Annotated in this window: 48 protein-coding genes; 29 read left to right on the top strand and 19 right to left on the bottom strand. The window is 69.1% G+C overall.

Annotated features, from left to right (window positions below; all coding sequences use genetic code 11):
- The coding region (locus MEICH_RS26300; RefSeq protein ID WP_420804471.1) for an AfsR/SARP family transcriptional regulator at positions 1–920 on the top strand (920 nt) is incomplete at its 5' end.
- Between the two features lie 46 nt (positions 921–966).
- Here the strand turns inward: MEICH_RS26300 and MEICH_RS0120505 are convergent.
- From MEICH_RS0120505 to MEICH_RS0120495, 3 genes are all read right to left on the bottom strand, one after another.
- Positions 967–1,527: a LabA-like NYN domain-containing protein gene (locus MEICH_RS0120505; protein ID WP_027894157.1), complete on the bottom strand. Its 561-nt coding sequence runs from the start codon at positions 1,525–1,527 to the stop codon at positions 967–969.
- A 72-nt stretch (positions 1,528–1,599) separates the two neighbouring features.
- Positions 1,600–4,278, bottom strand: a complete 2,679-nt coding sequence (locus MEICH_RS0120500) for a phosphoenolpyruvate carboxylase (protein WP_027894156.1) — start codon at positions 4,276–4,278, stop codon at positions 1,600–1,602.
- A 264-nt stretch (positions 4,279–4,542) separates the two neighbouring features.
- Positions 4,543–5,979: an amidohydrolase gene (locus MEICH_RS0120495; protein ID WP_027894155.1), complete on the bottom strand. Its 1,437-nt coding sequence runs from the start codon at positions 5,977–5,979 to the stop codon at positions 4,543–4,545.
- A 299-nt stretch (positions 5,980–6,278) separates the two neighbouring features.
- Here MEICH_RS0120495 and MEICH_RS0120490 point away from each other — a divergent pair, with 299 nt between their 5' ends.
- The 5 genes from MEICH_RS0120490 (at position 6,279) to MEICH_RS0120470 (ending at position 11,402) form a co-directional block, all read left to right on the top strand.
- The gene (locus tag MEICH_RS0120490; RefSeq protein ID WP_027894154.1) at positions 6,279–6,776 is read left to right on the top strand and encodes an NUDIX domain-containing protein; all 498 of its coding nucleotides are present in this window, start codon (positions 6,279–6,281) and stop codon (positions 6,774–6,776) included.
- Positions 6,760–7,656 carry a riboflavin biosynthesis protein RibF gene (gene ribF, locus MEICH_RS0120485; RefSeq protein ID WP_157202936.1) on the top strand — a complete coding sequence of 299 codons (897 nt, stop codon included), beginning with the start codon at positions 6,760–6,762 and terminating at the stop codon, positions 7,654–7,656. The genes MEICH_RS0120490 and ribF overlap by 17 nt, the downstream gene beginning before the upstream one ends.
- 174 nt (positions 7,657–7,830) lie before the next feature.
- Positions 7,831–8,787 (top strand): TAXI family TRAP transporter solute-binding subunit, encoded by a 957-nt coding sequence (locus MEICH_RS0120480; RefSeq protein ID WP_027894152.1) that lies wholly within the window; start codon positions 7,831–7,833, stop codon positions 8,785–8,787.
- Between the two features lie 104 nt (positions 8,788–8,891).
- The gene (locus tag MEICH_RS0120475; RefSeq protein WP_027894151.1) at positions 8,892–10,961 is read left to right on the top strand and encodes a TRAP transporter permease; all 2,070 of its coding nucleotides are present in this window, start codon (positions 8,892–8,894) and stop codon (positions 10,959–10,961) included.
- A gap of 3 nt (positions 10,962–10,964) precedes the next feature.
- Complete coding sequence (locus MEICH_RS0120470) at positions 10,965–11,402, top strand: hypothetical protein (RefSeq protein ID WP_027894150.1); 438 nt, start codon at positions 10,965–10,967, stop codon at positions 11,400–11,402.
- Here MEICH_RS0120470 and MEICH_RS26295 read toward each other — a convergent pair.
- Positions 11,367–12,239, bottom strand: coding sequence for a patatin-like phospholipase family protein (locus MEICH_RS26295; protein ID WP_036219783.1), 873 nt, complete (start codon positions 12,237–12,239; stop codon positions 11,367–11,369). The genes MEICH_RS0120470 and MEICH_RS26295 overlap by 36 nt on opposite strands.
- 320 nt (positions 12,240–12,559) lie before the next feature.
- On the opposite strand from MEICH_RS26295, the gene trpC reads away from it, so the two are divergent.
- Positions 12,560–13,345, top strand: a complete 786-nt coding sequence (gene trpC, locus MEICH_RS0120460) for an indole-3-glycerol phosphate synthase TrpC (protein WP_027894149.1) — start codon at positions 12,560–12,562, stop codon at positions 13,343–13,345.
- A gap of 180 nt (positions 13,346–13,525) precedes the next feature.
- Here trpC and MEICH_RS0120455 read toward each other — a convergent pair whose 3' ends face one another.
- From MEICH_RS0120455 to MEICH_RS0120445, 3 genes are all read right to left on the bottom strand, one after another.
- The gene (locus MEICH_RS0120455; protein WP_027894148.1) at positions 13,526–14,392 is read right to left on the bottom strand and encodes a LiaI-LiaF-like domain-containing protein; all 867 of its coding nucleotides are present in this window, start codon (positions 14,390–14,392) and stop codon (positions 13,526–13,528) included.
- Between the two features lie 12 nt (positions 14,393–14,404).
- The gene (locus MEICH_RS0120450; RefSeq protein WP_027894147.1) at positions 14,405–14,833 is read right to left on the bottom strand and encodes a PspC domain-containing protein; all 429 of its coding nucleotides are present in this window, start codon (positions 14,831–14,833) and stop codon (positions 14,405–14,407) included.
- Between the two features lie 81 nt (positions 14,834–14,914).
- Positions 14,915–15,538, bottom strand: a complete 624-nt coding sequence (locus tag MEICH_RS0120445) for a hypothetical protein (protein WP_027894146.1) — start codon at positions 15,536–15,538, stop codon at positions 14,915–14,917.
- A 229-nt stretch (positions 15,539–15,767) separates the two neighbouring features.
- Here MEICH_RS0120445 and sucC point away from each other — a divergent pair, with 229 nt between their 5' ends.
- Positions 15,768–16,904 carry an ADP-forming succinate--CoA ligase subunit beta gene (gene sucC / locus MEICH_RS0120440; protein WP_027894145.1) on the top strand — a complete coding sequence of 379 codons (1,137 nt, stop codon included), beginning with the start codon at positions 15,768–15,770 and terminating at the stop codon, positions 16,902–16,904.
- 116 nt (positions 16,905–17,020) lie between these two features.
- Entirely contained in the window at positions 17,021–17,893 is an 873-nt protein-coding gene (gene sucD / locus MEICH_RS0120435) for a succinate--CoA ligase subunit alpha (RefSeq protein WP_027894144.1), read from the top strand.
- 187 nt (positions 17,894–18,080) lie between these two features.
- On the opposite strand, the gene MEICH_RS0120430 is transcribed toward sucD, so the two are convergent.
- Entirely contained in the window at positions 18,081–18,788 is a 708-nt protein-coding gene (locus MEICH_RS0120430; protein ID WP_169730714.1) for a hypothetical protein, read from the bottom strand.
- 120 nt (positions 18,789–18,908) lie between these two features.
- Here MEICH_RS0120430 and MEICH_RS28990 point away from each other — a divergent pair, with 120 nt between their 5' ends.
- The gene (locus MEICH_RS28990; RefSeq protein WP_157202935.1) at positions 18,909–19,064 is read left to right on the top strand and encodes a hypothetical protein; all 156 of its coding nucleotides are present in this window, start codon (positions 18,909–18,911) and stop codon (positions 19,062–19,064) included.
- A 198-nt stretch (positions 19,065–19,262) separates the two neighbouring features.
- Here MEICH_RS28990 and MEICH_RS0120420 read toward each other — a convergent pair whose 3' ends face one another.
- From MEICH_RS0120420 to serA, 6 genes are all read right to left on the bottom strand, one after another.
- On the bottom strand, positions 19,263–20,111 hold the full coding sequence (locus tag MEICH_RS0120420) for a hydroxymethylglutaryl-CoA lyase (protein WP_027894142.1): 849 nt from the start codon (positions 20,109–20,111) through the stop codon (positions 19,263–19,265).
- A 9-nt stretch (positions 20,112–20,120) separates the two neighbouring features.
- Positions 20,121–20,486 (bottom strand): DUF5615 family PIN-like protein, encoded by a 366-nt coding sequence (locus tag MEICH_RS0120415; RefSeq protein WP_174422459.1) that lies wholly within the window; start codon positions 20,484–20,486, stop codon positions 20,121–20,123.
- Complete coding sequence (locus tag MEICH_RS0120410; protein WP_027894140.1) at positions 20,458–20,736, bottom strand: DUF433 domain-containing protein; 279 nt, start codon at positions 20,734–20,736, stop codon at positions 20,458–20,460. Before MEICH_RS0120410 ends, MEICH_RS0120415 begins: the two co-directional genes overlap by 29 nt.
- A gap of 404 nt (positions 20,737–21,140) precedes the next feature.
- Positions 21,141–22,823: an acyl-CoA carboxylase subunit beta gene (locus MEICH_RS0120405; protein ID WP_027894139.1), complete on the bottom strand. Its 1,683-nt coding sequence runs from the start codon at positions 22,821–22,823 to the stop codon at positions 21,141–21,143.
- Positions 22,824–23,060: 237 nt separating this feature from the next.
- Positions 23,061–24,125: a pyridoxal-phosphate-dependent aminotransferase family protein gene (locus tag MEICH_RS0120400; protein ID WP_027894138.1), complete on the bottom strand. Its 1,065-nt coding sequence runs from the start codon at positions 24,123–24,125 to the stop codon at positions 23,061–23,063.
- Between the two features lie 139 nt (positions 24,126–24,264).
- Complete coding sequence (gene serA / locus MEICH_RS0120395; protein WP_027894137.1) at positions 24,265–25,830, bottom strand: phosphoglycerate dehydrogenase; 1,566 nt, start codon at positions 25,828–25,830, stop codon at positions 24,265–24,267.
- 151 nt (positions 25,831–25,981) lie between these two features.
- On the opposite strand from serA, the gene MEICH_RS0120390 reads away from it, so the two are divergent.
- Together MEICH_RS0120390 and MEICH_RS0120385 are read left to right on the top strand one after the other, a co-directional pair.
- Positions 25,982–26,824, top strand: coding sequence for a DegV family protein (locus tag MEICH_RS0120390; protein WP_027894136.1), 843 nt, complete (start codon positions 25,982–25,984; stop codon positions 26,822–26,824).
- A 238-nt stretch (positions 26,825–27,062) separates the two neighbouring features.
- On the top strand, positions 27,063–27,890 hold the full coding sequence (locus tag MEICH_RS0120385) for a DegV family protein (RefSeq protein WP_027894135.1): 828 nt from the start codon (positions 27,063–27,065) through the stop codon (positions 27,888–27,890).
- Here MEICH_RS0120385 and MEICH_RS0120380 read toward each other — a convergent pair.
- Complete coding sequence (locus tag MEICH_RS0120380) at positions 27,887–28,819, bottom strand: PLP-dependent cysteine synthase family protein (RefSeq protein ID WP_027894134.1); 933 nt, start codon at positions 28,817–28,819, stop codon at positions 27,887–27,889. The two genes, MEICH_RS0120385 and MEICH_RS0120380, sit on opposite strands and share 4 nt — an antisense overlap.
- A 33-nt stretch (positions 28,820–28,852) precedes the next feature.
- On the opposite strand from MEICH_RS0120380, the gene dtd reads away from it, so the two are divergent.
- The 6 genes from dtd (at position 28,853) to MEICH_RS0120350 (ending at position 34,508) form a co-directional block, all read left to right on the top strand.
- Positions 28,853–29,317, top strand: a complete 465-nt coding sequence (gene dtd / locus MEICH_RS0120375; RefSeq protein ID WP_027894133.1) for a D-aminoacyl-tRNA deacylase — start codon at positions 28,853–28,855, stop codon at positions 29,315–29,317.
- Positions 29,318–29,456: 139 nt separating this feature from the next.
- Positions 29,457–29,858: a response regulator gene (locus MEICH_RS26290; protein ID WP_051304385.1), complete on the top strand. Its 402-nt coding sequence runs from the start codon at positions 29,457–29,459 to the stop codon at positions 29,856–29,858.
- Between the two features lie 239 nt (positions 29,859–30,097).
- Positions 30,098–31,237, top strand: coding sequence for an ROK family transcriptional regulator (locus MEICH_RS0120365; RefSeq protein ID WP_084542448.1), 1,140 nt, complete (start codon positions 30,098–30,100; stop codon positions 31,235–31,237).
- A 35-nt stretch (positions 31,238–31,272) separates the two neighbouring features.
- Positions 31,273–32,508 carry an ABC transporter substrate-binding protein gene (locus MEICH_RS0120360; protein ID WP_027894131.1) on the top strand — a complete coding sequence of 412 codons (1,236 nt, stop codon included), beginning with the start codon at positions 31,273–31,275 and terminating at the stop codon, positions 32,506–32,508.
- A 66-nt stretch (positions 32,509–32,574) separates the two neighbouring features.
- Positions 32,575–33,699, top strand: coding sequence for a carbohydrate ABC transporter permease (locus tag MEICH_RS0120355; RefSeq protein ID WP_027894130.1), 1,125 nt, complete (start codon positions 32,575–32,577; stop codon positions 33,697–33,699).
- A complete protein-coding gene (locus MEICH_RS0120350) occupies positions 33,696–34,508 on the top strand; it encodes a carbohydrate ABC transporter permease (RefSeq protein ID WP_027894129.1) in 813 nt (270 codons plus the stop codon). The genes MEICH_RS0120355 and MEICH_RS0120350 overlap by 4 nt, the downstream gene beginning before the upstream one ends.
- Positions 34,509–34,650: 142 nt before the next feature.
- On the opposite strand, the gene MEICH_RS0120345 is transcribed toward MEICH_RS0120350, so the two are convergent.
- Positions 34,651–35,190, bottom strand: coding sequence for a GNAT family N-acetyltransferase (locus MEICH_RS0120345; protein WP_027894128.1), 540 nt, complete (start codon positions 35,188–35,190; stop codon positions 34,651–34,653).
- 78 nt (positions 35,191–35,268) lie between these two features.
- Between MEICH_RS0120345 and MEICH_RS0120340 the strand changes: the two genes are divergently transcribed.
- From MEICH_RS0120340 to galK, 11 genes are all read left to right on the top strand, one after another.
- Positions 35,269–36,042, top strand: a complete 774-nt coding sequence (locus MEICH_RS0120340; RefSeq protein WP_027894127.1) for a DeoR/GlpR family DNA-binding transcription regulator — start codon at positions 35,269–35,271, stop codon at positions 36,040–36,042.
- 372 nt (positions 36,043–36,414) lie between these two features.
- A complete protein-coding gene (locus MEICH_RS0120335) occupies positions 36,415–37,686 on the top strand; it encodes an ABC transporter substrate-binding protein (RefSeq protein WP_084542447.1) in 1,272 nt (423 codons plus the stop codon).
- A 76-nt stretch (positions 37,687–37,762) separates the two neighbouring features.
- Entirely contained in the window at positions 37,763–38,614 is an 852-nt protein-coding gene (locus MEICH_RS0120330; RefSeq protein ID WP_027894125.1) for a carbohydrate ABC transporter permease, read from the top strand.
- Positions 38,615–39,451, top strand: a complete 837-nt coding sequence (locus tag MEICH_RS0120325) for a carbohydrate ABC transporter permease (protein WP_027894124.1) — start codon at positions 38,615–38,617, stop codon at positions 39,449–39,451. It begins immediately after the preceding gene.
- A gap of 135 nt (positions 39,452–39,586) precedes the next feature.
- Complete coding sequence (locus MEICH_RS0120320) at positions 39,587–41,527, top strand: beta-galactosidase (RefSeq protein ID WP_027894123.1); 1,941 nt, start codon at positions 39,587–39,589, stop codon at positions 41,525–41,527.
- On the top strand, positions 41,524–42,333 hold the full coding sequence (locus MEICH_RS0120315) for a carbohydrate deacetylase (protein ID WP_245587722.1): 810 nt from the start codon (positions 41,524–41,526) through the stop codon (positions 42,331–42,333). Before MEICH_RS0120320 ends, MEICH_RS0120315 begins: the two co-directional genes overlap by 4 nt.
- Positions 42,315–43,622, top strand: a complete 1,308-nt coding sequence (locus MEICH_RS0120310) for an MFS transporter (protein ID WP_245587721.1) — start codon at positions 42,315–42,317, stop codon at positions 43,620–43,622. Before MEICH_RS0120315 ends, MEICH_RS0120310 begins: the two co-directional genes overlap by 19 nt.
- Positions 43,597–45,072, top strand: a complete 1,476-nt coding sequence (locus MEICH_RS0120305; RefSeq protein ID WP_027894120.1) for a glycoside hydrolase family 36 protein — start codon at positions 43,597–43,599, stop codon at positions 45,070–45,072. Before MEICH_RS0120310 ends, MEICH_RS0120305 begins: the two co-directional genes overlap by 26 nt.
- Positions 45,065–46,105 (top strand): galactose-1-phosphate uridylyltransferase, encoded by a 1,041-nt coding sequence (galT, locus tag MEICH_RS0120300; protein ID WP_027894119.1) that lies wholly within the window; start codon positions 45,065–45,067, stop codon positions 46,103–46,105. Before MEICH_RS0120305 ends, galT begins: the two co-directional genes overlap by 8 nt.
- The gene (locus MEICH_RS0120295; RefSeq protein WP_027894118.1) at positions 46,102–47,097 is read left to right on the top strand and encodes a M24 family metallopeptidase; all 996 of its coding nucleotides are present in this window, start codon (positions 46,102–46,104) and stop codon (positions 47,095–47,097) included. Before galT ends, MEICH_RS0120295 begins: the two co-directional genes overlap by 4 nt.
- Positions 47,098–47,166: 69 nt before the next feature.
- Positions 47,167–48,210 carry a galactokinase gene (gene galK / locus MEICH_RS0120290; protein WP_027894117.1) on the top strand — a complete coding sequence of 348 codons (1,044 nt, stop codon included), beginning with the start codon at positions 47,167–47,169 and terminating at the stop codon, positions 48,208–48,210.
- A gap of 131 nt (positions 48,211–48,341) precedes the next feature.
- On the opposite strand, the gene MEICH_RS0120285 is transcribed toward galK, so the two are convergent.
- The 3 genes from MEICH_RS0120285 to MEICH_RS26285 form a co-directional block, all read right to left on the bottom strand.
- Positions 48,342–49,319 carry a deoxyhypusine synthase family protein gene (locus MEICH_RS0120285; RefSeq protein WP_027894116.1) on the bottom strand — a complete coding sequence of 326 codons (978 nt, stop codon included), beginning with the start codon at positions 49,317–49,319 and terminating at the stop codon, positions 48,342–48,344.
- A gap of 226 nt (positions 49,320–49,545) precedes the next feature.
- Positions 49,546–50,769 (bottom strand): MFS transporter, encoded by a 1,224-nt coding sequence (locus MEICH_RS0120280; RefSeq protein ID WP_027894115.1) that lies wholly within the window; start codon positions 50,767–50,769, stop codon positions 49,546–49,548.
- 486 nt (positions 50,770–51,255) lie between these two features.
- Positions 51,256–51,808, bottom strand: a 553-nt coding sequence (locus MEICH_RS26285; protein ID WP_036219777.1) for an MOFRL family protein, incomplete at its 5' end; no start/stop codon positions are given.

Genomic DNA, 51,808 nt, shown 5'->3' with positions numbered 1-51,808 from the left:
AGGCCGCCCTGCCGGTGGGCCTGCGGGCCGAGCTCGAGCTCGCCCTGCTGGGGGAGCGAAGCCTGGACTCGCTCGTCGCGCAGGCGCGCGGCGAGGAAGCCCGGCTCGAGCTCGCCCTCGCCCTGCTGCACCGCGGCCGGCCCGAGGACCTCCACGAGGCCCTCGACCTCATCCTCACCCAGCAGTACCGGGCGCTGCTCGACGACCCCGACCTCGCCGCCCGGCTGGCGCCCCTGGCCGCGAAGGACCCCGCCCTGCGGGCCTTGTTCCCGCTGGAGCTCAGCACCTTCGGCCCCTGCACCCTGCGCTTCCTGGGCCGCACCTACACCGAGGCCGCCTTCCCCACCCGCAAGAGCCTGGCCCTGCTGATCCGGCTGGCCCTGGCCGACGGCCCCCAGCGGCGGGAGGCCCTGGCCGAGCTGTTCTGGGCCGACGCCGGCAACCCGGTGGGCAGCCTGCAGACCGCCATCTACCACCTCAACCGCACGCTGGGCCAGAAGGTGGTGGAGGGCGGCCGGGGCAGCCTCGAGCTCGCCTTCCCCGTGCGGCTCGACCTCACCGCCTTCGAGCGGGCCGCCCAGGAGGCGCTGCGCCTGCCCTCCAGCCTCCAGCCCCCGGCCCTGCGGAAGGCCCTCGAGCTCGCCCAGGGCGAACCGCTCGCCAGCTTCCCGGAGTGGTTCGCCGAGGAGCGCGCGGCCGCCGAGGCCCTGCGCGCGCGGCTGCTGCGGCGATTGGTCGAGCTCACGGCCCCCGAGAACCCCCAGGCCGCTATCGAACACCTCCAGGCCCTCGTGCGCCTGGAGCCCTACGACCTCGAGGCCCGCCGCCAGCTCATCCGCCTCTACCGCTCGGCGGGCGAGGGCGAACTGGCCCGGCGGGAGGAGGAGCGGCTACAGCAGCTCGAGCGGGAGCTGGGGTGACGGGCCTACGGCGAAGGCTTCGCGTCCCCGCCGTGCCTGGCGGCCTTCACTTCTCGGTCGTGCTGGGCACCGGGCGCTCGCGGTTGGGCATGAAGGGGTCGGGGATGTCGGGCAGGTGCACGAAGCGGTCCACGGCGTCGATGAGGCGCTGGGCGGTGGTCTCCTTGAAGGCGATCACCTCCACGCGGATGCCGCGCTCCATCAGGACTTCCACGATGTCGACGAAGTCGCCGTCGCCCGAGCCCAGCACCACCACGTCGAGGGTGTGCATCAGGCGCACCATGTCGGCGGCGATGCCCATGTCCCAGTTGCCCTCGTAGATGGGCTTGCCCTCGTCGGTGGTCTCCTTGACGTGCAGGTTCATGCGGCGCACGCGGTAGCCGATGGTGCTGAGCTTGTAGATGAAGGGCCACGCCGAGGTGTCGCCCTCGCGCTCGACCACGTAGGCCGTGGCCCGCACCAGGTGCCGCTGGGCGGTGGCGTACCTCAGGAGGCTCTCGAAGTTGACGTTCTTGTCGTAGTAGTCGCGCGCCGAGTGGTACAGGTTTTGGGTGTCCACAAACAGCCCCACGCGCTGGGCAGGGCTCCAACCCGGAAAATTGTTCATGCGTTGTCTCCTCTAAAAAAGTCGGGGGTGCTCCCCCAGCCATTATGCCAGAGGCAGACAGGCTTGGGGAGGTTACCCCGCGTTGCGCAGCCCGGCGGCGATCCCTAGCAGCGAGAAGAGCAGGGCCCGCTCGAGCCCCGTGCGCTCGGGCGCCTCGGGCGGGGTCTGGCGGTAGCGGGCCAGCAGCTCGACCTGCACGTAGCTGATGGGGTCTACGTAGGGGTTGCGCAGTTCGGTCTGGCGGGCCAGGATGGGGCGGTTGTGCAGCAGGGGGCCCTCGAAGGTCTCCTCCAGCAGCCCCCGCGCCTCCTCGAAGGCGGCGGCGATGCCGGGGAAGAAGCTCTGGGCGAGGGGGGGCGGCACCAGGCGCAGGTACTCCTGGGCGATGCCGAGGTCGGCCACCGACATGGCCTGGGCGGCGGCCTCGAGGGTGCTCTTGAAGAAGGGCCACTCGCGGTACATCTCGCGGCGCAGCTCGGGCTCGATGGCCCGCAGCCCCGCCTGCAGGCCGTACCAACCCGGGAGCAGCAGCCGGACCTGCGTCCAGGACATCACCCAGGGGATGGCCCGCAGGTCCTTGATCTCGCGCACCCGGCCCGAGCGGTAGACCGGGCGGCTGGCGATGTTGAGCGCGGCGATCTCGCGGATGGGCGTGAGGTGCTCGTAGAACTCGAAGAAGCCGGGGCGGGCCAATAGCTCGCGGTAGGCCCGGGTGGAGACCTCGGCGGCGTGCCCCATGGCCTCGCGCCACTCGGGCCTCACCGGCACCTCCCCGCCGTAGGCGTCGCGGGCGGCGGCCAGGCCCAGGTGGTAGAGCAGTTGCTCGAGGTTGCGGTAGGCCAGGTCGGGGTGGCTGTAGCGGTCGGCCAGGGCCTCGCCCTGCTCGGTCAGGCGCATGCGGGTGCCCACCGTGCCCGGGGGCAGGCTGGCCAGCGCCCGGCCCGCGCTGCCCCCGCCCCGCGCGGTGCTGGTGCCGCGCCCGTGGAAGAAGCTCACCCGCACCCCGTGCCGCGCCGCCGCCTCGGTGATGGCCTCCTGCGCCCGGTAGAGCGCCCAGTTGGCCGCCAGGAAGCCCGCGTCCTTGTTGGAGTCGGAGTAGCCGATCATGATCTCGAGCACCCCCCGCCCCCGGGCGTGGGCCCGGAACACCGAGTTGTGCAGCAGCTCGTCCACCACGTGCGGCGCGGCCTGGAGGTCGCCCAGGGTCTCGAAGAGGGGCACCACGTCGAAGGGCAGGGCCTTGCCCACCCGGTAGAGCCCCACCTCGCGGGCCAGGGTGAAGACCTCGAGCAGGTCGCTGGGGTGGTGGGTCATGCTCACCACGTAGGCCCCCCGCGCCTTCCAGACGGCCAGGGAGCCCAGCGCCACCTGCAGCGCCCGGCTTTGGGGCTTGTAGCCCACCGGGGCCAGCGGGCGGGGGGTGGCGAGCTCGCGGGTGAGCAGCGCGGCGCGGGCGGGGGGCTCGAGGGCGGCGTAGTCCTCCTCCACCCCGGCGGTGCGCAGCAGCTCGGCCACCGCCTCGGTGTGCTGGCGCGACTCCTCGCGCAGGTCCAGCGCCACCAGCTCGAGGCCCAGCGCCTCGGCCCGCAGGCGCAGGGGGCGCACGGTGCGGCGGGCCGCGGTCTTGAGCCCGACCTGCTTCATCCCCTGCTCGGCCTGGCGCAGGTCCAAGAGCCACTCCCCCGGCAGCTTGTAGCCCTCGCCCGGCTGTTCGCCCAGCATGGCCCGCAGCTTGTAGCGCAGGCTCATCAGGTAGCGGCGGTAGGTCTCGCCGCCGAAGCGGTCGGGGAGGCCCAGTTGCCGCGCGGCGTGTTCGGCCCCCTCGCGCACCTCGCGGGGCACCGGCAGGCGCTCGTCGGAGAGGGAGAGGTCGCGGATGAGGGCATCCACCTCGTCCACGTAGCGGCGCAGAAGCAACTCGCGGGCGTAGCCCTGGGCCCAGGCGGTGGTGTCGGGGGTGACGTTGGGGTTGCCGTCGCGGTCGCCGCCGATCCAGGAGCGGAAGACGATGGGCACGCCCAGCTCGGGGCGCTGGCCGTACTCGGCCTCGACGGCGGCCTCTAGCCCCTCCACCAGCCGCGGCAGCACCTGCCAGAGCGTGGTAGGGAGGTAGTAGAGCCCGCCTTTCACCTCGTCGTGCACGGTGGGACGGCTGCGGCGCAGCTCGAGGGTGCCCCACAGCAGCGCGGCGCGGGCCTGGATGTCCTCCTCGACGGCCTCGCCCCGCTCGAGGGCCTCGAGCAGCCGCTCGGCCTCGGCCAGGTGGTGCCGCACGGTGCGGCGGCGGGTCTCGGTGGGGTGGGCGGTGAAGGTCAGGTGCAGCCGCAGCCGCCGCAACAGGTCGCTGACCTGCTCGAAGCTCAAGCCCTGCGCCTTGAGCTGCTTCACCAGCGCCCGGAAGGACTCCGAGCGGGGCTTGTCGGGGGTGGAAGCCTGCTCCCTCGAGCGGTTGACCCGCACCCGGTGCCGCTCCTCGGCCAGGTTGACCAGGTGGAAGTAGGTCGAGAAGGCCCGCACCAGGCCCTCGAGGTTGCCGAGGCTGAGCCGGGCGACGAGGTCGCGCACCTTCTGCCGGGCCTCGGCGTCTCCGGGCTGCTGGCGCAGGTGCTTGCTGAGCGCGCGAACGTCCTCCTCGAGGTCGAGCAATTGCTGCCCCGAAAGGTCCACGATGGCCTTGCCCAGCGCCCGGCCCAGCAAGTCCACCTCGCGCTTGAGCTGGTCGTACAGCGGATCAACGACGGGTTGAATCATAGGGAACGGTTGCCCAAGGGCAACTTGGGCATAAGTTTACACGGTTTGGTGTACCAAAATGCGGGGGGAGCTGGGATTGAGGGCGGTGGATATCAGCTTTCAGGGGAAAGATCGAGGGCGGGCACGGGGGCCCGCCCCTACGTCATGCGGTTAGCGTTCGGCGTTGGGCGTTTTGCGTACGGCGTACGGCGCAGGACGTACGACCCGCGCCCGGCGTCCGGCGTTCGGCCATCGGCGTTAGACGTCCGGCGTTCGGCGCCCCAGCTACCCCAACTCTACCTCCCCCCTGAACACCCGCCCCACCGGCTTCCCGCCCTCCCAGAGCGTCAGGTCGGCAGGGGCGTCGGGGCGGATCAGGCCGTGATGGGGCCAGCCAGCGGCCAGGGCAGCGCCTCGGGTGAAGGCCCAGAGGGTTTCTTCCTCGGTGAGGGACTGGGCGGGGTTGACGGGGTTGCGCAGGGCGGCCTGGACCCCGGCGAGCAGGTCGGGCGGGGCTACCGGGGCGTCGGAGCCGAAGGCCATGGGGAGGCCGGTGTTCCACAGGTCGCGCAGGCGGAAGGCCTCGTGCTCCTTGCCGGGGAGGTGGTGGCGCACGAGGCCGGCGTCCTCGAGCGCGTGGATCGGCTGGATGGAGAGGGCCATGGGCAGGCCCCCAAAGCGGGGCATTTCTTCGTCACGCACGTGCTGGGCGTGCTCCATGCGGAGCGGGCGGGAGGCAGAGGCCAGGGGGGCGAGCTGGGCGTAGACCTCGAGCAGCCCCCGCACCGCCTGGGTCCCGATGGCGTGGGTCACTACCCCGAAGCCCGCCCTGAGCGCCGCCTCGCCCTGTTCGCGGATGTACTCGAGCGGGTCGAGCACGATGCCGTGGGTGCCGTCGGGGTAGGGCTCGACCATCCAGGCGGTGCGGCTGCCGAGCGCGCCGTCGGCGAAGAACTTGACCGCCGCGACCTCGAGCGAGTCCCCGCGCCAGCCGGGCCACACCCCCTGCCAGTTGTCCTTGTCCATCGCCCACCACAGCCGCACCGGCAGCCGCCCGGAGCGGGCCAGTTCCTCGGGGTACTCCAGCGGGCACCAGCCCATGTGGTGGGTGGCGGTGTAGCCGCGGCGGGCCAGGTCGCGCAGGCCGCGCTCGAGGTCGGCCACGCTGCCCTTGGGCAGGATGCGGTGGATGTAGCCCTGGGCGGTCTCGAGCAGATAGCCCGTGGGCTCGCCGTCCCCGTCGCGCACGAGAGCCCCGCCGCTGGGGTCGGGGGTCTCCCGCGTCACCCCGGCCAGCTCGAGCGCGCGGGTGTTGGCCCACCCCGAGTGCAGGTCGCGGCTGCGCAGGAAGACCGGGTGATCGGGCACCAGCTCGTCCAGCACCGACCGGTGCGGGTAGTGGTCGAAGAGGTAGCCCGCCCCGCGGACCCAGGTCCCCGGCGGCAGGCCCTTGGCTCGTTCCGCCACCCGGCGGGCCGCCTCACGGGGGTCGTGCACGCCCGAGAGGTCGAGCCGCTCGAGCTGCTCCCCCCACCCCAGCGGGTGCGTGTGCGCGTCGTGCAACCCCGGCGTGACGCGCTCCAGCCGCACCCGCTTGGCCTTGGGATACCTCGCCGCGAGATCCTGCTCGAGCCCCACGTCGGCGATGCGGTCACCCTCGAGGTACACCGCCTCCGCCCGCCCCGCCTCGGTCATGGTCCAGACGTCTGCGATGAGTAGCATGGGGATCAGTTTATCGGGTGACGGGAAGCGGTAAGCCGTCAGCGGTCAGCCGTCAGCCGTCAGCGAAAGGCTCGTGGCCCGTGGTTCACCCCTCCCCTTCCCTCCCCGCACGCGGGGAGGGTTTATCCCCCCTAACTCCCCTTGCTAAGGGGGGAACAAAGCGTCTCGCGTCTTGCGTTTTGCGTTTTGCGTTTCGCGTTTCGCGTTCGGCGTTGGGCGTTGGGCGTTCGGCCATCAGCTATCCCCCCCTCCGCCCAAGGACCTACGACCCACCCCTCCCAGCGCCATATACTTTCCCCATGCCCCAGCGGCGCTACCTCTACCAAGGACGCATCCTCAATCTGGCCATCGAGGACGAGAAATTCGAGATCATCGAGCACAAGGACGCCGTGTGCGTCGTGGCCGAGCAGGACGGGAAGATCCTCTTCGTGCGGCAGTACCGGCCCGCTGTCGGCAGCGACACCCTCGAGATCCCCGCCGGGCTCATCGAGGACGGGGAGGATCCCATCGAGGCCGCCCGGCGCGAGCTGGCCGAGGAGACCCAGCTCACCGGCGACTTCAGCTACCTCAACAGCTTCTACGTGAGCCCGGGCTTCTGCGACGAGAAGCTCCACGTCTTCCGCGCCCGCGACCTGCGCCCGGCCTCGGGCACCCCCGACGACGACGAGGACATCACCGTCGAGTGGCACGACCCCCGCGAGGTGCTGGAGGGGGCTCGAGCGGGCCGCGTGCAGATCTCGGCCTCGGCCATGGCCGGCATCCTCTTCCACCTGAGCGCCTATGCTGCTGATCAATGACCCCCAAGACGCCCCGCCCGGCCCCAAGGTCGTGGCCGTGGGCAGCTTCGACGGCCTGCACCTGGGCCACCAGCACCTGCTCAAACAGGCCCTGCAGGACGCGCACGCCCACCACATGCCCCTGCTGGTCTACACCTTCGACCCGCCCAGCAAGGTCTTCATGAAGGGCGAGGGCTTCCTCACCGACCTCTCCGAAAAGACCGAGCTGCTGCGGGCCCTGGGGGTGGAGATTGCCCTGATCGTGCCCTTCAACGAGGAGTTCGCCCGGCGCGACAAGGGCGAGTTTCTCGGCGACCTGCGCGGCCTCGAGGCCCACCTGATCTACGTGGGCGAGGACTTCCGCTTCGGGCGCGGGCGGGCCGGGGGGCTCGAGGACCTCCAGACCGTAGCCCCCACGCGGGTGCTGCCGCTGCTCGAGCTTCCCGGAGACGGCGGCGCGGTCAAGTCCACCCGCATCCGCGAGCTGCTCAAGACGGGCGACGTGGAGGGGGCCAGCCGCCTGCTGGGGCGGCCCTATTCGGCGCGGGGCATCGTGGTGGAGGGGGATAAGCTCGGGCGCACGCTGGGCTTCCCCACCGCCAACCTGCAGGTCTCGGCGATGAAGGTGCTGCCGCTGGGGGTGTACGCGGTGCGGGTGCAGACCCACGAGGGCGAGTACGGCGCGGTGGCCAACGTGGGCTACCGGCCCACCGTAGACGGCCGGGCGCTGCGCTTCGAGGTGCACCTCTTCGACTTCGCCGGCGACCTCTACGGCCAGGAGCTCACCGTGGCCTTCCTGCACAAGATCCGCGACGAGATGAGGTTCGGCTCGCTCGAGGAGCTCAAGGCCCAGATCGCCCGCGACGCCCAGGCCGCTCGAGCCGCCCTCAGCCCGGCCTGACCCCCTCCGCACCACCTGGCGCTCGAGGCCTCCTCAGGCCTGAAAAGGCCGACAACGACCGGCCACGCGCCGGCATCCTTAAAAAGATTTACGTTACGGACGTTATCGCCGTGGCTTATCCGGTGGCCGTAGTGGGGGGGCTTAAGTATAATGTTCGCGCGAAGGAGGCAAACCATGCGTAGACCTGCTGTGTTGGGCATAATCGGTGCGGCTGTTTTGACCGCTTCCGCCCTGGCCGCCGATTTCATCACCTTCGGCTCGGGCTCCACCACCGGGGTGTACTTCCCCGTAGCCACCGGCATCTCCAAGCTCATCAACGATGCCAACATCGACGTTCGCGCCAACGCCCGCTCCACCGGCGGCAGCGTGTTCAACATCACCGCCATCGCCTCGGGCGAACTCCAGATGGCGCTGGTGCAAAACGACATCGCCTACTTCGCCTACAACGGCACCGGCATCGCCGCCTTCGATGGCAAGCCGGTCAAGTCGATCCGCAGCGTGGCGGTGCTCTACCCCGAGGTCATCCACGTCGTGACCCGCCGCGACTCCAAGATCACCTCCATCGGCGACCTCAAGGGCAAGCGCGTCATCGTGGGCGACGTGGGCTCGGGCACCGAGCAGAACACCCGCCACGTCCTCGAGGCCTACGGCATGAGCTTCTCCGACCTCGGCCAGACCATCCGCGCCAGCGCCTCGGCCGGCATCACCCAGCTCCAGGAGGGCAAGGCCGACGCGATGTTCTACACCGTGGGCCTGGGCGCTTCCGCCATCCAGAACCTCGCCCTGACCACCCAGGTCAACCTCGTGCCCATCGACCCCGACAAGATCAAGGCCATGCAGAAGAAGTACCCCTTCTACGACCAGGTCGTCGTGCCCGGCAACACCTACAAGGGCGAGTCGGTGAGCACCATCACCGCGGCCGTGAAGTCGATGTGGGTCGCGGCCGAGTCCCTGAGCGCCGACGCCGTTTACAAGGTGCTCAAGGCCACCATCGGCAACGAGAAGGCCTTCAAGGAGATCCACCCCAACCTCGCCCGCTACTTCACCACCAAGGGCGCGGTGCGGGGCCTGCCGGTGCCGCTGCACCCCGGCGCCGAGCGCTTCTACAAGGAGATCGGCGTCCTGAAGTAGCCATCTCACCCCCACGGGGACGGCATGGCCGTCCCCGTTTTTTTTCGGGTGCGAAACGGGGCGAAATGGCGTATATTCTTCGGGTTATCCCTTGAAGGAGCTTTATGAGCGAGGTTGATAAAGCCCAACAACTTCTGGAAGAGGTCGAGTTCGGCGGACGCAAGCCCCAGGGCTGGGTGCGCTGGCTGGTTCTGGGGCTGGCGGTGGGCTGGAGCCTGTTTCAGATGTACGCCACCTACGTGGGTACGCTGAACGAGCTGGTCTGGCGGGCCACCCACCTGGCCTTCGCCTTCGCTCTGGTGTTTCTGGTCTACCCCTTCGGCAAGCGCAGCTCGAGACGCCGCGTCCCCTGGTTCGACTGGATCCTGGGCGTCGTCGCGGTGGGCTCGGCGCTCTACGCGGTGTTCGAGTACCGGGGCATCCTCGAGGAGCGCGGCGGCTTCGGCAACCCCACCGACGTCCTGGTGGCCTCCTCCACCGTGGTCATGCTGCTGCTGGCGGCCTGGCGGGCCATCGGGCCGGCCATGCCCATCATCGCGGGGCTGTTCATGCTCTTCGCCCTCACCGGGCCTGCCGGGCTGATCAAGCTCGAGCTGCCCGGCATCCTGGGCGAGCTGCACGCGGGTGCCACCTGGCGCTCCCTGATGAACCAGCTCTTCATGAACACCAACGACTCCATCTGGGGCACCCCCATCGCGGTCTCGGCGGAGACGGTGTTCGTGTTCGTGCTCTTCGGGGCGCTGCTCGACCGGGCGGGGGCCGGGCAGTTCTTCACCGACCTGGCCTACAGCCTGCTGGGCGGGGTGCGCGGCGGCCCGGCCAAGGCCTCCATCATCGCCTCGGCGCTCAACGGCATCGTCTCGGGCTCGTCGGTGTCGAACGTGGTGACCGGCGGCAACTTCACCATCTCGACCATGATCCGCGCGGGCTACACCCGCGAGAAGGCCGGGGCCATCGAGGTGGCGTCTTCCTCCAACGGCCAGCTCATGCCCCCGGTGATGGGCGCGGCGGCCTTCATCATGGCCGACCTGCTGGGCGTGCCCTATCCCCAGATCATCATCTTCGCCATCCTGCCCGCCATCCTGGCCTACGGCTCGCTGCTGGTGGTGGCCGACCTCGAGGCCGCCAAGCTGGGCCTGCGCGGGATGCCCCGCAGCGAACTCCCCGACTTCGGCAAGACCCTGCGCGGCGGGCTGCACTACCTGCTGGTGCTGGCCTTCCTGCTGTACTGCCTGCTCTTCGACGACCCCTTCCGCGCCGGGATCAACGGCCCCCTCACCCCCAACACCTCCGCGCTCTACACGGTCTTCGTGCTGATGGGCGTGATTGTGTTGCAGGAGCTCTACCGGGGCTGGCGCGGCAACAACCTGCTGCTGGGCCTGCGCTCGGGTGGGCAGATGATCGTGGAGGGGCTCGAGAACGGCGCGCGCAACATGGTGGGCATCGCCATCGCCACCGCCGTGGCCGGGATCATCGTGGGCGTGGTGCTCATCACCAACGTGGGCACCGGCCTGGCCGACATCATGCGCACGCTGTCCTTCGGCAACTTCATCGCGGCGCTGGTGCTGGCGCAGCTCATCAGCCTCTTCCTGGGCATGGGCGTGCCCACCACCGCCAACTACATCATCATGGCGACGCTGATCGCGCCCACGCTGTTCAAGCTGGGCACCGAGGCCGGGCTCGACTACGGCAGCCTCAGCTTCGGCACCAGCGAGGTCGCCATCCTGCTGATCTGCATCAACTTCTTCGCCTTCTACTTCGGCATCATGGCCGACTCCACCCCGCCCGTGGCGCTGGCGGCCTACGCCGCCGCCGCCATCTCCAAGGGCGACCCCTTCAAGACCGGGGTGCAGGGCTTCGTCTACGAGCTGCGCACGGCGCTGCTGGCCTACATGATCGTCTTCGACCCCAAGATCCTGCTCATCGGCGTCGGCAGCTTCGGCGAGGGCCTATGGATCGCGGCCTCGGCGCTGCTGGGCATGACGGCCTTCTCGGTGGCGACCATCGGCTACCTGGCGGGGAACGTGAACTGGCTGCTGCGGCTGGTGATGCTGGCCTCGGCGCTGCTGCTGGTCTCGAGCGGCTACGTCAGCGACTTCATCGGCATCGCCCTCTTCGCCGCCGTGTACCTCCTGCAGCGCTTCGTGCTGGGCCGAAGGCCCGCCCAGACCTGAGCGATGCCCACCCCCGCCTTCCAGCACTGGCTCGAGGCGCTGCTCGAGCCGCAGGCCCCGCTGCCGGAGCGCAGGCGGGGCTACTTGTGGCTCTACGCCGCCGGCGGCGCAGCCCAGGCGTTGCTGGCCGCGCTGGCGTACGGGCTGATGGGGCCGCTGGGGCCGGTGCCGGGCTGGGTGGGCGCGGTGTACCTGGGGACCGCCCTGGCGGCGTGGGCCTGGCTGTTGCGGCGCAAACGGCTCGCTCGCGCCAGCAAGCAGAAAAGCCGCTACGCCGCGATGGCCTTGCTGGACGTGGCGGCGCTGTCCACGGGCCTGATGCTGGCCGCGCTGGGGCTGCGGGCGGAATTGCTGCCGTGGGGCCTGTTGACCGCAGGCTTCGCCGTCGGGGCGTACCTCGCGGGCTTAGCTGGCCTTCTGCGCCAGCTTGAACAGCCGTGACCACCAGTGGGGCGCGGGGGTAGCCCCCGAGACCGGGGGCCGCAGGAGGCGGCGCAGTTCGGGCAGAACCTCCCGGGCGCGCTCCTGGCCGAGCTCGAACAGCACGCCCGCCTGGGAAGCGTCGAAGGTGTCGATGGGGTGGGGAGGGTTGAGGCGCACGACGAGGTCGGCCTGGCCCAGCGCCAGCTCGACGAGGCGGCGGCGCGAGGCCTCACCGGCCTGGAGGGCGGCCTCGAGCGCCGTCCTGGGCTCGCTCCAGACGTAGGGGTTGGACACGTCGAAGGCCAGCACCGGCCCCAGCCCCAGGCTCTGTGCCGCCGTGACCGGCACCTTCTCAGCTACGTCGCCATCGACGAGCACGCGCCCGTCGAGGCGCACCGGCGGGAAGATGCTGGGGATGGCGCTGCTGGCGCGGATGGCCTGGGCCAGCGATCCCGTGCGCAGGGGGATGAGCTCGCCGGTGTTGAAGTCGGCGGCCTGGATCACCAGCGGGATGGGGCTCTCCTCGATGTTCTTGGTGCCGAAGAGCCTCGAGAGCCCTTCCTGGTAGTAGCGTCCCTCGGCCAGGGTGGGCTTGCGCAAAAACTCCATCACCCGCATCCAGTGGCGCAGCTTGCCGCTTTTTTGCAGGCGGTCGAGGTCGGGGTCGTAGAGGGTGTGCAGCACGAAGCTAGGCTCCAAGGGCAGGTCGAAGGCATAGATCGACGCGGCGAGCGCCCCCGCCGAGCTGCCCGCGATCCCCGCGATGGGAACGCCTTCATCGCGCAGAACCTTGAGCAAACCCAGATGGGCGACTCCCCGGACTCCACCTCCCCCAAGCGCAAGCACGACTCCCATACCCTCAGAGTAGGGGCAGCGGGTCAGTTCAGAATGAGAGCCTGGGATGCTTTGGCGATGGGTGGACGTCGATGGTCGGGCGCGGGGCGTACGTCCTGCGCCCGGCGTCGTACGCAATACGCCTAACGTCGAACGCCCAACGCCGAACGCGGGTCGTACGTCCTACGTCCTACGTCGTACGACGTACGCAAGACGCATGACGTAGGGGCGGGCCCCCGTGCCCGCCCTCGCTCTTTCTTTTCTTTTCACTAGCCGCGATCCACAGGCCACGGGTCACTGGCTGACGGCTGACCCCTCGCCGCTTCTGGTAGCATGATGCGATGATTCCCCGGCTCGACGACGTTCCCGGCGTGCTCGGCGAGATTTGCCGCCGGCGGCTGGCCGAAGTTTCGCAGCGGCCTTTTGGCTCCGTTCCCGATGTGGGCCAGTCCCTGCCCTCTTTCTCCCGGGCGCTCGCCCTTCCCGGGCTCTCGCTGATCGCGGAGGTCAAGCGCAAGAGCCCTTCGCAGGGCGACATCGCGCCGCTGGACGCGCCCGCCGTGGCCCGCTCGTACGAGCAGGGGGGGGCGCGGGCCATCAGCGTGCTCACCGAGCCGCACTACTTCGCCGGTTCGGACGAGGACCTGCGGGCCGTGCGGCGGGCGGTGGGGCTGCCGCTGCTGCGCAAGGACTTCACCGTGCACCCCTCACAGGTGCCGGAGGCGCGGGCGCTGGGGGCTTCGGCGGTGCTGCTGATCGTGGCGGCGCTGGGCGGGCTCACCGGGGACTACCTCGAGCTCGCCCGCCGCCACGGCCTCGAGGCGCTGGTGGAGGTCCACGACGAGCGCGAACTCGACCTCGCGCTCGAGGCCGGGGCCGAGATCGTGGGCGTCAACAACCGCGACCTGGTGAGCCTGAGGGTGAACATGGACACCGCCCCCCGCCTGGGCGAGCGGGCGCGCTCGAAGGGCTTCACGGGCTTGCTCGTCGCCGAGTCGGGCTACAGCCGCCCCGAGGAACTGCGCCCGCTGGCCGGCCGCTTCGACGCGGTGCTGGTCGGCACCAGCCTGGCCCGCAGCGGCGACTGGCAAGGGGCCATCGAGGCCTTGATGGCCGACAGCCGCTGATACCAGATTCGGTCAGTCCGCCGCCGTTTGGCGGCGGACTGACAGGGCCGAAGGGAGTGCTCTGGGATTCAAAAAGATAGCCTCTGAGGGTCTTTGGTTCGGATGATTATCTTTTTGAATCCGGTATGACCCCCGGACGGCAGTGGCGGGAAGCTACAGGGCGTAGCTTCCCGCTCTCTTTCAGCGCCGGACCTGGATGCGGCCGATCCCGCCGTTGATCTCGAGGTCCACCCGGTTGGCGGCCCCCTCGTAGTCGGGGCTCTCGTAGCGGTCTTCCCCCCGGCGCACGAGGCCGTCGGGCAGGTCGAGGGCGCCGAGGCCCCGGTCGGCCTTGACCCGCAGGGCCACGCCCGCGGGCACCACCACCTCGATCTCGCCGACCCCGCCCGAGACGTCGGCCTCGAGCTGTCCCCGCTCGGGCAACTCCACGTAGACCCGGCCCACCCCGCTGTCGAGGTCGAGCTGTTCGACGCGGAGGAGGCGCAGGTTGAGCCGGGTCTCCCCCACCCCGGCGTTCACCCGCAGGTCGAGGGGCACGTCGGGGCTGAGGTTCACCTGCCAGCTCGAGCCCCGGTTGCCCGTCAGGCCGCGGGTGTTGCCCTGCGTCCGGTAGCTCACCCGCAGGGCATCGCCGTCGCGGCCGGTGTCGCGCTCGAGGCGCTCCCCCCGCAGCAGCCCGAGCTGGCCTTCGACCAGGTTGGGGCTGCCGGCGGGCAGCGCACCGACCTCGAGGCGCGTCACGCTCGGGGAGAGCTCCACGCGGGCCTGCCGCGCGCCCTGGAGGGCCTCGCTCACCTGCTCCACGCCGCCGGGCGAGGCGGGCCGGAGGGCGTAGAACAGCACCAGCACCACGGCCAGCGCCGCGGTGCCCAGCAGGATGGGGCCGCGGTAACGGTTGTTGCGCCCCAGCAGGAAATCGAGCCCCACCGCGATGAGGATCAGCGGCCAGATCTGGCCGATGGCCCCCCACACGTCCCAGGAGAGCCAGCCCAGGTTCTGCAGCAGGAAGATCAGCCCTACCGCGATCAGAATGATGGCACCGACCATAAGCCCCTCCGGCTAGCGGTTGCGCTCCCGCAGGAGCAGGACCACACCCAGCCCGATCAGCAGCGCCGGCCACAACAAGTCGCCGTTGACGCGCAGCCAGCCCAGGTTGTCGAGCAGGAACCACGCGCCCACCAGCAGCAGGATCCAGCCCAGCGTGGCGCTGCTGCGCCCGCCCTGCACCATCTTGCGGGCCTCACCCCGTACCTCCTCGAAGCCCTGCCGCAGGGTGTCCTCCGAACCGGCGGGCGCGGCGCTGGCCTTGGGGATGACGATCCACAGGATCAGGTAGAGCACGAAGCCGCCCCCGCCGAACAGGGCCAGCAGCACGAACAGCGCCCGCACCAGGACGGGGTCGATGCTGAAGTACTCGGCCAGACCGCCGCAGACCCCGGCAATCACCTGGTCCTTCTCGCTGCGGTAGAGCTTTCGCGGTTCATTCATCGGGTTCCTCCGAGGCCGCTCCTTCAGCGCGGCCATCCCCGGGCCGGGGGAAGCCAGCACCTCCCCCGGCCGGGTCGGGCGTCACTTTTCCAGCAACTTCGTGTCGCCTGGCTTGCGGTTGCGCCACAACAGGTAGGCCCCGCCCGCGATCATCGCCAGCGGGAGCAGCACCTCGAAAACCCCCGTGAACCACCCCATCGTCAGCAGGGTCAGCAGGCCGGTCCCGAGCGCCGGGAAGATGGCCCAGCGCTGGCCGAGGGCGAAAACGGCGGCGAAGGTGATGGTCAGGCCCACGAAGAACACGGTCCCCCCGTCGACCCAGCGGCTCTCGCCGATGGCCGCCACCACCGCCAGGGTGAGCAGGGTGCCCGCCGGGATGACGGCCCACCAGTTTTCCCGCCGGTAGAGGTAGACGCCGAGGAAGCCCAGCCCGATGGCCCCCAGGAACAGCGTCCCGCCCAGGCTGCCCATCTGCTCGCCGAAGCCGATGAGGGCGCTGATCGCCAGAAGCACGAAGCCGGGGATCAGGGCCCAGGGACGGGTGCGGTCCTGCAGGAAGTAGACCACGAACCCCAGCCCCGCCCCGGCGAAGACCAGCGCGATGAGGGTTTCGCTGATGTAAATGCCCATGCTTTGCAGCAGGAACAGCAGGCCCAGCCCTACCAGCACGAGCCCGATAATTGGTCTGGAATTCTTGTCTGACATGTTGCCCTCCTCGAGGCCATAGTAGTCCCTGCGGGGTGGACTTTCCTCCATCGAAAGTCATAGCCGGGGCATGACTTTCGTCACGGCCAAGCCCCCGGCGCCCTCCCGCCCGCGAAAGCCCCGGTTTCGCGCTATTGCACGGAGCCTGACGCTTTTTGGCCCCGCACGTGAAAAACGTATAATACGCCACGGTTGAGGCCATACCCTCACAGCGTTTTAGGAGGCAACGGTGAATCTACACGAGTATCAGGCCAAAGAGATCCTGGCGAAATACGGCATCCCGGTCCCCCCCGGCAAGATCGCCTACACCGCCGACGAAGCCAAGCAGATCGCTACCGAGTTCGGGGACATGGTGGTGATCAAGGCCCAGGTGCACACCGGCGGCCGAGGCAAGGCGGGCGGCGTGAAGCTGGCTAAAACCCCCGAGGAGGCCCGCGAGAAGGCCAGCCAGATCCTGGGGCTCAACATCAAGGGCTTCATCACCAAGAAAGTCCTGGTGGCCAAAGCCGTCGACATCGCCAAGGAGTACTACGCCGGCCTCATCCTCGACCGCGTGACCCAGCGCGTGGTGCTGATGCTCTCCAAGGAAGGGGGCGTGGACATCGAAGAGGTGGCCGCCGCCCGCCCCTACGCCATCATCAAGCACCCCATTGACCCCCACAAGGGCCTGCGGCCCTTCGAGGCGCGCGCGCTGGTCAAGCGGGCCGGCCTCGAGGGCAACCTCAACAAGCTGGCCCAGATCCTCGTGCAGCTCTACCAGGCCTACGAGGGCATCGACGCCTCGACGGCCGAGATCAACCCGCTGGTGATCACCACCGGCGGCGACGTGGTGGCCGCCGACGCCAAGATCGTCCTCGACGACAACGCCCTCTACCGCCACCCCGAACTCTCCCGGCTTCGCGAGGCCGAGGCCGAGCACCCCCTCGAGGTCGAAGCCTCCAACTACGGCTTCGCCTACGTCAAGCTCGACGGCAACGTGGGCATCATCGGCAACGGCGCCGGGCTGGTGATGTACACCCTCGACCTCGTGCAGCGCGTCGGGGGCAAGGCCGCCAACTTCCTCGACATCGGCGGCGGGGCCAAGGCCGACGTGGTGTACAACGCGCTCAAGGTGGTGCTCAAGGACCCCGACGTCAAGGGCGTGTTCATCAACATCTTCGGCGGGATCACCCGCGCCGACGAGGTCGCCAAGGGCGTGATCCGGGCCATGGACGAGGGCATTCTCACCAAGCCCGTCGCCATGCGCGTCGCCGGGACCGCCGAGGAGGAGGCCAAGACGCTGCTCGAGGGCCGCCCCATCTACATGTACCCCACCTCCGTCGACGCCGCCAAGGCCGTCGTCGCGATGACCGGAGGGCAGGGCTGAAGGCAAAAGGCACGAAAGGTGAAAAGGTCAAAAGCGAAAACGGCAACCCCTACCCCTGCTTTTCACCTCTTTACCCTTTGCCCTTCTGACCCTATGTGTCTTTTCGGAGGTTTCGCGTGAGCATCCTTGTCAATAAGAACACTCGAGTTCTCGTGCAGGGCATCACCGGGCGCGAGGGCGCTTTCCACACCGAGCAGATGATCAAGGCCGGCACCCAGGTCGTCGCCGGCATGACCCCCGGCAAGGGCGGCCAGACCGCGCAGGGCATCCCGGTCTACGACACCGTCAAAGAAGCGGCCAACCACCACCACATCGACGCCTCGATCATCTTCGTGCCCGCGCCCGGCGCGGCCGACGCGGCGCTCGAGGCCGCCCACGCCGGCATCCCGCTGGTGGTGCTCATCACCGAGGGCATCCCCACCATGGACATGGTCAAGGCGGTGGCCGAGATCAAGGCCATGGGCAACGTGCGCCTCATCGGCGGCAACTGCCCCGGCCTCATCACCCCCGGCGAGTGCAAGCTGGGCATCATGCCCGCCAACGTCTTCAAGCGCGGCCGGGTGGGCCTCATCAGCCGCTCGGGCACCGTGACCTACGAGACCGCCAAGGCCCTCTCCGACGCGGGCTACGGCATCTCGACGTGCATCGGCATCGGTGGTGACCCCATCATCGGCACCACCTTCAAGGACCTGCTGCCGATGTTCAACGACGACCCCGAGACCGAAGCCGTGGTGGTGTGCGGCGAGATCGGCGGCTCCGACGAGGAGGACGCGGCCGAGTACATCAAGGCCCACATGAAGAAGCCAGTGGTGGGCTTCATCGGCGGGCGCAGCGCGCCCAAGGGCAAGAAGATGGGCCACGCCGGGGCCATCATCATGGGCAACGTGGGCACGCCCGAGTCCAAGCTGGCCGCCTTCGCGGCGGCGGGCGTCCCGGTGGCCGACACCATCGACGAGATCGTCGAGCTGGTGCGGGCCAAGCTGGGCTGATCCGAACCGCATGACCCGGGGCAGCGGCAGGCCGCTACCCCGGGGTGTTTATTGGCCCGGTACGGCAGGAACGCAGGGCTTCGCGTCCGTTCTCGAGGACCTTTTCGCGCGAGGTCTGGCTGCCGGTCGAGGGAATGATCCCCGCAGGGCTTTACGAGGGCCGGGGAAGCGTTTTACCGCAAAGCGCCTATTGCGCCCCAGGGGCCACCCGGACCGCCAGGTCGATGAGGAGCGAGCGCTCGGTGAAGGTGTTGCGCACCTCGAGCCGCGCGCTGTAAGCCCCGGGCGGGGTGCCGGGCGGGATGTCGAGCACGAACACGGGCCGTACCGTGCTGCGGAAGCGGGTCTGGGTGAAGCGGTAGGTGCCCTCGAGTTCCTCCTCGAACCAGACCTCGCGGCCGAGGGGCTCGAGGGTGCCCAGCGGCGTCTGAAGCCCGACCCTCCACCCCGGCGGCGCGCTCAGGGTGCTGGCCTCGAAGAAGGGCAGCGAGAAGATGCGCTCCCCCGTCGGGCCCGGCGAGGGCAGCGAGGCGTAATTCCCCCGCTCCAGCTTCTCCCGGAAGACCTCGGCCGGGGCTCTCCAGACCGCCTGGCCGTCGTAGACCTGGCTCACCCGCTGTGTCACCAGCCGCCAGGCCTGCTCCTCGGGCGTGGGGTTGGCCGGGTCGCGGGGACGTTTGCGGAATTCGACCAGCAACACCCGCCACTCGGCAGGGTCGTAGGCTTGGGAGAGGTACCAGGTCTTGCCGGGCTCGAGCACGGGGACAGGGCTAGCCGCCAGGTCCAGCGGGGCGTAGACGGAATTGCCGTAAGTGCTGGGGATGCACCCGCTCAAGGCCAGGAGCACCCCTGCCGATGCAGCCGGAATGAGCCACCGCCTCTTGGGAATTTTCATTGTCACCATCGCCTTTCAGCCCCGTGATACTACGGCTGGCCCTGAGTTGGCTGAGATGGTCATTTTTGGCAGAGCCCCCCTCTCCCCTGCGCTACCCTGGGCCAACAAAGGAGGCGATGAATGGTCTGGACGATCCTGGCGATCCTGGCGTTCGTGGCGGTGGCAGCGATGATGGTGCGGCGCTCGATGGGGCAGATGCAGGCCATCCACCGCGAAGCCCTCAACCCCTACCACACCGCGGTGGTCGTGGTCACGGACGACGAGCCCAAGCGCTGAGAGCGGTTTGCGGGGTGCCTGGCCGGCGCGGACGGGCCGATCTGCCATTCCAAGACCGTTCTTGCCGCCGGGGAAGCGGCAAGATACCAGCAAACCGCGATGAGGGCTTCGGGTAAAAGTCGTCGCTGGTCGATAAGCTTTCAAACAGCTAGCGCATGCACTCATACCGGATAGGCGGGCCCACAGGCCCGCCTTCTTCTAGGCAAAGCGCGTGCGCAGCAGGGCTGCCGCGTCGGCGAGCTCGAGCAGCCCCTCCAGCCGCACCCCCACCTCGACCCCCTGCTGGGCCAGGTAGGGCAGCACCTGTTCGGTGCTGAGGTTGCCCACCAGGTCGTCCCCGGCGAAGGGGCAGCCCCCGATGCCGCCCAGGGCGCCCTCGAGCCAGCGCACCCCGCTGGCGAGCACGGCGTCGACCTTCTCGAGCGTTCCCTCGGGCCTGGAGTGCAGGTGCGCCCCGATGTCCTCGGGCCCGAAGGCCCCGACCACCGCCCGCAGGGTCTGGCCGATGACCTCGGCGCTCGCCACGCCGTAGGTGTCGGCCAGGGCGATCTCGCGGATGCCCATCTCCCGCAGGCGGCCCACGAACTCCACCGGGAGCTCGGGGCTCCACGGGTCGCTGTAGGGGTTGCCGAAGCCCATCGAAAGGTGCACGACGAAGTTGAGCCGCCCTGCGGCCAGGTCGCGCATGCGGGCCACCTGATCCCAGGAGTCGGCGACGGTCTTGTTGACGTTCTTGAGCTGGAAGGTCTCGCTGATCGAGAAGGGATAGCCCACGCTGGTCACGTTGGGGGCGGCCAGGGCCCGCTCCATGCCCTTCTCGTTGGCGACGATCACCAGGTACTCGCGCCCCTGGGGCGGGGGCAGCTCGGCCAGCACCGCCTCGGCGTCGGCGTGCTGCGGCACCCACTTCGGCGAGACGAAGCTGGTGAGGTCGAGGTGGCGGAAACCCGCCTCGAGCAAGCGGCTCAGGTAGGCGACTTTTTCGGCGGTGGGGATGAACCCCGCGAAACCCTGCCACGAATCCCTAGGACACTCCACCCATTTCATTTTTCACCCTCACGGCAACGCCGGGTTATCGTACCGCGCGACGCCGTCGGGTTGCACCACGTAGAGCTCGCCGGGGCGGGGCAGCCCCCGCGCGAAGAAGTGCCGCAGCATCCGGCGGATGAGCTCGCCGTCGGTCACGTCGGGGTGCAGCACGATGCGCCCGGCCCCCACCGGCAGCTTGATGGGGTCGCTGAAGTCGAGGTCGAGCGTGATGAGCACGCGCCGCTCGCGGTGGAGGTAGGCGTTGAGCGCCTCGTCGGAGCGGCCCGAAAGCCCCACGTCGCGCACCATCAGCACGTCGTGGCCCTCGGTGATCAGCCACCACAGCACGGTGGTGGGGATGTTCTCATCCAGCAAGATCTTCAGGGTCGTCATAGACGTTGAGCTGGATCCACTCGTAATTGCTCATGCGAGCGCCGTAGAGCAGCGCGGCCTGCACGTCCTCGGCCGTGAGGGGCGGGTACTCCTCGAGCACCTCCTGCACCGACAAACCCGCCGCCAGCGCCTCCAGGACGGTGTGCACGGCGATGCGGGTTCCTTTAATACGGGGCCGACCACGCAGGATTTCGGGGTTGGAGTTGATGCGGGAGAGCAGAGCGTCGTGAGACCGGGCGCTGAGTTTCAAGAAAGCCTCCCCGACTTCCGCCTTACGCAAGCGCAGCCCAGGTCTCCGGTTCAGGCGTGGGAAGGATCGCGCTCTGAGCCGAAGACCCCGTAAAAACTAGCTCCGCTGGCGGGGGTCGTCTGAGCTCAGGATACCTGAAATTGGGGAGGGAATACGGGAAAAGGTCACTAAGGGGCGAGGGTTGGTAGCCGAACGCCGGTAGCCCATAGCCGATAGCCGGGCGCGGGTCGTACGTCCTGCGCCGTACGCCAAACGCCAAACGCAAGACGCAAAACGCCCATTCTTTACCCCCCTTAACAAGGGGGGCTGGGGGGATACCCCACCCCGCTGGCGGGGTGGGCAGGGGTGGGGTTACCACGAGCCACGAACCCCTGCTTTTCGCTGAGGGCTGACGGCTTAGGGCCTCACACCTGGAACACCCCCACGCTCATCTGCTCGCGCACGGGGTTTAGGGCGCAGGTCTCGAGGCTGCGGATCAGCCGCTCCCGCGTTTCGTGGGGGAAGATCACTTCGTCCACCCAAAGCCGGGCGGCGGCGTAGCGCGGGTCGAGGGTTTCCTCGTAGCGGCCCTTGATGCGCTCGTAGAGTTCTTTGAGGTCCTGGTCGGTGGGGGTTTTGCCCTCTCGCTCGAGCTTGGAGACCTCGATCTCGAGCAGGGTCTTGGCGGCCTGGGCCCCGCCCATCACCGCGTACTTGGCGCTGGGCCAGGCGTAGAGGAAGCGCGGGGCGTAGGCCTTGCCGGCCATGGCGTAGTTGCCCGCGCCGAAGGAGCCGCCGGTGATGAGGGTGATCTTGGGCACCACCGAGTTGCTCACCGCGTTGACCAGCTTGGCCCCGCGCCGGATGATGCCGTTCTGCTCCGACTCCTTGCCCACCATGAAGCCCGTGACGTCCATCAGGAACAGCAGCGGGATGAAGCGCTGGTTGACCTCGAGGATGAAGCGGGCGGCCTTGTCGGCGGCCTCGGCGTAGATCACCCCGCCGACTTCGATCTTGCCCCCCGCCCCGCCGGGAGGGGCGGGTTTCTTGATGACGGTGCGCTGGTTGGCGACGATGCCCACCGGGAAGCCGCCCAGCCGGGCGTAGCCGCACACGATGGTCTCGCCGTAGCCGCTCTTGAACTCGTGGAACTCCGAGCCGTCCACCAGCCGGGCGATCACCTCGCGCACGTCGTAGGGGCGGGAGCCGTCGGGCGAGACCAGGCCGTAGAGGTCCTCGGGCTCGTAGGCGGGCTCGAGCGGGGCGATGCGCTCGCGGGCCCAGGGTGCGAGTTCGGGGGCGGAGTACAGCGCGGCCAGTGCGCGGATGCGCTCTAAGGCGGCCTCGTCGCTGGGCTCGTAGAAGTCCACGGTGCCCGAGACCTCGGCGTGCATCCGGGCGCCGCCCAGCTCCTCCGAGCTCACCTCCTGCCCGATGGCGGCCTTCACCAGCGCGGGCCCCGCCAGGTAGAGGCCCGAGCCCTCGGTCATGATGAGCGCGTCGGTCATGAGGGGCAGGTAGGCCCCGCCCGCCACGCAGTTGCCCATGATGGCCGAGATCTGCGGGATGCCCAGCCCCGACATGCGGGCGTTGAGGTAGAAGATGCGCCCGAAGTCGTCCTGGTCGGGGAACACCTCGTCCTGCAAGGGCAGGAACACCCCGGCAGAGTCCACGAGGTAGACGGTGGGGACGTGGTTCTCGAGCGCGATGGTCTGGGCCCGGATCACCTTCTTGGCGGTGATGGGGAAAAAGGCCCCCGCCTTCACGGTGGCGTCGTTGGCGATGATCATCCAGTCGCGCCCGGCGATCTTGCCCAGCCCCGTCACCACCCCGCCGCCGGGGGCCCCGCCCCACTCCTCGTACATGTGCCATCCGGCGTAGCCCAGGATCTCCTGGAACTCGCTCTCGGGGTCGATCAGGCGCGCGATGCGCTCGCGGGCGGTGAGCCGCCCCCGGGAGTGCTGCCGCTCGACGGCCTTCTTGCCGCCGCCCTGCCGCACGATCTCGAGGCTGCCCCTGAAGTCGGCGATGCGCTCGACCCAGGCATCCTTGTTCTGCTTGAAGGTCGGGTTGTCCCGGTCCTCGGGCTTGAGTGCGCTGCTCAGCATGAGCAAAGTCTAACGGATTTTTGCAAGCAGGCGGTAATTCCGTCAGGCTTCGCAGGCCGGAAGGGGGAAGCGGTCAGCCATCAGCCGTCAGCGGTCAGCTTGTGGCTCGCGGTTCACCCCTCCCGGCCGGCGGGGAGGGTTTATCCCCCCCGGCCCCCCTTGCTAAGGGGGGGGGAAAGAGCGTTTGGCGTTTGGCGTCTTGCGTTTTGCGTTTTGCGTACGACCCGTACCCCCCACCTACAACGAAGCCACCACCTCACGGATCAGCTCGGCCACCGCGTAGGCATCGTAGAGGTCGCTGTAGCCCATCAGCGAGACCCGGAAGATCTTGCCCTTGAGCACACCCTGCCCGCCGATGATGGTGGCACCGCGCAGGGCGAAGGCTTCCTTGACCTGGGCGTACTTGACCCCCTCGGGGAGGTAGAAGGCGGTGGTGGCGGGGCTCCTGACCTCGGGGACCGGCTTGAGGCCCGCGCCTTCGCCGGCCTCGTAGAGCAGGGCGTTCTGCTTGGCCTTGAGGCAGATGTGGTCCTCGAGCTCGGGCAGCACCGCGCCCAGCACCCCGGCCACCGCCGCCACGAGGTTGATGGCGGGCGTCCAGGCCGACTCGCCTTCGCCCTGCACTTTGAGCTCCTTGGCGAGGTTGAGGTAGTAGCCGCGGGGCTTGAGGCGCCCCAGCGCGCGTGGCGAGAGCGCCGCGTAGCCCAGCCCGGGCGGGCACATGGTCCCCTTCTGCGAGCCGGAAGCCGCCGCGTCTATGCCCCACAGCTCGAGCGCCACCGGGCTCACCAGCAGGCTCGTGACCATGTCGGCCACCACCAGCGCGTCGGGGAAGCGGGCCTTGAAGGCCTGGGCCAGGGCCTTGACGTCGTTGAGGGCGCCGGTGGAGCTCTCGGAGTGGGTGAGCAGCGCGCCGTGGAAGGGGCCCCCCAGCCCCTCGACCAGTTCCGGCGGGACGCTCTTGCCGTACTCGAGGTCGGTGCGCAGCACCTCGAGGCCCAGCGCCTCGGCGATCTCGGCCCAGCGCTCGCTGAACTTGCCGTGCACCGGAACCCACACCCGCTCGCCGGGCGCGAAGAGGTTGAGCACCAGCGCCTCCATGGCCGCCGTGCCCGAGCCGGTGAGGATGAGCACCTCACCCTGGGTGTTCCAGGCCTGTTTCAAGCCCTCGCGGGCGGCCTTGAAGAGGCGGCGGGCCTCGTCGGTGCGGTGGTGCAACTGGGGCTGGGCCAAGGCCTCCACCGCTTTGGGGTGGAGCTCGACCGGGCCGGGGGTCAGCAGGCGGGGGCGGTAGACGGACATGGCATCAAGTGTAGCGGGTAGGGCTCAGGGTTGGGCGCGTGGGCGTGGGTGTTTAAACACACCCCGCAACACCAGCGCGTGAACACAAGCTCACAGCTCGGCCAGGTCAACGCGCTCGAGACCGGAGGTGCGAGCGCGGTCATAGCTCGGCCAGGTCAACGCGCTCGAGCACGTCCAGGCCGCGCAGGGCCTCGAGCACCGCCTCGCCGGGGCGCTGGTCCACGCCCAGCACGAACAGCGCGTGCCCGCCGGGGTTGTCGCGGCCGAGTTGCATCCCGGCGATGTTCACGCCGGAGTCGCCCAGCAGGGTGCCCACCTTGCCCACCACGCCGGGCTGGTCGCGGTTGATGCAGATGAGCATGAAGCCCTCGGGCACCACCTCGACGTGCTGGCTGTCGATGCCCACGATACGGGGCTTGCCCCCCAGCACCGCGCCGCGGGCCTTGCGGGTCTCGCGGTCGGTCTCGAGGGCCACCTCGATCACCTGGAGGTAGTCCTTGGGCTGCTCGACGTGGCGGGTGCTGAGGGGGATACCCCGGTCGCGCAGCAGGGGCCGCGCCGAGACCAGGTTGACCGCGCCCTCCTCGAGCACGCTCCCCAAGAGGCCCTTAGCCACCGCAGAGGCGATGGGGTCGGGGTTTTTCTCGAAGTCGCCGTAAAAGGTGACCTCCAGCGCCTGCGGGCGGCCCTGGGTGATCTGCGGCAGCAGCTTGCCCAGCGCCTCGCCCAGCGGCAGCCAGCCCTGGAACATCTGCAGGCCCTCGGGGTCGAAGCCGGTGTTGAGCGCGTAGGCCAGGTTGCCCTGCAGGGTCTCGATCACGCGCTCGAGCACCGCCTCCCCCACCCGGTCCTGCGCCTCGAAGGTGTTGGCGCCCAGGTGCGCGGTGTGGGTCACCTTGGGGTGCTGCACCAGCGGGTGCTCGACGTTGGGGGGCTCGAGCTCGAAGACGTCGAGGCCGGCCGCGAAGAGGTGTCCCTCGCCCAGCACCTCGATGAGGGCCTTCTCGTCGATGATGCCCCCCCGCGCGGCGTTGACCACCACCGCGCCCTTGGGCAGCAGGTAGAGCTCGCGCCGGCCGATCAGGCCGCGGGTCTCCTCGTTGAGCGGGGTGTGCACGGTGAGGAAGTGGCACTGGCGCAGCACGTCGGCCAGGTCGTCGAGGAGTTCGACGCCCAGGGTCTCGGCGCGGGTGCGGGGGATGTAGGGGTCGTAGGCCAGCACGCGCATGTTGAAGGCCCGGGCGAAGCGGGCCACCTGCCCGCCGATGCGCCCCAGCCCCACGATGCCGATGGTCTTGCGGTCGAGCTCGAGGCCTAAGTACTTGCGGTCCCACACGCCCTCGCGGATCTTGCGGTCGGAGTCCACCACCCCCCGCGACGCCGCCAGCAAGAGCGCCCAGGCCAGCTCGGCCGCCGAGCGGGTGTTGGCCTCGGGCACGTTGACCACCAGGATGCCCCGGCGGCTGGCGGCCTCGAGGTCCACGTTGTCCACGCCCACCCCGCCACGGCCCACCACCTTGAGGTTCTTGCCGGCCTCGAGCAGCGCCGCATCCACCTGCGTGCGGCTCCGGGTGATGAGCGCGTCGTAGCCCGCGATGACCTTGAGGATCTCCTCGCGGGGCATGTTCGGCTTGTAATCGAGCCGGATGTCCCCGTTCTTCACTTCGCCCAGCCGCATCTCATCGGTAACCAGAACCCGCCACATACCGCCAGAATCTACCACCCCTTTGGTATACCGTACAAGCGCCCGCGGGGTGCTTCGCGGTGCCGTGTGCTAGACTTGCAGCGTCATAAATGAACGGGCAATACGCCTTCCCGCAGGGGGTTATTCGGCTGCGGGCCATCAAGGAGGACAGATGAAAATCGCACTGGTGACCGACTCGACCTCAGACCTACCGCCTGCCCAAGCCCAGACGCTGGGGGTGCAGGTGGTGCCGCTGTACGTCAACTTCAAGGGCAAGGTGCATAAGGACTGGGTGGAGATCCGGCCCGCCGACATCTTCGAAGGCGTGCGCGCGGGGGCCGAGATGCCCAGCAGCAGCCAGCCCTCCCCCCAGGACTTCAAGGAGGCCTACGAGCGGGCCCTGAACAGCGCCGACCACGTGCTCTCCATCCACATCTCCTCCAAGCTCTCGGGCACGGCCCAGTCGGCCCAGCTCGCCGCGGCCGAGTTCCCCGGCCGCATCACCGTCTTCGACTCCCTGGCCGCCTCGCAAGGCATCGGGATGATGGTCGAGCGGGCCAAGGAGATGCTCGACCAGGGTGCCGACCTGCGCTCGGTGATGACCGAGCTCGAGCGCATGCGCACCGACCACAAGGTGCTCTTCTCCCTCGCCACCCTGGAGTACCTCAAGAAGAACGGCCGCATCGGCGGGGCCCAGGCCCTGCTGGGCGGGCTGCTGGGCATCAAGCCCATCCTCACCATCAAGGAGGGCCGCGTCGAGCCCGCCGGGCGTGCCCGCGGCGAGAAGAAGGCCCTGGCCGAGGTGGTCGAGGGCTTCAAAACCTGGGCCCAGGGCCGCAAGCACATCCGCATCTACTACCTCTACAACGGCGACGCCAGCGCGGTGGCCGCCTTCAAGGAGGCCATCAGCAGCTCGGGTCTGCCCGTCGAGGAGCGCAGCAGCAGCGAAGTAGGCGCGGTGATCTCCACGCACACCGGGCCCGGGCTGTACGGGTTCTACGCTTATAGCCTCTGAGGGGGAGAGGTCGATAGTCGATAGTCGATGGTCGATAGTCGATGGTCGATAGTCGATGGTCGATAGTCGATGGTCGATGGTCGATAGCTGATGGCCGATAGCTGAGAGCCGAACGCCAGACGCCGGTGGATGTTATGCGTCATAAGCAACGGAAGATGAAGGCCCCAGGCCCTGGACGACTCCCGGTTATCGAGCATCGACTTTTTAGCCAGTGGCCCACTTCACGGCAGGAGGTCCTATGAAAACCGCCTTCGTCGCGGACTCGACCATCGGCCTGACCCCCGAGCAAGCGGAGGCCCAGGGGGTCTACCTCATCCCGCAGCAGGTGATCGTCGAGGGCAAGGCCTTCCGTGATCACGTCGAGATCCGGCTGGAGCAGGTGGTGCAGGCCCAGCTCGGCGGGAAGAAGGTGAGCACCAGCCAGCCCCTACCGCAGGACTACGAGGCGCTGTACGAGCGCCTGCTGGGCGCCTTCGACCGCATCGTGTCGGTGCACGTCTCCTCCAAGCTCTCGGGAACGGTCTCCACGGCCAAGGCGGTGGCCCAGCGCTTCGGCGAGCGCGTCAAGGTGCTCGACTCGCTCAGCGTCAACGGCGGGCTGCACTTCGTGCTCGAGGAGGCCCGGCGCAAGCTGGCGCAGGGGGTGCCGTGGGAGGGCCTCGAGGCCGCCGTGGCGCCCCTGCTCCCCAAGATCCGGGGGTACGTGCTGCCCGCCACCCTCACCTACCTGCACCGGGGCGGGCGCATCGGGGGCTTGCAGCACTTCGTGGGCAGCCTGCTGAAGATCCTGCCCATCCTCGAGGTCTACGGCGGCACCGTGCAGCCGCGCGAGCGGGTGCGCGGCTACCACAAGGGGCTCGAGCGCATGGCCGAGCTGCTGCACAAGGACTACCCCGGCGGGGCCCGGGTGATCCTGGCCCACTCGGAGAACCCCCAGGCCGTCGAGACCCTGCGCGGCCTCATCCGGCAGGAGGGCGTGGTGGTCGAGGGCGTGCGGGAGTGCGGCGCGGCGGTGGCGGCCCACACCGGCCCCGGAACCTCCGCGATCTTCGCCGGGCCGCGCTAGGCGTAGAGGTCGCCCGCCAGGTACTTCAGCCCGCTGTCGCACACCACCGTCGCCACGGTGTGGCCCTCGCCCAGCGCGGCGGCCAGGCGCAGGGCGCCCACCACGTTCAGCCCGCCCGAGGTCCCGGTGAAGATGCCCTCTTCCCGCGCCAGGCGGCGGGCCATGGCCCGGGCTTCCTGCTCGGCGATCCCCCAGGCCTCGTCGTACAGCGCCCGGTCGAGCAGCGGGGGCACGAACCCGACCCCGACGCCCTCGACGTGGTGGGCCCCGGCCTTCCCCGTGGAGATCACCGCGGAGGAGGCGGGCTCGAGGATCACCACCCTGGCCCGCTTCCCCGCCTCCTTCAGGGCCCTCGAGACCCCCATGGCCATCCCCGCCGTCCCCACCGCCGCGCAGAAGCCGTCGAGCGCCCCGCCGGTCTGCTCGAGCAGCTCGAGGCCGATCCGGCCGTAGCCTTTGAGGGAGTCGGCGTTGTTGAACTGGTCGGTGGCGTAGGTGCCGGGCTCCTGGGCCATCTCCCGGGCCTTCTCCATCATCCGGGGGATCAGGTCGGGGGTGATCCTCCCGCCCTGGCTGGGCACCAGCGTCAAATGGGCCCCGAAGGCCTCCATCGTCCGCAGCTTCTCCCGGGCGAAGGCGTCGGAGGAGACCACCCGGAAGGCGTAGCCCTTCACCGCGCAGACGAACGCCAGCGACGACCCCGTGGAGCCCCCGGTGTACTCCACCACGCTCATCCCCGGCCTGAGGTCGCCGCGCTTCTCGGCCTCCTCGATCATGGCGAGCGCCATGCGGTCCTTATAGGAGCCCGTGGGGTTGTAGTACTCGAGCTTGACCACCACCCGGGCGCTCCCCGCGGGGGGCACCTTGCCGAGCTCGACCACCGGGGTGTTGCCGATCGCCTCGAGCACACTGCCACGGACATCCGCCATAAGGCCTCCTGGGGTTGTAAGGTATCCCAGTATATGCGCGCGGTGGTGCAGCGGGTATCCGAGGCGAAGGTCGTGGTCGAGGGCCAGATCGTGGGCCAGATCGGCGCGGGGTTTTTGGTCCTGCTGGGGGTGCGGCGGGGGGACACGCTCGAGGACGCCGCCTACTTAGCCCGCAAGATCGCCGGGCTGCGGGTCTTCCCCGACGGGCAGGGCAAGATGAACCTGGGCCTGGCCGAGGCGGGGGGCGAGGTGCTGGCGGTGTCGCAGTTCACCCTCTACGCCGACACCCGCAAGGGCAACCGCCCCGGCTTCAGCGAGGCCGCCAGCCCCGACGAGGGCAAGCGGCTCTACGAGCGCTTCTGCGACCTGCTGGCCGAGCAGGGCCTGCACGTCGAGACCGGGGTGTTCCAGGCCGACATGAAGGTGCACCTGGTCAACGACGGGCCGGTGACCATCCTGCTGGACTCGAGCGAACGCCTGCGCCCCACGCGCGGCTAGCCGCCGGCCGGCCCTTCGCGGGGCCTCGAGCGAAGAAGCGGCGCCTTCGCGGATTTGAGCGATTTTTAAGCCCCGGCTGGTAAAGCATAGCGGGTGAAGGGGGCAGCCTATGGAAGGGCTCAGGCGGTACAGGATACTCGTGATCGACGACGACACCTCCACCCGTGCCTTCGTGGCTCGAGCCCTGACCCTCGCCGGCTACGAGGTCACGGCCGTCCCCGACGCCGGCGCGGCCTTCGCCCTCGTGTACAGCGCGGCCCCCGACCTGCTGCTGCTCGACTACAAGCTCATCGGCCAGGACGGCCTGACCCTGCTCGAGCGGATGCGCGAGGCGGGGGCCACCTCCCCCGCGCTGCTCTTCACCGCCGCCACCGACGACGCGATCGACGCGAGGGCGGCCGAGCAGGGCGTGCTGGGCGTGCTCCACAAGCCTGTGGGCCTGGACGACCTGCTGGCCGCCATAGCCATAGCCGTCCGGGGCGAGGTGCTGCCGCCCGGGTTCAGCTCTCCCAGCCTCGCGCCAGCCTCGGATCTGCCGTGAAAAGCACGCCTCCCCTAGCCTCCTGAGCCGGCGGCAGCCGCAGCTCCGGGGCCTGGGGGCCGTGCACCCCTTCCTCGTTCGCGCCTCGTTCCGGCAGCCCACTTGACAACGGGCGAGGGGCAGCCTTAGGCTCTGCTTGGTTCGTTCAGTCAACTTACTAAGTACCCAGGTCTTCGAGGTCTGCCGTGCCGCCGCATTCGCCTTTAGATCAACAAGCCATCAAACGGCAAAACCGCCGGTTGCTGCTGGAGTCCATCCGGCGGCGGGGGCCCTCGAGCCGGGCCGACCTGGCGCGCGAGCTGGGGCTGACCAAGAGCACCGTCTCGAGCCTGACCCAGGAGCTCATCGGCGAGGGGCTGCTCAGCGAGGGCAGCCCGCAGGCCTCGGCTTCGGGTACCGGGCGGCCGGGCATCCTGCTCGAGCTGCGCCCGCAGGGGGCGCTGGCGCTGGGGGTCGAGCTCGGGGTGAAGAACACCGTGGTGATCGTGCTCGACCTGGGCAGCCAGACCCAGCAGCTTTTGGAGTGGCCCGAAGCCTCCGACACGCCCCTCGCCCAGCGCCTCGAGCGCATCGCGGGGCAGATCCGGCAGCACGTCCCCGGGCGTGAGCGCCTGCTGGGCCTGGGCCTCACGGTGCCCGGGGTGGTGCGCGACGACCAGACCCTCGTGTACGCCCCCGGCCCCGGCTGGCGCAACGCCGCGCCCGCCGAGCAGCTCGAGGCCCTGCTGGGCCTGCCGGTGGTCGTGCAGAACGACGCCAACGCCTCGGCGCTGGGCGAGGCCTTCTGGGGCGAGAGCCACAGCCCCCTGGCCTACGTGATGCTGGGCACCGGGCTGGGCATCGGGCTGGTGGTGGACGGGCAGGTCTACCGCGGGCACTTCGGGGCGGCTGGGGAGCTGGGGCACTGGAAGGAGGGCAGCGACCGGCCGTGCAGTTGCGGGCGGTGGGGCTGCCTCGAGACCGAGCTCTCGCTGCGCGCGCTCGAGCAGCACTTCCAGGCCCTGAGCCGGCGCACGGAGGACTTCTGGGGCATCTTGGGGCTCGCGGGGCAGGGCTACGGCCCGGCCCTGGAGGCCCTGGAGGCCCTGGGCGGCCAGCTCGGGCGGCTCGTCGCCAACCTGGCCGTCACCTTCGACCCCGCCGTGGTGGTGCTGGGCGGGGCCGGGGCCGAGGCCTGGCAGTGGCTCGAGGCCCCCACCCGCCGGCGGCTGAGCGAACTGGCTTTCATCCCCGAGCACGCCTGCTTGCCCATCCGGCCCAGCGCGTTCGGGCACCTGGCTCCGGCTATGGGCGCTGCCGCCCTCGTGCTGCAGCGCTTCTTAGCTAATGGGGGCGTCCGGGAAGGGAACCCGCCAATCTCCCCCCGGGCCCTAGGCTGAACCGATTGGCGAAGGCACGTTTTGAGGAGGAGCATATGCGCAAGTGGCTACTGGCTTTAGCAGCAACCGCATTGACGTCGGTATCGCTGGCTCAGGGGAAGCTCGAGATCTTCTCCTGGTGGGCCGGGGACGAGGGGCCCGCCTTGCAGGCCCTGCTCGACCTGTATAAGAAGAAGTACCCCAACGTGGAGGTGGTCAACGCCACCGTGACCGGCGGCTCGGGCGTCAACGCGCGCGCGGTGCTCAAGACCCGCATGCTCGGCGGCGATCCGCCCGACAGCTTCCAGGTGCACGCCGGGCAGGAGCTCATCGGCACCTGGGTGGTCGCGGGGCGTATGGAAGACCTCAGCAGCCTCTACAAGAGCGAGGGCTGGCTAACTAAGTTCCCCAAGGGCCTCATCGACCTGCTCTCCTACAACGGCGGCATCTGGAGCGTGCCCGTGAACATCCACCGCTCCAACGTCATGTGGTACAACCCCGCCAAGCTGCGCGAGTGGGGCGTACAGCCGCCCAAGACCTGGGCCGAGTTCCTCACCACCTGCGCCACGCTGAAGGGTAAGGGCGTGGAGGCCCCGCTGGCGCTGGGCGAGGCCTGGACCCAGCAGCACCTGTGGGAGTCGGTGGCCCTGGGCGTGCTCGGCCCCGACAGCTACGCCAACCTCTGGAACGGCAAGCTCAAGTTCAACGACCCCAAGGCCGTCGCGGTGTGGGACACCTTCGGCAAGGTGCTCGACTGCGCCAACAAGGACGCCTCGGGCCTCTCCTGGCAGCAGGCCACCGACCGCGTGGTGCAGGGCCAGTCGGCCTTCAACATCATGGGCGACTGGGCCGCGGGCTACATGGTGACGACCCTCAAGCTCAAGCCCGGCGAGGGCTTCGGCTGGGCCCCCTCCCCCAGCACCAGCGGCACCTTCATGATGCTCTCCGACTCCTTCGGGCTGCCCAAGGGCGTGAAGAACCGCACCCAGGTGCTCAACTGGCTCAAGCTGCTGGGCTCGAAGGAAGGCCAGGACGCCTTCAACCCGCTCAAAGGCTCCATCGCCGCCCGCACCGACTCCGACCTCTCGAAGTACAACGCCTACCTGCAGTCGGCGGCGCGCGACTGGAAGAGCAACAAGATCGTGGGCTCGCTGGTCCACGGCGCCGTGGCCCCCGAGTCCTTCAGCAGCCAGTGGGGCACCGTGATGGAGATCTACCTCAGCTCCAAGAACGCCAGGGCTGCCGCCAACGCCGCGCAGGCCATCGCCGACCAGGTGCGCCTGGGCCGGTAAACACCGTACACCCCACCCCCCTCTCCCCTCGCCGGGGAGAGGGGACGGGGGCGGGAGAGGCAAGAAATGAAGTGGTTGCGTAACCTGGACAGCCTGGTGGCCGTGCTCACCCTTTTGCCCTCGGTGATTTTGCTGGCCATTTTCGTGTACGGCTTTATCGGCCAAACCATCCAGACCTCCCTGACCAACTGGGGCAAGGACCCGGCGCAGGCGCTCGCCATCAACCCGGTGCTCCAGTTCGTGGGTTTTGAGAACTACAAAGAGCTCTTCAGCGGCTTCATCCACGGGCGTTTCCGCCAGGACCTGGTCAACAACATCTTCTTCACGGTCTTCTTCGTGGGGGGCTGCCTGCTGGTGGGCCTGTCGCTGGCGATCATCCTCGACCGCAGCCCCAAGGGCGAGGGCTTTTTCCGCACCATCTTCCTTTTCCCCATGTCGCTTTCCTTCGTGGTGACGGGCACCATCTGGCGCTGGATGCTGCAACCGGCGGGGGGCGTCAACCAGTTGCCCTCCACCGTAGGCCTGCCGGAAGGGCAGTTCGCCTGGCTCACCAGCCGCCAGCAGGTGCTGCAGTTCGACTGGAACCACCTGCCCCTCTTCACCGCCTGGCTCATCGGCCTAATCCTGCTGTGGATCGGGGTGGCGGCGCTGCGGGGCGGGGAGGCGCGGCGGGGCTGGATCGCGCTGGGGAGCGCCGCCTTGCTCATCGGGTGGGCGGTGTTCATCGGGCCTAGGGTGCAGCTCCTGCCCTTCCCCGAGATTCACGGCTTCAACCTGGCCTTCATCGGCATCATCGTCGCGGCGGTGTGGCAGATGTCGGGCTACACCATGGCGCTGTACCTGGCCGGGCTGCGCGGGGTGCCCGAAGAGTTGCGCGAGGCGGCGCGGGTGGACGGGGCCAGCGAGGTGCAGCTCTACCGCCGCATCATCTTCCCCATGCTCGCGCCCATCACCCTCTCGGCCATGATCATCCTGGGCCACATCTCGCTGAAGATCTTCGACCTGATCTGGGCCATGACCGGCGTGGACAACGCCCCCACCGAGGTCCCGGCGCTGCTGATGTACGTCACCACCTTCCGCTCGAACAAGATCGCCGACGGGGCGGCCATCGCCACCATCCTGCTGCTGCTGGTGGCGCTGGTGATCGTGCCCTACCTCTACAGCCAGTTGCGCGGGGAGGTGCGGCGATGATCTGGCGCGTGGTGCAGTACGGCATCCTGGCCCTGGCGACGCTGTTCTTCCTGCTGCCGGTGTACCTGGTGGTGGTGACCGCGCTCAAGGAGCCGGCGGCGATCACCCTCGAGAGCACCTGGCAACTGCCCCGCCTGTGGTATTGGGAGAGCTTCGCGCAGGCCTGGAACGCCTTCTTGCCCAAGCTGCAGAACAGCTTCGTCCTGACCCTCGTGGGCACGCTGCTCTCGGCGATCCTGGGCTCGATCAACGGCTACGTGCTCTCCAAGTGGCGCTTCCCCGGCGCCAACGTCATCTTCCCCCTCATGCTCTTCGGCATGTTCATCCCCTACCAGGCCGTGCTGATCCCGCTGTTCCAGTTCATCCGCGAGATCGGGCTGGGCGGCAGCCTGTGGGGCCTGATCCTGGTGCACGTGGTCTACGGCCTGCCCATCACCACCCTGATCTTCCGCAACTACTACGCCGAAATCCCCGACGAGCTCGTCGAGGCCAGCCGCATCGACGGCGCGGGCTTCTGGGGCATCTACCGCAACGTGATCTTCCCGCTGTCGGTCCCCGGCTTCGTGGTGGTGATCATCTGGCAGTTCACTCAGATCTGGAACGAGTTCCTCTTCGCCGTGACGCTGGTCAGCAGCCCCGCCAACCAGCCCATCACCGTGGCCCTGGCCCAGCTCGCCGGCGGCGAGGCCGTGAAGTGGAACCTCCCGATGGCCGGAGCCCTGCTGGCCGCCCTCCCCACGCTCCTGGTCTACATCTTCCTGGGGCGCTACTTCATCCGGGGTCTGCTGGCAGGCTCGGTGAAGGGGTAGCGGTCAGCCGTCAGCCGTCAGCTATCAGCCGTCAGCGGTAAGCGGAGGGCGGAAGGCTCGTGGTAAACCGCCGTCAAGGACCGAGGGCCAGGGCGTCTTGCGTTTGGCGTCTTGCGTTTGGCGTACGACGTACGACCCTTAACTACCTCGAGCCCGGCCAGGGCCCCGGAGGCTGGTCAGGCAGTTCTTTAGGCGCGGTTTCCTGGCGGTAGAGCTTGAAGCCCCGCGCCTCGTAGTTGGCCAGCGCATAGGGGCCATCCAGGGTGCAGGTGTTGACCGTGACCCGCCGCACACCCAGTTCCCAGGCCCGCTCGAGGCAGCGCGTGAGCAGCACCCCGCCGATGCCCAGGCCCACGAAGCGCGGCAACAGGCCGAAGTAGGCGACGTTGATGGCCTCGCCCTGCCGCTCGAGCTCACAGTAGCCCGCCGGGGTGTCCTGGAAGTAGGCCACCCAGGTCTCGAGCTCGGGCCGCTCCACCCACTGCCGCCACTGCTCGTAGGTCCAGCCCAGGCGGTCGACCCAGTACCAGTCCCCGCCCACGGCGGTGTAGAAGAAGCGGTTAAGTTCGGGCAGGGGGATCTTGGCCTGGCGGATCTCGAGCCCCTCGACCGCGGCGCTCGAGGGCCGCAATTCGGCGGGCGAGAGCATCTGGAGGTAGTAGGTGGTCACGTCCACGACCATAGGCACGGTTATACCGGAAAAGCGCGCGCCGGTGGGCGCGGCTTGGCAAAGTTGTACAAACTTTCGTATGCTTTCGCTATGCCCTCTCTGGAAGCCACGCTGCGCCACCGGGAGATCCTGGACATCCTGCGCAGGGACGGCCAGGTGCGCGTGAGCGACCTCGCCTCGCACTTCAACGTCTCCTCCGTCACCATCCGCACCGACCTCGAGCACCTCGAGGGCGGCGGCCTGCTGCGGCGCACGCGGGGCGGCGCGGTGCCCTCGGAGAGCAAGCGCTTCGAGCTGCCGCTCGAGGCCAGCCGCCAGGTGCACGCCCGCGAGAAGGAGCGCATCGGGCAGTACGCCGCCGGGCTCATCCGGGACGGCGAGACCGTCATCCTCGACGTCGGCAGCACCACCACCGAGCTCGCCAAGGCCCTGCCGCAGGGGCTGCGCAACGTGGTGGTGGTGACCAGCGCGCTCAACATCGCGCTCATGCTCGAGTCGCACCCCGGCGTCACCGTGATCGTCACAGGGGGGACGCTGCGGCCCCAGCAGCACTCCCTCGTCAACCCCTACGGCACACTGCTGCTGCAGGAGATCAACGCCGACAAGGCTTTCATCGGCTGCAACGGGGTCCACCCCGAGCGCGGCCTCACCAACACCAACCTGCAGGAGGCCGAGATCAAGCGGGCCATGATGCGCTCGGCGCGCGAGTCCATCCTCCTCGCCGACCACTCCAAGGTGATGCAGGTCGCCGCGGCCCGGATCGGCCCTTTGCAGTCGGCGCGGCTGCTGGTGACCAGCCGCAAGGCCCGGGCCGAGGACCTCGAGCAGCTCCGCGCGGCGGGGCTCGAGGTGGTCGCCGTTTAACCGGCCCCAGGGTGATCCCAGATTCGGTCAGTTCGTCACCATTCGGCGGCTCCGCCCCGCCTTGGCGGGGCGGCCGACCGAAGTTATCCGCGTAGCGGAGGGCGATACCGCCCCTTGGAAGGGATACGCTTGCTTCGCCGACCGTCACCTCGAGGGGGCGCGAGAACGCCGTTTCGCGAGCCCGCCGAGGTACCACTTAGTACGTCTCGAAAACTTTCGAAGGTGTTGACAAGCTAACGCAAGCTAGGTAGACTCCGCCTGAACCCCAAGCCGCCCATTAACCGACGCGTTTCGCTGACTGGGTCGGGCTTGTGCGTGGTTCAACCAGGGTGCCCGCGAGGGGCATTGTTCGGATTCCGGGAGGAGAGTTTTATGGTCAAACGGCTGATGACCCTAGGGATGGTTGCCGCGAGCCTGGGCATGGCTCAGGGCAACATCAGTGGCGAGATTACGGTGTGGTCGTGGGACATCGCGGCCAAGGCGCTCCAGGCTACGGTGCCCAGCTTCAACAAGCAGTACCCCAACGTCAAGGTCAACATCGTCGACCTGGGCAACCAGCAGGTCTACGACAAGGGCCTCTCGGGCTGTGCAGCCGGCGGGACCGACCTGCCCGACGTGTACTCGGTGGAGAACAACGAGGCCGAGGTGTTCTGGGCCCGCTTCCCGAACTGCTTCACCGACCTCAACACCCTCGCCCCCAGCGCCAACGCCTTCAAGGGCAACTTCCCGGCCTTCAAGTGGACCGAGCTCCAGGTGGGCAACAAGACCTACGCCATGCCCTGGGACTCCGGCCCCGTGATGATGTTCTACCGCCGCGACCTCTACCAGAAAGCCGGCGTCAACCCCGACTCCATCGAGACCTGGGACGACTACATCGCAGCCGGCAAGAAGATCGTCGCCGCGACCGGCGCCAAGGTGGGCGTCATCGCCAACGGCACCGACGACGAGTGGTTCCGCATGCTCGCCAACCAGAACGGCTGCTTCTACTTCTCCAACGACGCCAAGAGCGTGACCGTCAACAAGCCCGGCTGCGTGACCGCGCTCGAGACCGTCAAGAAGCTCATCGACTCGGGCGTGGTGATGCAGGGCGGCTGGAACGAGCAGATCCAGGCCTTCAAGGCCGGCAAGGTGGCTACCAGCATGTTCGGCGGCTGGTACGAGGGCACCATCCGCTCCAACGCGCCCGAGCTCGAGGGCAAGTGGGGCGTCTTCCGCATGCCCGCCGCCAAGAAGGGCGGGGTGCGCGCGGCCAACCTGGGCGGCTCGGCCCTGGCCCTGCCCGCCTCCTCCAAGAACAAGGCCGCCGCCTGGGCCTTCATCCGCCACGCGCTCGCCACCACCGAGGGCCAGGTGACCATGCTCAAGGAGTACGGCCTCGTGCCCTCCTACCTGCCCGCCCTCAAGGACCCCTACGTCAACGCCGCGAGCAAGTACTGGGGCGGCCAGACCGTCTGGAAGACCATCCTCGACACCCTGGGCGACGTGCCCCAGGCCCGCGGCACCCAGTACTTCCAGGAAGCCCGCCAGATCGTGGTCAAGGCCCAGGCCGACTACGTGGCCGGCCGGGTCAAGAGCGCCAAGGAAGCCCTGGACAACGCCGCCAAGCAGATCTCGTCCGCGACCGGGTTGCCCGTCGCCAAGTAGGCCTCGAGCGGGAGGGGTGGGGGGTTTGCCCCACCCCTCTTTCTAAAGCCCCCACCCCGTCCCCTGTGGAGGAGCTGTGCGGAGGAACCTGACCCCCTATACCTTTCTGCTCCCCTACCTGCTCATCTTCGGCGTTTTCTGGGCCTGGCCCATCCTCTATTCGATCTACCTGTCCTTTCTCGACACGCGCTCCTTCCCCTGGGCGTGGAACCCCGGGGTCAACTGGGGGCGCATTTTTCAAGACGCCACCTTTCAAGACGCCCTTCGCAACACCTTTTTGATCCTGCTCATCCAGGTGCCGCTGATGCTGGCCCTCGCCACCGCGCTGGCCGTGGCCCTCAACTCGCAACTGCTCAAATTCAGACCCCTCTTCCGCTTCGCCTTCTTCGCCCCGGTGGTGGTGGGCGCGGTGGCCTACTCCGCCGTGTTCCGCCTGATCTTCAACACCGACTTCGGCGCGGTCAACTCGGGCCTGAAGGCGCTGGGGCTGGGCCCGGTGGACTGGCTGTACGCGCCGGGCCCGGCCATGACCGTCATCATCCTGGTGGTCACCTGGCGCTGGACTGGCTACAACGCCATCATCATCCTGGCGGGCCTGCAGAGCATCCCCAAGGACATCTACGAGGCCGCCGCCATCGACGGGGCGACCCCCTGGCAGCAGTTCTTGCGGATCACGCTGCCGGGCATCCGGCCGGTGCTGCTGTTCTGCTTCGTGCTCTCGATCATCGGCACGCTGCAGCTCTTCACCGAGCCCTTCCTCATCACCAACTCCGGCCCCGGCACCGCCACCATGACGCTGGGCACCTACCTCTACCAGCAGGGCTTCCGCAGCTTCAACTTCGGCTACGCCTCCGCCATCGCCTACACGGTGGCGCTGTTGGCGGCGGTGTTCTCGCTGATGCAGCTCCGCTTCTTCGGGAGGGACTGAATGCGCCGCCAGCAGTTCATCCGCTCGATCTGGCTGCACGTGTTTTTGGTGCCCCTGGCCCTGCTGTGGCTCGCCCCGCTGTGGCTGATGTTCGTCTTCTCGACGCTGCCGGAGCGGGACATCTTCAGCACCCCCACCCCCCTCCTGCCGGGCGGCGACTTCTTCACCAACCTGCAAAACCTCAACGCCGACACCAACTTCTCGCGCACCCTGCTCAACAGCATCGCCGTCTCGCTCATCTACACGGTGCTCTCGGTGCTGCTGACCAGCCTGGCGGGCTACGCCTTCGCCCGCTTCCGCTTCTGGGGGAGCACCGCGCTGTTCACCATCGTCATCGCCACCCTCACCATCCCCTACTTCGTGGTGGTGATCCCGCAGTACATCCTCATCGCGCGGGAGTTCAAGATCACCAACACCTACTGGGCGGTGGTGCTGCCCGCCTTGGCCAACAGCCTGGGGGTGTTCTACATGCGCCAAAGCTTCCTCAGCCTGCCCAGCAGCCTGCTCGAGGCCGCCCGCATCGACGGGGCCGGGGAGTGGCGCATCTTCTTCCAGATCGCCCTGCCGCTGGTGCGCCCGGCCATGGCCGCGCTCTCCCTCATCCTCTTCCTCACCGCCTGGAACGACTACCTCTGGCCCTTGCTGGTGCTCTCCCCCGACAACAAGGCCGCCCTCACCGCCCCGGTGGCGCTGGGCTCGCTGATCGGGCTCACGCGGGTGAGCTGGGGCGGGATCATGGTGGGCGCGGTGCTGATGACGGTGCCCTTCCTGATCCTCTTCATCTTCCTGCAGCGGCAGTTCATCGCGGGGATCGCGGCGGGGGGGGTGAAGGACTGACATGGGGTCGCCGGAGGCGAAAAATGCCGGTAGCCGATGGCCGATGGCGGCCCAGCGCCCAACACCCCTGAGTTCCCGCTTTCGCCCGGATTTCAGCCCTTATGAACTTCGTCGAGACCTACCTGTGAGGACCGGATGCTAGGCGTGTGCTACTACCCCGAACACTGGCCCCGCGAGCGCTGGGCCGAGGACGCCCGGAGGATGCGGGAGCTGGGCCTGACCTACGTGCGCGTCGGCGAGTTTGGCTGGAGCCGCGTCGAGCCCCGTGAGGGGCACCTCGAGTTCGAGTGGCTCGACGACGCCATCGAGACCCTGGGCCGCGAGGGGCTCAAGGTGGTGCTGGGCACCCCCACCCCCACCCCGCCCAAGTGGCTCGTCGACAAGCACCCCGACGTCCTGGCTTACGACGTCCAGGGCCGGGTGCGCAAGTTCGGCTCGAGGCGGCACTACACCTTCTCCAGCCGAAGCTACCTCGAGCACTCCCGCCGCATCGCCACCCTCTTCGCCCGGCGCTACGGCACCCACCCCCACGTGGCGGGCTGGCAGGTCGATAACGAGTACGGCTGCCACGACACCACCCGCAGCTACGGCCCCGAAGACCTGCGGGCGTTTAGGGAGTGGCTGAGGGCCCGCTACGGCGACGTCGGCGCGCTCAACGCGGCCTGGGGCAACGTCTTCTGGAGCATGGAGTACCAGAGCTTCGAAGAGGTCGAGCTGCCCAACCTCACCGTCACCGAGGCCAACCCCTCCCACTGGCTCGACTTCTACCGCTTCTCCTCCGACCAGGTCGCGGCCTACAACCGCGCGCAGGTCGAGATCCTGCGCGCGCACTCGCCGGGGCGCTTCATCGCCCACAACTTCATGGGCTACACCCCCGACTTCGACCACTTCAAGCTGGCCGAAGACCTCGACGTCGCGAGCTGGGACAGCTACCCGCTGGGCTTCACCGACATGGACGTGCTGCCGGTGAGCCAGCAGGACAAGGTGCGCTACGCCCGCACCGGCCACCCCGACATGGCCGCCTTCCACCACGACCTCTACCGCGGCGTCAAGGGGCGCTGGTGGGTGATGGAGCAGCAGCCGGGGCCGGTCAACTGGGCGGCCCACAACCCCTCGCCCGCCCCCGGCATGGTGCGGCTTTGGACCTGGGAGGCCTTTGCCCACGGGGCCGAGGTGGTGAGCTACTTCCGCTGGCGGCAGTTCCCCCAGGCCCAGGAGCAGTTCCACGCCGGGCTCAACCGCCCCGACTTCCAGCCCGACGTGGGCTACTTCGAGGCCGAGCGGGTGGCCCGGGAGCTGGGGACGCTCGAGCTGCCCCCCACCCACCCAGCCCCCGTGGCCCTGGTCTTCGACTACGAGGCCGACTGGCTCTACCGCGCCCAGCCCCAGGGCCAGGAGTTCAACTACCGCGACCTGGCCTGGACCTTCTACCAGGCGCTGCGCTCGCTCGGCCTGGACGTGGACTTCGTGAGGCCGGGGGGGAGCCTCGAGGGCTACCGCCTGGTGGTGGTGCCCAGCACGCCCATCGTGCGGGAGGAAATGCTGGAGGCCCTGCGCTCCGCCCAGGCCGCCGTCGTGCTCGGGCCGCGCACGGGCTCCAAGACCGAATTCCTGGGCATCCCCCCCGAGCTGCCCCCGGGGCCGCTGCAAGCGCTGCTGCCCGTCAAGGTGGTGCGGGTCGAGTCGCTGCGGCCGGGCGTGGACTTCGAGGTCGAGTGGGAGGGGGGGCGCTACCGCTCGTCCGTCTGGCGCGAGTGGGTCGAGACGGCGCTCGAGCCGATAGGCAATTTTGCTGATGGCAAGGGCGCGATTTTCCAGAACAATAACCTCCGCTACCTGGCCTTCTGGCCCACCCGGGAGTTCCTCGTCGCCTACCTGGGACGCCTGGCCGGCAGCCTGGGCCTCCGCGCTCACCCCCTGCCCGAGGGCCTGCGCCTGCGGCAGCGCGGTGATCTCACCTTCGCCTTCAACTACGCACCCCACCCCCAGGCTGTTCCCGCTCCCGAAGGCGCCGAGTTCGTCCTGGGCGGGCCTACCGTAGATGCCTACGGGGTCAGTGCGTGGAGGCGCACGTGAACGAACTGTGGATCAAGCTGGGACTCCAGGGCAAGCGGGCCCTGATCGTACACCACGACGACCTGGGGCTGAGCCGCGCCCAGAACCGGGCCTACCGCGAGCTGGGCTTCCCCACCGGCTCGGTGATGATGATGGGCTGCTGCGTGGGCGAGGTGTCGGGCCCCGACCTGGGGGTGCACCTGACGCTCACCAGCGGCCAGGACTCCATGCGCTTGCACCCCCTGAGCCCGGGCTCGAGCCTGCGCAACCCCCAGGGCCTGTTCTGGCGCACCCTCGAGGACGCCTGGCCGCGCCTGGTGGCGGCCGAGGTCGAGGCCGAGCTGCGCGCGCAGATCGAGGCGGCCCTGCGGGCCTTCGACGTGACCCACCTCGACTCGCACATGGGCGCGCTGCTGCGCCCCGACCTGGCCGAGATCTACGTGCGGCTGGCCGAGGAGCACCGGCTGCCCGCGCTCATCCCGGGCAACCTCGACGACGTCCGCCTGCCCCCCGACTTCCTCGCCGCCCTGCAGGCCCTGCGCGAGCGCTCGGCCCTGCCGCAGGTGACGGTGGTGGACGGCTACGGCGTTCCCCCCCAGCAGCGGCGGGAGTGGTACTTGCAGGCGCTGTCGGGCCTGGGCGCCGGGGTCTACCAGCTCATCCACCACGCCGCCTGTGCCGACGCCGAGGGGCAGTCCCTGGGCGACTGGCAGGGCCGCAAGGCCGACCTCGAGGCCCTCAAGGACCCCGAGGTGCGGCGGGTGATCGGCGAGTTCGAGCTCCTGACCTGGCGGGAGGTACGGGAAGTATGGAGAGGAGCGGTATGAGCACTCGAGGCACGCCCCTGACCTACGGCATCGGGATGCTGGGCCTGACCTTCCCCGGGCAGGCCTTCGGGCTGTACCTGTGGTACTTCTACACCGACTTCCTGGGGCTCGCGGCCGCGCTGCTGGCGCTGGCGCGCACGGTCTACTCGGTCTGGGACGCCTTCAACGACCCCTTCTTCGCCTACTGGTCCGACCGCACCAAAAGCCGCCTGGGCCGGCGCCGCCCCTGGCTGATGGCGGGGCTGCCGCTGTACATGCTGATGCTGGTGGTGGTCTTCTCCCCGCCCGAGGCGATCCGCGAGAGCGGGCTGCTGTTTTACTACTTCCTCGTCGGCATCCTGCTCTTCGAGACGGCGGCGGCCATGACCTGGACCAACTACTCCGCCCTCTTCCCCGAGCTCTTCCGCAGCCCCGACGCCCGGGCCAGGGCCAGCGCGGTCAAGCAGGCTTTTCAGGTGGTGGGGCTGCTGCTGGCGGTGGTGCTGGTGCCCCTGCTCAAGGACCAGTTGGGCTTCACCGGCATGGCGGTGGTCTGCGCGGCGGTGGGGATCTTGCTGGTGAGCTTCACCATCGCCAGCACCCGCGAGGACCCCCAGGCCCAGGCCCCCGAGCCCCTGGGGCTGGTCGAGGCCTTCCGCATCACCCTCAGCAACCGCCCCTTCTGGGTCTTCGCCGCCGCCGGGAGCCTGATCAGCCTGGTGCTGGGCCTGCTGCAGGCCGGGATCCCCTTCTACGTCAAGTACGCCCTGGGCCTGCCCGACAGCCAGGCCTCGCTGCTGCTGGGGCCGGTGTTCATCCTCTCGCTGCCGCTGGTGGCGGTGTGGGCGCGGGTGGCGCTGTGGCGCGGCATCAAGCCCGCGTGGATCCTGGCGATCACGTTGTTCGCCTCGGCCAGCCTGCTCTTCGCCCTGCCCCTCAACCTCTACGGCGCCATCGCCATCGGCTGCCTCCTCGCCGTGGGCTACAGCGGGGTGAGCGTGCTGGGCGAGATCGTGCTGGCCGAGATCATCGACCGCGACGCCGACGCCACCCAGCGGCGCCGCGAGGCCATCTACTACAGCGTCTACGGCTTCATCACCCGCATCTCGGGGGTGCTGCTGGGGCTGTGCTTCGCCCTGCTGGGCCCGCTGTTCGGCTACTACAGTGGCGCCAACCCCGGCACCCAGGCGGGCGAGGCCTTCCGCTTCTTCATGGGCGTGATCCCCTTCGTGGCCCTGACGCTGGCCGCGCTGGTGGCGCGCCACTTCCCCTGGGAGGTGAAACGTGCGACTGATCTTCGCCGGACTTGAACTCGAGATCCAGGCCGAGTCCAGCCAGGCGGCCGGGACGGGCTACCTGCTGCACGGGGGCACCGTGCAGCTCAACCAGCCCGAGGCCCCCGCCCGCTTCTACCGCCACGGCTGGCAGAGCTGGAGCCTGGCGACGTGGCTCGAGCTCGAGCCCCCGCCCGTCCCCATGCAGCCCCCTGAGCGGCGCCCCCAGGCCGACGACCCGGTCTACGCCCTCTCCCCCCGCCACGGCGGCAGCGCCCTGGGCGCGGTGGAGACCCCCGACGGCAAGGTGCTGCTGCTGGGCGCCCTGGCCCCGGGCGGCCGGGTCGAGGCCCACGGGCGGGCCCTGCGCGGCTTCTACGAGAGCGGGGCGGGCGACTGGTACGTGGCCCACGGCGACGAAGCCACGGTCTTCGCGCACTACGCCCAGGTGCTCGCCGAGCGGCTGGGCCAGCGCGGGCAGAGCCCCGCGCCCCGGGTCTGGTGCAGTTGGTACAGCTACTACACCGGCGTCAGCGAGACGGTGGTCCAGGAGGTGCTCGAGGGCCTGCAGGGGCTGCCCTTCGAGGTCGTGCAGCTCGACGACGGCTGGCAGCAGGACATGGGCGACTGGGAGCCCAACGCCAAGTTCCCCTCCGGCATGCCCTCGCTGGCGGTGCGCATCCGCGAGGCGGGCTACGCCCCGGGCTTGTGGATGGCCCCTTTCATCGTGCGGCCGAGCTCGAGGCTCTACCGCGAGCACCCCGACTGGCTGCTGCACGACGCCCAGGGCGAGCTGGTGCCCGCCGGGTTCAACTGGGGCAGCCCCTACTACGCCCTCGACACCACCCACCCGCTGGTGCAGGCCTGGCTGCGCGGGGTGATCCAGCGGGCGGTGAGCTGGGGCTACCGCTACCTCAAGCTCGACTTCCTTTACGCCGCCGCGCTCCCCGGCGTGCGCCACGAGAACATCCCCCGCGAGCAGGCCTACCGCGAGGCGCTGCGGACGGTGCGCGAGGCGGCGGGCGAAGACGTGTACATCCTGGCCTGCGGCGCGCCCATCCTGCCCTCGCTGGGGCTGGTGGACGGCCTGCGCATCGGCCCCGACGTGGCCCCGCTGTGGCGCAACGAGGACCGCGAAGACTACCTGCACGACCTCACCGGGCCCGGCGGCCTCAACGCGCTGCGCACCTCGCTGCACCGGCTGTGGCTGCGCCCGCTGGTGCAGACCGACCCCGACGTGGCCTACTTCCGCACCCGCTACAACCTGCTCAGCCCGCCCCAGCGCCAGGTGCTCCAAGACCTCGCCAAGGTCGCCGGCTTCCTCGCCACCTCCGACCCGCCCCAGTGGCTCGACCCCGACGAGCGGGCGGCGATGGAGCGCTGGCTGCGGGAGGAGGTGCCGGTGACCCAGACCGGCCCCTACCGCTACCGCCTGGGCGAGCGCGAGGTGGACTTCGGCGAGTGGCTCGGAGGTCGCGATGCATAAACGGGTCTACCAGAAGAAGGACGGCCGCTACATCTACCTCTACGGCCATCAGCCCCACACCCTGCCCCCGCTCGAGGAGGGCGAGGCCACCGGGGCCCCCAGCTCCCACGCCCGCTGGCACCCCCTGCGCCAGGAGTGGGTGGTCTACGCCGCCCACCGCCAGGGGCGGGTGTTCCTGCCGCCCAAGGAGTACGACCCCCTGGCCCCCAGCAAGCCCGGCGGCTTCCCCACCGACATCCCCTTCGAGGACTTCGAGATCGCCGTGCTGCAAAACCGCTGGCCCTCGCTCTCCCCCCGCGCCGGGACCCCGCCCGATGGCCTGCCCGTGCCCACCCGCGAGGCCAACGGCGACTGTGAGGTGGTGGTCTTCACCCCCGAGCTCACCGGCAGCCTCGCCACCCTCGGCCAGGCCCAGCGCGAGCTGCTGCTGCGGGTGTGGACCGACCGCTACACCGACCTGCTGGCCCGCGAGGAGATCGTCTTCGTGATGCCCTTCGAGAACCGGGGCGTGGAGGTGGGCGTGACCATCCACCACCCCCACGGCCAGATCTACGCCTACCCCTGGGTGCCGCCCATCCTGCAGAAGGAGGTCGAGGCCTTCCGCCAGCGCCCGGTGCTGCTCGAGCTGCTCCCCGAGCTCGGCCCCTACACCGTGCAGGAGGACGAGCACACCCTCTGCGTGGTGCCCCCCTTCGCCCGCTACCCCTACGAGGTCTGGGTCTTCCCCAAGCGCTTCCACCCCGGCCCCTGGACCTTCTCCGACGCCGAAGTCTCGAGCTTCGCCCAGCAGCTCGGCCAGATGGTGGCCCGCTACGACAAGCTCTTCGACCGGCCCTTCCCCTACATCATGGTCCTGCACGCCGCCCCCAAGGGCGAGGAGGAGCGCTTCCACTTCCACGTGGAGTTCTACCCGCCCCTGCGCAGCCGCGACAAGCTCAAGTACCTCGCCGGGACCGAGATCGGCTCGGGCACCTTCGCCATGGACGCCCTGCCCGAGAACACCGCCCGCGAGCTGCGCGAGGTGCGCCTATGAACGAGGCGGCCCTGCGGCGGCTGCGCGACTGGATGGACCAGAGGGGCCTGGAGCGCCTTTTCGTGCAGCAGCCCGAGAACTTCGCCTGGCTCACCGGGGGCGACAACACCGTGGTCACGCTGCGCGGGGTGGGCTGGCTCGAGGTCTCCGACACGCTGCGCCTGCACACCAGCCGCATCGAGGCCGCCCGCATGGCCGAGGAGGAGACCTTGGGGCTCGAGGTGCTCTCCTACCCCTGGCACGCCCCCTTCGACCCCCCCGGCCCCACCGACCTGCAGCACGACCTCACCCCGCTGCGCGTGGCGCTCTCGCAGGGCGAGCAGGACCGCGCGCGGGCGCTGGGCCGCGACCTGGCCGCCGCGCTGGGCGAGGCCATGCGCTTCGCCGACGGCGGCTGGAGCGAGTGGGACCTGGCCGGGGCCCTCGCCGAGGAACTCTGGACCCGGGGCATCCAGCCGGTGGTGCTGCTGGTCGCGGGCGAGGAGCGCGTCTTCAAGTACCGCCACCCCCTGCCCAAGAACCGCCCGCTGGGGCGCTTGTTCATGGGCGTGGTCTGCGGGCGCCGCCACGGCCTGATCCTGAGCGCGACCCGCCTGCGCAGCTTCGGCCACCCCGAGGCCCGCGCCCTGGGGGCCCAGGTGGTGCAGGTCGAGGCGGCGGCGCTGGGGGCCTCCCGCCCCGGCGCGACGCTGGGCCAGGTGGCCCAGGCCGTGCGCGAGGCCTACGCCGGGATCGGGCGCGCCGAGGAGTTCGAGAACCACCACCAGGGCGGCGTCGCGGGCTACCGGCCCCGCGAGTTCCTGGCCCTGCCCGGCAGCGAGGTGCGCCTCGAGCCCGGCATGCTCCTGGCCTACAACCCCAGCCTCCCCGGCGCCAAGGTCGAGGACACCTTCCTCCTCACCCCCACCGGCCTCGAGAACCTCACCCCCGACCCCGAGTGGCCCACGGCCGAGTTCGCCGGGCGGCTGCGGCCTTTGGTGATGGAAGGGTAAGTGTTACTGCCGATGGTCAATGGTCGATAGTCGATAGCCACCTGCAATACGCCTCCTTCGGAGAAGCTCATGTTCAAGGATTACTTCGGCAGCGAACCCCAGGTGCGCGCCCAGGCCCCCGGGAGGGTCAACCTGCTGGGCGAGCACACCGACTACAACGACGGCTTCGTCTTCCCCACCCCGCTCGTCTACCAGACCCAGGTCGAGGCCAGCCCCTCCGAGCGCGTCGAGGCCTACGCCGAGCGCTTCGGCGAGTTCAGGAGCCGCGAGCTCGGCGAGGGCGCGCAGGGCGACTGGCTCGACTACGTGGCGGGCTGCGTCTGGGCGCTGCGGCAGGCCGGGCTCGAGGTGGGGGGGCTCAGGGCCTACGTCACCAGCCAGGTGCCCGCGGTGGGCGGGCTGTCGAGCTCGGCGGCGCTCGAGGTCGCCGTCATCCGCGCCCTGCGCGAGCTCTACCGCCTCCCCCTCGACGACGTGCAGGTCGCGCTGCTGGCGCAAAAAGCCGAGGTGGAGTACGTGGGCGTGCGCTGCGGGATCATGGACCAGATGGCCTCCTCCGCGGGCCGCCCGGGCCAGGCCCTCTTCCTCGACACGCGCAGCCTCGAGTCCGACCTCGTCCCCCTCCCCGAGGGCTACCGCGTGGTCGTGCTCGACTCCGGCGTTCCCCGCCGCCTGGCCGAGAGCGGCTACAACACCCGCCGCGCCGAGTGCGAGGAGGCCGCCCGCCTGCTGGGCGTGAAGGCCCTGCGCGACGTGGGCCTGCAAGACCTCCCCGAAGTCGAGGCCCTGCCCGAGCCCGTCAACCGCCGGGCCCGGCACGTCGTCACCGAGAACGCGCGGGTGCTCGAGGGCATCGAAGCCCTGCGCCGGGGCGACGTGCAGCGCTTCGGCGAGCTGATGTACGCCTCCCACGCCAGCCTGCGCGACGACTACGAGGTCTCCATCCCCGAACTCGACGAGCTCGTGGAGGTCGCCCGCAAACACGGGGCCATCGGCGCCCGGCTCACCGGCGCGGGCTTCGGCGGTGCCGCCGTCGCCCTGATCAAGGCCGAGGACTTCGAACGCTTCAAAAGCGACGTGCTGAAGGACTACCCCAAGGCACAGGTGTTTTAGAGGACCAGGGCGCACCACAGTGCGCCCCTACGGGAGTGCCGATAGCCGATAGCTACCGGCGTTTTGCGTTTTGCGTTTAGCGTTTTGCCCCTGGCGTTCGGCGTTGGACGTTCGACGTTCCGCAGTCCTTCTCAGCAATCCAGCACGACGGCGAAAACCAGCGGCGCCACGATGGACGCGTCCGACTCGATGATGTACTTAGGCGTGTCCACGGCCAGCTTGCCCCAGGTGATCTTCTCGTTGGGCACGGCGCCGGAGTAGGAGCCGTAGCTGGTGGTGGAGTCGGAGATCTGGCAGAAGTAGCCCCACACCGGGATGTCGGGGCGGCGCATGTCCTGGTGCAGCATGGGCACCACGCAGATGGGGAAGTCGCCCGCGATCCCGCCGCCGATCTGGAAGAAGCCGATGGAGTGGCTCTTGGAGGTCTCCACGTACCAGTCGGCCAGCACCATCATGTACTCGATGCCGCCTCTAACGGTGTGCACGTTCTTGATCTCGCCCGCGAGGCAGTGGCCGGCGTACATGTTGCCGGTGGTGCTGTCCTCCCAGCCGGGGACGAAGATGGGCAGGTTCTTCTCGGCGGCCGCGACCACCCAGGAGTCCTTGGGGTCGATCTGGTAGTACTGCTCGAGCTTCCCCGAACGGATGATGCGGTACAGGAACTCGTGGGGGAAGTAGCGCTCGCCCGCCTTGTCGGCGGCGGTCCACTCGTCGATGAGGGCGCCCTCGAGCCGCCGCATGGCCTCCATCTCGGGGATGCAGGTGTCGGTGACGCGGTTCATGTGGCGCTCGAGCAGGTCCTGCTCGTCCTGGGGGGTGAGGTCGCGCCAGTGGGGCACGCGCTCGTAGTGGTCGTGGGCGACGAGGTTGAAGAGGTCTTCCTCGAGGTTGGCCCCGGTGCAGGAGATGGCCTGCACCTTGTCCCGGCGGATCATCTCGGCCAGGGAGATGCCCAGCTCGGCGGTGCTCATGGCCCCCGCCAGGGTGATCATCATGGCCCCGCCGTTGTCGAGGTGGCGCTTGTAGCCCTCGGCGGCGTCCACGAGGGCGGCGGCGTTGAAGTGGCGGAAGTGGTGCTTGATGAACTGGCTCACTGCTCCACGAGACATGAAATCCTCCTTCGGCTCGAGGTCTCAGCTTGCACCCGCATTGTGCGTGGAGAATGAGATCGTCTCAGGCGAAGCTCCCGCACGGCCCAAGCTGAGGTTCAGCTCGCGGGGTGGGCGAACGCTGTGGGCTCCCCCCTTCGGCTTCAGGCCTAGCGCCCCTGCCCGCGTGGGCATCAGTGTGAAAGTGTACCGGAAGCGCCGGGGAATTCAACCCACGAAAGTGCCCCTACCGCACGCCCCGGACCCGGGAAATGAACACCGTCCCCAACACGAAAAAAGTCACGGCGACGGCGAAAAGGACGGGGTAGCCCCCGTTGGGGTTCGCCCGGTTGCCAGCGTCGAGGATCTGGCCGAACACCCCCTGAAAAAGCTGGGGGAACACCAGGGCCACGTGCCACACGCCCATGTCCCGGGCGTGCTTCGACGCGTCGGGCAGGACCGAGGTCGCCATGGCCCAGTCCACGCTCACGTAGGCCCCGTAGCCCAGGCCGAAGACGAGGGCCGCCAGCGCGGCCACGGCGAAGTTCTGGGTCAGGGCGAAGCCCAGCGCGGCCACCCCCATCACCGCCCCAGCGAAGTAGATCACCGGCTTCTTGCCGACCCGGTCGGAGTAGGGCCCGCTGGTGATCGCGGTAAGGGCCGCCGTGAGCGAGAGCAGCACCAGCAAGGCCGCCAGGGCCAGGTCGGCCGAGGGCAGGACGACGGGCCCGATCCGGAACTGCTGAACCACGTCCTTGAGGTAGAACAGCAAAAAAGGCTGGATAGCATAACGCCCCGACTCCACCAGGGCGCGCGTGAGGAACACCCAGCGGAACCCGGCGTACTGCGGCCGGAAGAACACCCGCAGGTCGAGCGGCTCGGCGTCGCGCTTGACCCGGGGCTCGCGCACGCTGCGCAGGGTGATGAAGGTGCAGACGATGAGCACCAGGATGATCGCGAGGTACTGCCCCTCGCGGCTGCCCCCCAGCGCGAAGGCCGCCACCCCGCCGGCGATCTGGCTCGAGAGCTGGAAGAAGCCCATCACCCCGCTGGCCGCCCCTTTCTCGTGCGCGGGCACCAGGTCGGGGATCAGCGCGGCATACGGGGCCGAAGCCACCGAGTTGCCCAGTTGCACCAGGACATACCCCCCCGCATACACCCAGTAGTCGGGCGCGAAGAACATCACCCCCAGCCCCAGCACGTTGATCGCCGTGCCCCACACCATGAAGGGCAACCGCTTCCCCAGCCGGTCCGACCAGATACCCAGAAAAGGCGGCAACAGCAACGGGATGAGGGCCAGAGTCCCGGCCAACCACCCCAGGTAGGTGCCCTGCTGCTCCTGGCCCACGAAACGCAACACGTCGGCGGGCATCAGCAGGGGCAGCAACAAGAACCAGTGAAAGGAAAAACCGAACCAGTAGGCCGAGAATCCGAAGTAGCGCGCGACGCCAGCCGGGCGGGTTTGCTGCATGGTTGGGGCGAGTATATCAGTGTCGGTGTACGCCGATAGTCGATAGTCGATGGTCGATAGCCCATAGCTGATAGCCGATAGCTGAACGCCCTATTGGGATAAATCATCCACTGGGGTTGTGCCCGGCCTGTAAGCCAACTACAGCCCCACTTCCCCGTGGACGGGCGCTCGGTGGTCGCTGCCGTGCCCCAGTCGTGACTATGCGGCTCACGGGGGAGGGGGTGGGCGGGGTGGCGCAGACGAGCATGCCGCCGGGTCAAGGTGCGGCCCGCACCCCCGCGTACGCGGGCACTGAGGCCCGGCGGCATGCCCGCGAGTCCCTCGGGGGCCGCCAGGGGGAGCAGGTTTCCGGCGTATGCCGGATCGCGTACTGCGATGCCCTCGCCACGTGGAATGGCCTCCCCCTCGCTCCCCCGACGGCGGAGCGGGGGACACCAAACCAAAGCACCCCACACCGGTCCCCACTCCCACCATCCGGGAAGAGCGTCACTCGACAACAATCGCCCGGTAGTCGTTGAGGTTGTTCTGGGTGGGGCCGGTGATCACCAAGCCGTCGTGGGCTTTGAAAAAGCCGTAGGCGTCGTTGTTGGCGAGGTGCTGTTTGGCCTCGAGGCGCGAACCGCTACCCCCCGTATCGAGCCGCTCCTCGCTCAGCGAACCGGGGTGAATTACCGCCCCCGCCGCCTCGGTGTTCCCGTCGATGCCGTCGGAGTCGCAGGCCATGCCCCACACCCCGCGCTCGCCCAGGAAGTAGGCCAGCCACAGCAAAAACTCCTGGTTACGTCCCCCTTTGCCCGTACCCCTGACCGTCACCCCGGCCTCACCCCCCGAGAGCAACACCACCGGCGGCGCGACCGGCCGGCGGGTCTCGCGGATGCTCTGCACCATCGCCGCGTGGAAGCGGGCCAGCTCGCGGGCCTCGCCCACGAAGCGGTCGGAGAGGACCAGCACGCGGTAGCCCTGCCCCTCCCAGTAGCTTTTGGCGGCCCCCAACAGGTGCCGCGCCGCCCCGATGAGCCGGTTCTCCACCCGCCCGAAC

Origin of the sequence: Calidithermus chliarophilus DSM 9957 (assembly GCF_000430045.1) — a bacterium.
In the GTDB taxonomy this organism is placed as follows: Bacteria; Deinococcota; Deinococci; order Deinococcales; family Thermaceae; genus Calidithermus; species Calidithermus chliarophilus.
This window is presented reverse-complemented; position numbering and strand designations above follow the sequence as displayed.

Coding starts and splice junctions, on each gene's coding strand:
- MEICH_RS0120505 (WP_027894157.1), bottom strand. CDS start 1,527: ATGAACAATTTTCCGGGTTGGAGCCCTGCCCAGCGCGTGGGGCTGTTT.
- MEICH_RS0120500 (WP_027894156.1), bottom strand. CDS start 4,278: ATGATTCAACCCGTCGTTGATCCGCTGTACGACCAGCTCAAGCGCGAG.
- MEICH_RS0120495 (WP_027894155.1), bottom strand. CDS start 5,979: ATGCTACTCATCGCAGACGTCTGGACCATGACCGAGGCGGGGCGGGCG.
- MEICH_RS0120490 (WP_027894154.1), top strand. CDS start 6,279: ATGCCCCAGCGGCGCTACCTCTACCAAGGACGCATCCTCAATCTGGCC.
- ribF (WP_157202936.1), top strand. CDS start 6,760: ATGCTGCTGATCAATGACCCCCAAGACGCCCCGCCCGGCCCCAAGGTC.
- MEICH_RS0120480 (WP_027894152.1), top strand. CDS start 7,831: ATGCGTAGACCTGCTGTGTTGGGCATAATCGGTGCGGCTGTTTTGACC.
- MEICH_RS0120475 (WP_027894151.1), top strand. CDS start 8,892: ATGAGCGAGGTTGATAAAGCCCAACAACTTCTGGAAGAGGTCGAGTTC.
- MEICH_RS0120470 (WP_027894150.1), top strand. CDS start 10,965: ATGCCCACCCCCGCCTTCCAGCACTGGCTCGAGGCGCTGCTCGAGCCG.
- MEICH_RS26295 (WP_036219783.1), bottom strand. CDS start 12,239: ATGGGAGTCGTGCTTGCGCTTGGGGGAGGTGGAGTCCGGGGAGTCGCC.
- trpC (WP_027894149.1), top strand. CDS start 12,560: ATGATTCCCCGGCTCGACGACGTTCCCGGCGTGCTCGGCGAGATTTGC.
- MEICH_RS0120455 (WP_027894148.1), bottom strand. CDS start 14,392: ATGGTCGGTGCCATCATTCTGATCGCGGTAGGGCTGATCTTCCTGCTG.
- MEICH_RS0120450 (WP_027894147.1), bottom strand. CDS start 14,833: ATGAATGAACCGCGAAAGCTCTACCGCAGCGAGAAGGACCAGGTGATT.
- MEICH_RS0120445 (WP_027894146.1), bottom strand. CDS start 15,538: ATGTCAGACAAGAATTCCAGACCAATTATCGGGCTCGTGCTGGTAGGG.
- MEICH_RS0120430 (WP_169730714.1), bottom strand. CDS start 18,788: ATGAAAATTCCCAAGAGGCGGTGGCTCATTCCGGCTGCATCGGCAGGG.
- MEICH_RS28990 (WP_157202935.1), top strand. CDS start 18,909: ATGGTCTGGACGATCCTGGCGATCCTGGCGTTCGTGGCGGTGGCAGCG.
- MEICH_RS0120420 (WP_027894142.1), bottom strand. CDS start 20,111: ATGAAATGGGTGGAGTGTCCTAGGGATTCGTGGCAGGGTTTCGCGGGG.
- MEICH_RS0120415 (WP_174422459.1), bottom strand. CDS start 20,486: ATGACGACCCTGAAGATCTTGCTGGATGAGAACATCCCCACCACCGTG.
- MEICH_RS0120405 (WP_027894139.1), bottom strand. CDS start 22,823: ATGCTGAGCAGCGCACTCAAGCCCGAGGACCGGGACAACCCGACCTTC.
- MEICH_RS0120400 (WP_027894138.1), bottom strand. CDS start 24,125: ATGTCCGTCTACCGCCCCCGCCTGCTGACCCCCGGCCCGGTCGAGCTC.
- serA (WP_027894137.1), bottom strand. CDS start 25,830: ATGTGGCGGGTTCTGGTTACCGATGAGATGCGGCTGGGCGAAGTGAAG.
- MEICH_RS0120390 (WP_027894136.1), top strand. CDS start 25,982: ATGAAAATCGCACTGGTGACCGACTCGACCTCAGACCTACCGCCTGCC.
- MEICH_RS0120385 (WP_027894135.1), top strand. CDS start 27,063: ATGAAAACCGCCTTCGTCGCGGACTCGACCATCGGCCTGACCCCCGAG.
- MEICH_RS0120380 (WP_027894134.1), bottom strand. CDS start 28,819: ATGGCGGATGTCCGTGGCAGTGTGCTCGAGGCGATCGGCAACACCCCG.
- dtd (WP_027894133.1), top strand. CDS start 28,853: ATGCGCGCGGTGGTGCAGCGGGTATCCGAGGCGAAGGTCGTGGTCGAG.
- MEICH_RS0120360 (WP_027894131.1), top strand. CDS start 31,273: ATGCGCAAGTGGCTACTGGCTTTAGCAGCAACCGCATTGACGTCGGTA.
- MEICH_RS0120355 (WP_027894130.1), top strand. CDS start 32,575: ATGAAGTGGTTGCGTAACCTGGACAGCCTGGTGGCCGTGCTCACCCTT.
- MEICH_RS0120350 (WP_027894129.1), top strand. CDS start 33,696: ATGATCTGGCGCGTGGTGCAGTACGGCATCCTGGCCCTGGCGACGCTG.
- MEICH_RS0120345 (WP_027894128.1), bottom strand. CDS start 35,190: ATGGTCGTGGACGTGACCACCTACTACCTCCAGATGCTCTCGCCCGCC.
- MEICH_RS0120340 (WP_027894127.1), top strand. CDS start 35,269: ATGCCCTCTCTGGAAGCCACGCTGCGCCACCGGGAGATCCTGGACATC.
- MEICH_RS0120335 (WP_084542447.1), top strand. CDS start 36,415: ATGGTCAAACGGCTGATGACCCTAGGGATGGTTGCCGCGAGCCTGGGC.
- MEICH_RS0120325 (WP_027894124.1), top strand. CDS start 38,615: ATGCGCCGCCAGCAGTTCATCCGCTCGATCTGGCTGCACGTGTTTTTG.
- MEICH_RS0120320 (WP_027894123.1), top strand. CDS start 39,587: ATGCTAGGCGTGTGCTACTACCCCGAACACTGGCCCCGCGAGCGCTGG.
- MEICH_RS0120310 (WP_245587721.1), top strand. CDS start 42,315: ATGGAGAGGAGCGGTATGAGCACTCGAGGCACGCCCCTGACCTACGGC.
- galT (WP_027894119.1), top strand. CDS start 45,065: ATGCATAAACGGGTCTACCAGAAGAAGGACGGCCGCTACATCTACCTC.
- MEICH_RS0120295 (WP_027894118.1), top strand. CDS start 46,102: ATGAACGAGGCGGCCCTGCGGCGGCTGCGCGACTGGATGGACCAGAGG.
- galK (WP_027894117.1), top strand. CDS start 47,167: ATGTTCAAGGATTACTTCGGCAGCGAACCCCAGGTGCGCGCCCAGGCC.
- MEICH_RS0120285 (WP_027894116.1), bottom strand. CDS start 49,319: ATGTCTCGTGGAGCAGTGAGCCAGTTCATCAAGCACCACTTCCGCCAC.
- MEICH_RS0120280 (WP_027894115.1), bottom strand. CDS start 50,769: ATGCAGCAAACCCGCCCGGCTGGCGTCGCGCGCTACTTCGGATTCTCG.